Source organism: Campylobacter sp. FU_520 (assembly GCF_025772385.1).
In the GTDB taxonomy this organism is placed as follows: Bacteria; Campylobacterota; Campylobacteria; order Campylobacterales; family Campylobacteraceae; genus Campylobacter_D; species Campylobacter_D lari_C.
Genome location: NZ_JAKMRZ010000012.1, coordinates 1 through 50,420, shown reverse-complemented (window position 1 = coordinate 50,420; position 50,420 = coordinate 1). Strand labels below are relative to the sequence as shown.

51 protein-coding genes and 2 pseudogenes are annotated in these 50,420 nt (G+C 29.9%); 23 read left to right on the top strand and 30 right to left on the bottom strand.

The features are described from left to right. The 4 genes and pseudogenes from L8W55_RS05870 to argS form a co-directional block, all read left to right on the top strand. Positions 1-759: pseudogene (locus L8W55_RS05870) on the top strand (hypothetical protein); the annotation flags it as partial. Further along, positions 756-1,370 carry a guanylate kinase gene (gmk, locus tag L8W55_RS05865; protein ID WP_263677781.1) on the top strand — a complete coding sequence of 205 codons (615 nt, stop codon included), beginning with the start codon at positions 756-758 and terminating at the stop codon, positions 1,368-1,370. The pseudogene L8W55_RS05870 and the gene gmk, both read left to right, overlap by 4 nt. A 1-nt stretch (position 1,371) precedes the next feature. Next, the gene (locus L8W55_RS05860) at positions 1,372-1,611 is read left to right on the top strand and encodes a twin-arginine translocase TatA/TatE family subunit (RefSeq protein ID WP_039618758.1); all 240 of its coding nucleotides are present in this window, start codon (positions 1,372-1,374) and stop codon (positions 1,609-1,611) included. 9 nt (positions 1,612-1,620) lie between these two features. Then, a complete protein-coding gene (gene argS / locus L8W55_RS05855) occupies positions 1,621-3,216 on the top strand; it encodes an arginine--tRNA ligase (RefSeq protein ID WP_263677779.1) in 1,596 nt (531 codons plus the stop codon). On the opposite strand, the gene L8W55_RS05850 is transcribed toward argS, so the two are convergent. The 6 genes from L8W55_RS05850 to L8W55_RS05825 form a co-directional block, all read right to left on the bottom strand. Then, the gene (locus tag L8W55_RS05850) at positions 3,213-3,731 is read right to left on the bottom strand and encodes a threonine/serine exporter family protein (RefSeq protein ID WP_039618755.1); all 519 of its coding nucleotides are present in this window, start codon (positions 3,729-3,731) and stop codon (positions 3,213-3,215) included. The genes argS and L8W55_RS05850 overlap by 4 nt on opposite strands. Continuing rightward, positions 3,728-4,504: a threonine/serine exporter family protein gene (locus L8W55_RS05845; protein ID WP_263677778.1), complete on the bottom strand. Its 777-nt coding sequence runs from the start codon at positions 4,502-4,504 to the stop codon at positions 3,728-3,730. The genes L8W55_RS05850 and L8W55_RS05845 overlap by 4 nt, the downstream gene beginning before the upstream one ends. Before the next feature lie 143 nt (positions 4,505-4,647). Next, positions 4,648-5,262, bottom strand: coding sequence for a DedA family protein (locus L8W55_RS05840; protein WP_263677776.1), 615 nt, complete (start codon positions 5,260-5,262; stop codon positions 4,648-4,650). Between the two features lie 49 nt (positions 5,263-5,311). Beyond that, entirely contained in the window at positions 5,312-5,740 is a 429-nt protein-coding gene (locus L8W55_RS05835) for a trehalose-6-phosphate synthase (RefSeq protein WP_263674712.1), read from the bottom strand. A gap of 48 nt (positions 5,741-5,788) precedes the next feature. Continuing rightward, positions 5,789-6,271, bottom strand: coding sequence for a peptidylprolyl isomerase (locus L8W55_RS05830; protein ID WP_263677775.1), 483 nt, complete (start codon positions 6,269-6,271; stop codon positions 5,789-5,791). Between the two features lie 9 nt (positions 6,272-6,280). Next, a complete protein-coding gene (locus L8W55_RS05825; protein ID WP_039626618.1) occupies positions 6,281-6,988 on the bottom strand; it encodes a YebC/PmpR family DNA-binding transcriptional regulator in 708 nt (235 codons plus the stop codon). An 80-nt stretch (positions 6,989-7,068) separates the two neighbouring features. Here L8W55_RS05825 and L8W55_RS05820 point away from each other — a divergent pair, with 80 nt between their 5' ends. The 4 genes from L8W55_RS05820 to L8W55_RS05805 all read left to right on the top strand — a co-directional run bounded on the left by L8W55_RS05820 (position 7,069) and on the right by L8W55_RS05805 (position 10,507). Next, a complete protein-coding gene (locus tag L8W55_RS05820) occupies positions 7,069-7,614 on the top strand; it encodes a GNAT family N-acetyltransferase (RefSeq protein WP_263677773.1) in 546 nt (181 codons plus the stop codon). Beyond that, positions 7,615-7,806 (top strand): heavy-metal-associated domain-containing protein, encoded by a 192-nt coding sequence (locus L8W55_RS05815; protein WP_263677771.1) that lies wholly within the window; start codon positions 7,615-7,617, stop codon positions 7,804-7,806. After that, positions 7,796-9,916, top strand: a complete 2,121-nt coding sequence (locus L8W55_RS05810; protein ID WP_263677770.1) for a heavy metal translocating P-type ATPase — start codon at positions 7,796-7,798, stop codon at positions 9,914-9,916. The genes L8W55_RS05815 and L8W55_RS05810 overlap by 11 nt, the downstream gene beginning before the upstream one ends. 66 nt (positions 9,917-9,982) lie before the next feature. Next, the gene (locus L8W55_RS05805; protein ID WP_263677769.1) at positions 9,983-10,507 is read left to right on the top strand and encodes a DUF2165 family protein; all 525 of its coding nucleotides are present in this window, start codon (positions 9,983-9,985) and stop codon (positions 10,505-10,507) included. Positions 10,508-10,538: 31 nt separating this feature from the next. On the opposite strand, the gene L8W55_RS05800 is transcribed toward L8W55_RS05805, so the two are convergent. The 6 genes from L8W55_RS05800 to alaS all read right to left on the bottom strand — a co-directional run bounded on the left by L8W55_RS05800 (position 10,539) and on the right by alaS (position 19,072). Continuing rightward, positions 10,539-12,434, bottom strand: coding sequence for an NAD(P)/FAD-dependent oxidoreductase (locus L8W55_RS05800; protein WP_263677768.1), 1,896 nt, complete (start codon positions 12,432-12,434; stop codon positions 10,539-10,541). A gap of 89 nt (positions 12,435-12,523) precedes the next feature. Beyond that, positions 12,524-13,084 carry a sulfite oxidase heme-binding subunit YedZ gene (locus L8W55_RS05795; protein ID WP_263677767.1) on the bottom strand — a complete coding sequence of 187 codons (561 nt, stop codon included), beginning with the start codon at positions 13,082-13,084 and terminating at the stop codon, positions 12,524-12,526. Continuing rightward, on the bottom strand, positions 13,084-13,977 hold the full coding sequence (msrP, locus tag L8W55_RS05790) for a protein-methionine-sulfoxide reductase catalytic subunit MsrP (RefSeq protein ID WP_263677766.1): 894 nt from the start codon (positions 13,975-13,977) through the stop codon (positions 13,084-13,086). The genes L8W55_RS05795 and msrP overlap by 1 nt, the downstream gene beginning before the upstream one ends. A gap of 84 nt (positions 13,978-14,061) precedes the next feature. After that, positions 14,062-15,993, bottom strand: a complete 1,932-nt coding sequence (locus L8W55_RS05785) for a PBP1A family penicillin-binding protein (RefSeq protein WP_263677785.1) — start codon at positions 15,991-15,993, stop codon at positions 14,062-14,064. After that, the gene (gene maf / locus L8W55_RS05780; protein ID WP_133318684.1) at positions 15,993-16,535 is read right to left on the bottom strand and encodes a septum formation inhibitor Maf; all 543 of its coding nucleotides are present in this window, start codon (positions 16,533-16,535) and stop codon (positions 15,993-15,995) included. The genes L8W55_RS05785 and maf overlap by 1 nt, the downstream gene beginning before the upstream one ends. Beyond that, complete coding sequence (gene alaS, locus L8W55_RS05775; RefSeq protein ID WP_263677765.1) at positions 16,535-19,072, bottom strand: alanine--tRNA ligase; 2,538 nt, start codon at positions 19,070-19,072, stop codon at positions 16,535-16,537. The genes maf and alaS overlap by 1 nt, the downstream gene beginning before the upstream one ends. A 107-nt stretch (positions 19,073-19,179) precedes the next feature. Between alaS and L8W55_RS05770 the strand changes: the two genes are divergently transcribed. The 3 genes from L8W55_RS05770 to hemH are packed head-to-tail and all read left to right on the top strand — an operon-like array spanning position 19,180 to position 22,015. After that, a complete protein-coding gene (locus tag L8W55_RS05770; RefSeq protein WP_263677783.1) occupies positions 19,180-20,256 on the top strand; it encodes a DegT/DnrJ/EryC1/StrS family aminotransferase in 1,077 nt (358 codons plus the stop codon). Beyond that, complete coding sequence (locus L8W55_RS05765) at positions 20,253-21,113, top strand: Gfo/Idh/MocA family protein (RefSeq protein ID WP_263677764.1); 861 nt, start codon at positions 20,253-20,255, stop codon at positions 21,111-21,113. Before L8W55_RS05770 ends, L8W55_RS05765 begins: the two co-directional genes overlap by 4 nt. Beyond that, a complete protein-coding gene (gene hemH / locus L8W55_RS05760; RefSeq protein WP_263677763.1) occupies positions 21,113-22,015 on the top strand; it encodes a ferrochelatase in 903 nt (300 codons plus the stop codon). The genes L8W55_RS05765 and hemH overlap by 1 nt, the downstream gene beginning before the upstream one ends. 37 nt (positions 22,016-22,052) lie before the next feature. On the opposite strand, the gene L8W55_RS05755 is transcribed toward hemH, so the two are convergent. From L8W55_RS05755 to sstT, 17 genes are all read right to left on the bottom strand, one after another. Next, positions 22,053-23,855: a peptidoglycan D,D-transpeptidase FtsI family protein gene (locus L8W55_RS05755; protein ID WP_263677762.1), complete on the bottom strand. Its 1,803-nt coding sequence runs from the start codon at positions 23,853-23,855 to the stop codon at positions 22,053-22,055. Between the two features lie 3 nt (positions 23,856-23,858). Continuing rightward, entirely contained in the window at positions 23,859-24,152 is a 294-nt protein-coding gene (gene fliE, locus L8W55_RS05750) for a flagellar hook-basal body complex protein FliE (RefSeq protein ID WP_039668591.1), read from the bottom strand. Between the two features lie 3 nt (positions 24,153-24,155). After that, complete coding sequence (flgC, locus tag L8W55_RS05745; RefSeq protein WP_133318691.1) at positions 24,156-24,650, bottom strand: flagellar basal body rod protein FlgC; 495 nt, start codon at positions 24,648-24,650, stop codon at positions 24,156-24,158. Positions 24,651-24,660: 10 nt separating this feature from the next. After that, entirely contained in the window at positions 24,661-25,092 is a 432-nt protein-coding gene (gene flgB / locus L8W55_RS05740) for a flagellar basal body rod protein FlgB (RefSeq protein ID WP_039618716.1), read from the bottom strand. A gap of 92 nt (positions 25,093-25,184) precedes the next feature. Further along, the gene (gene aat, locus L8W55_RS05735; protein ID WP_263677761.1) at positions 25,185-25,826 is read right to left on the bottom strand and encodes a leucyl/phenylalanyl-tRNA--protein transferase; all 642 of its coding nucleotides are present in this window, start codon (positions 25,824-25,826) and stop codon (positions 25,185-25,187) included. After that, a complete protein-coding gene (locus tag L8W55_RS05730) occupies positions 25,801-27,930 on the bottom strand; it encodes an AAA family ATPase (RefSeq protein ID WP_263677760.1) in 2,130 nt (709 codons plus the stop codon). The genes aat and L8W55_RS05730 overlap by 26 nt, the downstream gene beginning before the upstream one ends. Further along, positions 27,927-28,220 carry an ATP-dependent Clp protease adaptor ClpS gene (locus L8W55_RS05725; RefSeq protein ID WP_087684979.1) on the bottom strand — a complete coding sequence of 98 codons (294 nt, stop codon included), beginning with the start codon at positions 28,218-28,220 and terminating at the stop codon, positions 27,927-27,929. The genes L8W55_RS05730 and L8W55_RS05725 overlap by 4 nt, the downstream gene beginning before the upstream one ends. Continuing rightward, positions 28,204-28,821: a thioredoxin domain-containing protein gene (locus L8W55_RS05720; protein ID WP_263677759.1), complete on the bottom strand. Its 618-nt coding sequence runs from the start codon at positions 28,819-28,821 to the stop codon at positions 28,204-28,206. Before L8W55_RS05720 ends, L8W55_RS05725 begins: the two co-directional genes overlap by 17 nt. A gap of 13 nt (positions 28,822-28,834) precedes the next feature. Continuing rightward, positions 28,835-29,290 carry an SsrA-binding protein SmpB gene (smpB, locus tag L8W55_RS05715; RefSeq protein WP_263677758.1) on the bottom strand — a complete coding sequence of 152 codons (456 nt, stop codon included), beginning with the start codon at positions 29,288-29,290 and terminating at the stop codon, positions 28,835-28,837. Then, a complete protein-coding gene (locus L8W55_RS05710; protein ID WP_263677757.1) occupies positions 29,290-30,045 on the bottom strand; it encodes a 4-(cytidine 5'-diphospho)-2-C-methyl-D-erythritol kinase in 756 nt (251 codons plus the stop codon). The genes smpB and L8W55_RS05710 overlap by 1 nt, the downstream gene beginning before the upstream one ends. Continuing rightward, positions 30,042-30,269 (bottom strand): carbon storage regulator CsrA, encoded by a 228-nt coding sequence (csrA, locus tag L8W55_RS05705; RefSeq protein WP_012661763.1) that lies wholly within the window; start codon positions 30,267-30,269, stop codon positions 30,042-30,044. Before csrA ends, L8W55_RS05710 begins: the two co-directional genes overlap by 4 nt. Beyond that, positions 30,263-31,081, bottom strand: coding sequence for a tRNA pseudouridine(55) synthase TruB (gene truB / locus L8W55_RS05700; RefSeq protein WP_263677756.1), 819 nt, complete (start codon positions 31,079-31,081; stop codon positions 30,263-30,265). Before truB ends, csrA begins: the two co-directional genes overlap by 7 nt. Further along, entirely contained in the window at positions 31,078-33,141 is a 2,064-nt protein-coding gene (locus tag L8W55_RS05695) for an ATP-dependent helicase (protein ID WP_263677755.1), read from the bottom strand. The genes truB and L8W55_RS05695 overlap by 4 nt, the downstream gene beginning before the upstream one ends. After that, positions 33,138-33,584 (bottom strand): hypothetical protein, encoded by a 447-nt coding sequence (locus L8W55_RS05690; protein WP_074691700.1) that lies wholly within the window; start codon positions 33,582-33,584, stop codon positions 33,138-33,140. The genes L8W55_RS05695 and L8W55_RS05690 overlap by 4 nt, the downstream gene beginning before the upstream one ends. Next, positions 33,577-35,298 (bottom strand): M3 family oligoendopeptidase, encoded by a 1,722-nt coding sequence (locus L8W55_RS05685; protein WP_263677754.1) that lies wholly within the window; start codon positions 35,296-35,298, stop codon positions 33,577-33,579. The genes L8W55_RS05690 and L8W55_RS05685 overlap by 8 nt, the downstream gene beginning before the upstream one ends. Positions 35,299-35,302: 4 nt before the next feature. Then, a complete protein-coding gene (locus L8W55_RS05680) occupies positions 35,303-36,181 on the bottom strand; it encodes an aspartate carbamoyltransferase catalytic subunit (protein ID WP_263677753.1) in 879 nt (292 codons plus the stop codon). Between the two features lie 9 nt (positions 36,182-36,190). Continuing rightward, on the bottom strand, positions 36,191-37,417 hold the full coding sequence (gene sstT / locus L8W55_RS05675) for a serine/threonine transporter SstT (RefSeq protein ID WP_263677752.1): 1,227 nt from the start codon (positions 37,415-37,417) through the stop codon (positions 36,191-36,193). A 135-nt stretch (positions 37,418-37,552) separates the two neighbouring features. Here sstT and metK point away from each other — a divergent pair, with 135 nt between their 5' ends. After that, positions 37,553-38,746 carry a methionine adenosyltransferase gene (metK, locus tag L8W55_RS05670; protein WP_263677751.1) on the top strand — a complete coding sequence of 398 codons (1,194 nt, stop codon included), beginning with the start codon at positions 37,553-37,555 and terminating at the stop codon, positions 38,744-38,746. 17 nt (positions 38,747-38,763) lie between these two features. Here metK and L8W55_RS05665 read toward each other — a convergent pair whose 3' ends face one another. After that, positions 38,764-40,080, bottom strand: coding sequence for an apolipoprotein N-acyltransferase (locus tag L8W55_RS05665; protein WP_263677750.1), 1,317 nt, complete (start codon positions 40,078-40,080; stop codon positions 38,764-38,766). On the opposite strand from L8W55_RS05665, the gene yajC reads away from it, so the two are divergent. From yajC to L8W55_RS05610, 11 genes and pseudogenes are all read left to right on the top strand, one after another. Further along, entirely contained in the window at positions 40,050-40,325 is a 276-nt protein-coding gene (gene yajC / locus L8W55_RS05660; protein ID WP_012661754.1) for a preprotein translocase subunit YajC, read from the top strand. The genes L8W55_RS05665 and yajC overlap by 31 nt on opposite strands. Beyond that, complete coding sequence (gene secD, locus L8W55_RS05655; protein ID WP_263677749.1) at positions 40,318-41,898, top strand: protein translocase subunit SecD; 1,581 nt, start codon at positions 40,318-40,320, stop codon at positions 41,896-41,898. Before yajC ends, secD begins: the two co-directional genes overlap by 8 nt. Next, entirely contained in the window at positions 41,898-42,869 is a 972-nt protein-coding gene (gene secF, locus L8W55_RS05650; protein WP_263677748.1) for a protein translocase subunit SecF, read from the top strand. Before secD ends, secF begins: the two co-directional genes overlap by 1 nt. 2 nt (positions 42,870-42,871) lie before the next feature. Continuing rightward, on the top strand, positions 42,872-43,213 hold the full coding sequence (locus L8W55_RS05645; RefSeq protein WP_039618681.1) for a DUF6394 family protein: 342 nt from the start codon (positions 42,872-42,874) through the stop codon (positions 43,211-43,213). An 8-nt stretch (positions 43,214-43,221) separates the two neighbouring features. Then, positions 43,222-45,651, top strand: a complete 2,430-nt coding sequence (leuS, locus tag L8W55_RS05640) for a leucine--tRNA ligase (protein ID WP_263677747.1) — start codon at positions 43,222-43,224, stop codon at positions 45,649-45,651. Further along, on the top strand, positions 45,648-46,145 hold the full coding sequence (lptE, locus tag L8W55_RS05635; RefSeq protein ID WP_263677746.1) for an LPS assembly lipoprotein LptE: 498 nt from the start codon (positions 45,648-45,650) through the stop codon (positions 46,143-46,145). The genes leuS and lptE overlap by 4 nt, the downstream gene beginning before the upstream one ends. Before the next feature lies 1 nt (position 46,146). After that, a complete protein-coding gene (locus L8W55_RS05630; protein WP_263677745.1) occupies positions 46,147-47,514 on the top strand; it encodes a hypothetical protein in 1,368 nt (455 codons plus the stop codon). A gap of 1 nt (position 47,515) precedes the next feature. Next, on the top strand, positions 47,516-48,685 hold the full coding sequence (locus tag L8W55_RS05625; protein ID WP_263677744.1) for a Mur ligase family protein: 1,170 nt from the start codon (positions 47,516-47,518) through the stop codon (positions 48,683-48,685). Further along, on the top strand, positions 48,672-49,583 hold the full coding sequence (locus tag L8W55_RS05620; RefSeq protein ID WP_263677782.1) for a M23 family metallopeptidase: 912 nt from the start codon (positions 48,672-48,674) through the stop codon (positions 49,581-49,583). The genes L8W55_RS05625 and L8W55_RS05620 overlap by 14 nt, the downstream gene beginning before the upstream one ends. After that, entirely contained in the window at positions 49,511-49,915 is a 405-nt protein-coding gene (locus tag L8W55_RS05615; protein WP_263677743.1) for a bactofilin family protein, read from the top strand. Before L8W55_RS05620 ends, L8W55_RS05615 begins: the two co-directional genes overlap by 73 nt. Next, positions 49,905-50,420 (top strand): annotated as a pseudogene (locus tag L8W55_RS05610) (transcription-repair coupling factor); the annotation flags it as partial. The gene L8W55_RS05615 and the pseudogene L8W55_RS05610, both read left to right, overlap by 11 nt.

The following is a 50,420-nucleotide window of genomic DNA, read 5'->3' as shown; positions in this document are numbered from 1 at the left end:
AATATAGAAGAAAATATAGAAGAAAATATAGAAGAAAATATAGAAGAAAATATAGAAGAAAATCCCGCCAAAATGGATTCTTTTGATGAATTGCCTATGGTTGAAGAAATGGGTGAAAAAGAGATGAGTTTTGATGATTTGCCTGAGGATGCTCAATTTATTGGGGAAATAAAAGAAAATAATAGCGTTGTAGAAGAAAATGAACCTTTGGTAGAAGAGCTTTTAGAAGATGAAGCTATGGAATTTGAGCCAGAAGAGGAATTAAGCACTCAAGATAAAATAAAAGAAGAACTAGCTGCTATTGATGAACTTGATGAAGAGTTGAATGGTCTTGATGAGGAGTCAATGCAAGATTTTGATACTCAAGAAGCAAGTAATAATGAAAATGCGCAGGTTTTAGATTTAGAGGAAAATATAGAGGAAAATATAGAGGAAAATATAGAGGAAAATATAGAGGAAAATATGGGTGCAATTTTAGATGATATACAAGATGAGTTTGCAAATTTAAATGAAAATGATATTATGTTAGCTTTAGGTGAAGAGCTTGCTTCAGTTATTGTAGAAAAGAAAGAAGAGGGCAAGGTAAATACTAAAGAAAAAGCAGAAAATTTACAAGAAGATGAAATGGTAAATGAACTTAGTAAAAGCATAGCTCAAACTATTACTTCAAGTATTACCGATGATACTTTAAAAGCAGCCTTAAAAGGCATGAAAATGAATATAAACATTAATATAAGCTTTGATGAGGATAAACATTGAGTGGTCAAATTTTAATCATCTCAGGGCCAAGTGGAGCAGGTAAGAGTACCTTGCTTCAAAGGCTTTTTAAAGAAAAAGATAATATTTATTTTTCTATTTCTAGTACAACAAGAGCTCCTAGAGAAAATGAAAAAAATGGAGTAGATTATTTTTTTATCAGTGAAGAAGAATTTAAACAAGGTATAAAAAAAGGCGATTTTTTAGAATGGGCTTTGGTGCATAAAAATTATTATGGCACTTCGTTAATCCCCGTAAAAAAAGCATTACAAGAGGGTAAAAGTGTCGTTTTTGATATTGATGTGCAAGGTTTTTGTATAGCTAAAGAAAAAATGCCTGAATATATTACTTCTGTCTTTATTACAACCAAAAATAAAAAAGAACTTGAAAAAAGATTGCTTAAGCGAAATACTGATAAAATAGAAGATATTAGCAAAAGATTAGAAAATGCTAGTGATGAAATGGCTTATTTGGATCGATATGATTTTTTAATCATAAATGATGATCTTGAAAAAAGCTATAGGGAGTTAGAAGCAGTTTTTGAAGCTTCGAAATTAAAAAGTACAAAACATGATTTAAAACAAATTCAAATTCAATGGAATAAAGGAGAATAAAATGCATATGCCAAGCGGAACTCAATGGTTGATTATATTACTTATTGTGGTGTTACTTTTTGGTGCAAAAAAAATTCCAGAGCTTGCTAAAGGCTTAGGAAAAGGTATTAAAACTTTTAAAGATGAAATGAACACAGAAGATGATAAAAAAATTGTTCAAGAAGATGCACAAAAAATTGAAAAAATCAATGAAAAAGATGTGCTTGTAAAAGAAAACAATGAAGAAGTAAAAAAAGCTTAAGGTAAAACATTGAAAACTTTAGTTTATAAAAAAATTAAAGAAAAAATAGGAAGAGATTTTATCTTAGAAAATCCTAAGAATAAAAATCTAGCCCACTTTGCTACACCTTTGGCTTTTTCTTTAGCTAAAGAATTAAAGCAAAATCCCATGGTAATTGCTAATGATATTGTTGCTAAGTTAAAAGATTGTGATTGTTTTGAAAGTGTAGAAGCTTTAAATGGTTATGTAAATTTTAAGCTTTCAAGAGCTTTTTTAAATTCTTTAGCTACGCAAGCTTTGGGCGATAGTGAGAATTTTGCAAAAGATGATAAAAAAGAGCAGAGTTTTTTACTCGAGTATGTGAGTGCAAATCCAACAGGGCCTTTACACATAGGACATGCTAGAGGAGCTATTTTTGGCGATACTTTAACTAGGGTTGCTAGGCATTTAGGATATAAATTTGATACAGAGTATTATGTCAATGATGCGGGTAATCAAATTTATCTTTTAGGTCTTTCTATATTACTTGCAGTGAAAGAGCATTGTTTAAAAGAGCAAGTTCAATATCCTGATGAGTATTATAAAGGTGAATATATCGTAGATGTAGCAAAAGAGGCTTTTGCTGAATTTGAAAAAGATTTCTTTGTAGAAGAAAACATTCCGCAATTAGCACTTTGGGCTAAAGATAAAATGCTTAAAATTATCAAGCAAAATTTAGCCGATGCTAAGATATTTATTGATGCTTATGTGAGTGAAACAAGCTATTATAATGAATTAGAAAATACTTTAAAAGCTTTAAAAGAGCATGGTGGTACTTATGAGCAAGATGGTAAAATATGGCTTGCATCAAGTGCTAAAGGCGATGAAAAAGATCGTGTGATTATTAAAGATGATGGAAAAGGAACTTATTTAGCTGCTGATATAGTTTATCATAAAGATAAAATGAGCCGTGGTTATGATAAGTGTATTAATATATGGGGAGCTGATCATCATGGCTATATAGCTAGAATGAAAGCTGCTATGGAATTTTTAGGACATGATAGTCAAAATCTTGAAATTATTCTAGCGCAAATGGTTTCATTATTAAAAAATGGCGAACCTTATAAAATGAGTAAAAGAGCAGGAAATTTCATCTTAATGGGTGATGTTTTAGAAGAGCTTGGTAGTGATGTGCTAAGATATATTTTTATTAGTAAAAAATGTGATACACATTTAGAGTTTGATGTAGATGAGTTTAAAAAAGAAGATAACTCTAATCCTGTGTATTATATTAATTATGCTCATGCGAGAATTCATCAAGTATTTACTAAAGCAGGTAAAAGTGTAAATGATGTTATGCATGCTAAATTTGAGAGTTTAAATGAAGATGGTATGAATCTTTTATTTGAAAGTTTAAATTTAAAAGCAGTACTTAATGATGCATTTGAGTCAAGAGCCTTGCAAAAAATTCCTGATTATTTAAAAAATTTAGCTTCTTTATTTCATAAATTTTATAATGAAAATAAAGTAGTTGGCTCAAGTAATGAAGATGAGCTTTTAAAACTTTTTGCCGTATGTGCTTTAAGTATTAAAACAGCTTTTGCACTTATGGGAATAGAGGCAAAAAATAAAATGAATCACGATTAATTTTGGTCGTGATTTTTACTTTTTTTAATACTTCTTGTCATCATAAAGCTTTGCTCAAAAAACAAAAGTAAAGTCACGCTTACTCCTACTGCTAGAGCTAGTGTTACTGAAAGCGTTGTAAAAAAATGATCGAAAAATTGAATCAAGAAATTAGTCTTTTCGCTAATATCCTCTGAGCGTATAAAAGAAATCAAATACAATATGGCTTTATATGCATAAATTCCAGGTATCATAGGAATGAGAGCGGGAAAAGCTATGATTTCAGCAGGTGTTTTAAAAATCTTAGCTAAAAATAAACCAAGACAGCCTATGCTAAAAGAAGCTATAAAGGTTGCAATGGCTAAGGTTTGAAAGCCAAAATACCCCATCAAAGTAAAGCGCATACCATGAGCTATAGCAGCTAATATGGCTGAAAGTATGAGTGTTTTAAAGGGTGGATTGCACACATAAGCAAAGCCAAAACCTGTTAAAGCTGCAAAAAACATATCCCAAAGTATAGAAGAATAATCAATCATCTTAAAATCCCAAAATCACTAATACTAAGAGTAGTATAAATTCCAATGGCAATACAACACACTAATATCGCTACGCTTATAATACGACTAAGTCCCATGAGTATATGATCTTTTAAAATGTCTATAACGGAGTTTATAAAATAAACACCAGGAATTAAATACAATATACTAGAACCTAAAGCAACATTAGCTTCTTGCACGAGTTTTAAATCCACTCCAAAAAATACAATAAAAGAGGATAAAAAAGAACAAATAATGTATTGAATTCTTAAATCAATTTTTATTCTAGTGAGTAAAACTCTTAAGCTAAAACCTACTAAAGTAGCTAAAAATACAAATAAACAGCCATAAAAATCTCCTCCAAATAGCTTGCAAAAGGCCGAATTTGCTGCTGATACTAAAAACAAATTCGCTAAAAAAGGATTTCTTTTACTTTGTTTGAGTTTTAAAAGAGAAAATTTAGCTTCTTCTAGGTTGTATTTATGATCATGAATTTGCCAGCTTAATGCGCTAAGTGCTAATATAAGTTTAAAGTTAATATGATTGTGTTTATTGGGTATGATATAGGTTCTTTGTATGGAATTATCATCTTTATCAAAAATATTTAGTGTGGTATGATGAAAGAAAAAATTCATGTTAATCTCATAACCATATGCATTAGCTATCCTTCCAACGCACTTTGCCACTCTTGCTGTGTAAGTTCCAGCGCTTAAAAAAACACTAATGTATTCGATTAAAAAATCTGTTAAATTTTGAATTGATGGTTTTTGCATAACATTTTTCTTTGAAATAGTTTTTATAAGATTTTATCAAAAATCAAATATAAAATCATATAAATTTAAAGGTTTTTAGAAAAATATATATTAAATCAAAGAAAATTATAAAACACCTAGCTAATTAAACTAGGTGTTTAAAATTAGAAATTTTTAAAGTGTTTTTTTCTTTTTTGGATATAGATATAAATAGCTACAATCATAATGGCAAAAACAATACAAGCTACAATAACAAAATGCAAATATTCTTTAATCAGATCTTCATTTTTACCTAAAACATAGCCTAATATAAGCAAGATTAAACACCAAATTCCAGCCCCCAAACTAGTATAAAATATAAATTTTTTTAAATTCATTCTCGCAAGTCCGGCAGGTAAAGAAATGTATTGACGCAAACCTGGGATTAATCTACCACTAAAGGTAGATATTTCACCATGTTTATTAAAAAAAGCTTCAAACTGAGCAAATTTTGTTTCATTAACTCCAAAATATTTGCATATTTTTAAAAGAACTTCCCGCCCTAAAAAATAACATAAATAATAATTAAGCAAAGCCCCTAAAAGAGCTCCAAAAGTCCCACAAAATAGACATAGCCAAAAGTTAAGCTCGTTTTGATGAGCTAAATATCCAGCAGGTATCATCACTACTTCGCTAGGAAAAGGAAAAAAGGAACTTTCTACAAACATAAGAAAAATAATCCCCCAATAACCCCAATCTTTTGCAAGGGTGAGTAAAAAATCTATAATATCACCAAGCATAAATAACCTTTATTTTTTATGCTAATGATATAAGTTTAGTTTTAATGTTTTAAAAATATAACATCGCTTTTGCACAAATGACTATTAAAATACATAAAATCAATGCGATTAAATGAGATTTTAAAGGGTCTTTTCTTTTTAAAACTTTTATAAAAAATAAAGAGTAAAAAGTCAAAACTAGCATTGTTATTAATAATAAAAGTTTGATAAATAAAAATATGCCAAAATTACTTGCAAAAAAATCCCAAAAAGAGTTAATTTCATAAAAACTCAAAAGATAAAATCCACTCAATAAAAGCAAGATAAAAATACTAGCAAAGATAATAATACTTGATTTAGTATAGGCTTTTTTGATTTTATCGCAATCTTCTTTACTTTGGTGTTTATAAGCAAAGCGATAAACACATACATCAAAAAATACATAAGCTATAAAAAATACAGCACAAATAAGATGAATACAAATAAAAATAAAATGCATAGTTAATCTCCTTAAAAAATCATAGCACAATTTTAAGGAGATGTAAAATTAAAGTTTTTCTAAAATTTGGATAGTTTTGATTTTATCTCCTGCTCTAATGCTATCTAGTACTTCCAAACTTTCTTTATCTTCAGGATTGATTTGTCCAAAGATAGTATGTACTCCATCTAAATGAGGCTGTGGGCTGTGACAAATGAAAAATTGTGATCCGCCTGTATCTCTACCAGCATGAGCCATAGATAAGCTACCTCTTAAGTGCTTGTGTTTTTGATCGTCACATTCACACTCTATCTCATAACCAGGACCACCTGAACCTATACCATAAGGACAACCACCTTGTATCACAAAATTTGGAATCACACGGTGAAAAACAAGCTCATCATAAAAACCATCATTAGCTAAGTTAGCAAAATTACACACAGTTTGCGGTGCTTCATCGGGAAATAATTCTAATTTCATATCACCTTTTTCGGTGCTAATGATAGCAAAATTGTATTTTTTTGCATCTTTTGTGTCGATTTTTTTAAGCATTTTTTGCTCCTATTCTATGTTGGTATAAACTGCTTGTACATCATCATCATCTTCTAATTTATCAAGCAATTTTTCAATATCAAGAAGTTGTTCTTCACTAAAACTTACAGGATTGTTTGCAAGGTATTCAAGTCCTGCTTTTTTAAGCACTAAGCCTTTTTTTTCTATGGCATTACTAAGCTCACCAAAAGCAGTGTAATCACCTATGACTAATAATTCTTCATCATTTTGCTCAAGTTCTTCAAGTCCTGCATCAATGAGTTCAAGCTCAAGTTCTTCTAAATCTCCATCATATTTTTCAAGATGAAAAACAGCTTTGTGTGAAAACATAAAAGTTAAAGAGCCATTTTGTAAAATTTCTCCGCCATTTTTGCTAAAAATAGCTTTTACATTTGCTACTGTGCGTGTAGGATTATCACTCATACACTCAACGATAATTAAAGCTCCATGTGCTGCTTTTCCTTCATAGTGGATATTTTTAATATCAGCACTATCTTTTCCACTTGCTCTTTTAATAGCTGCATCGATATTGTCTTTTGGCATATTATTAGCTTTTGCAGTAGCTATGGCACTACGAAGCTTTGGATTCATATCAGGATCAGCTCCGCCTTCTTTTGCTGCTACTTGTATAGCCTTTGCAAGTTTTGGAAAAAGTTTGCTCATTTTATCCCATCTTGCTTCTTTAGAGGCTCTGCGATATTCAAACGCTCTTCCCATAAATTCTCTCTTTCTTATATTGTTTTAAAGTTAAAAGTATAAACTAAGAAGTCTAAATTTGATTTTAAAGGAGTAAAAGAGTGATCAGAAAAGCTAGGAGAGATGATGTTAAAAAATGCATACAATTGCTTGCTTTGGCAATGGATCATTTTATATATAAACTTAGTGGTTATAATGATCATCAAAAAGCTATAGAGGTTTTAGAAAATTTCTTCACTCAAGAAAATAATCGTTTAAGCTATGAAAATATATATGTTTATGAAGAAGATAGTGAAATTTTAGGTGCGATTTGTTTTTACGATGGGGCTTTGGCAGATGAGCTAGATAAGCCTTTAAATGAGCATTTAGAATTTTTAGGAATTAATGAAAAAGTTTTAAAAGAATGTGAAAATGAGTTTTACTTGGATAGTATTTGCGTGGATGAAAAAGCAAGAGGAAAAGGCATTGCTAAGAAATTGATTGAATGTGCTTTCAATGAAGCTTTAAAAAATGGTAAAAAGCTTTCATTAATCGTAGAAGATGAAAATATAAATGCAAAAATGCTTTATGAAAAAATGGGCTTTAAATTGATAAAAAATAAAATTTTTCACTCTCATAAATATGAATACAGAGAAAAAGGAGAATAAATGATTATAAAAACTAAAAATATTAATTGTCAAAGTTGTGTAAATTTAATCAAGGCTTCATTGGAAGATAAATTTGGTACTATGCAAATAAATGTTGAAACAAAAAGCATTGAGATTGATTTAAAAGCAGAACAAGTTGAAGAGTTCAAAAAACAATTGCAAGATTTAGGTTTTGAGATAGATGAAGCATGAGTTAAAATTAAAAATAGGCAATATGACTTGTGTTAATTGCTCTAATGCTATAGAAAAAGTTTGTGCAAAAATTGATGGAGTAGAAGATGTAAGTGTTTCTTATGTCAACTCTAGTGGAGTGTTTTTGCTTAAAGATTTATCTTTGGAAGTAAAAATCAAAGAAAAAATCAAAGCTTTGGGTTTTGAGATATTACAAGAAGAGCAAAATTTATACGAGTTTAAACTCAAAGAGCTTAAAAATATGAAAACAAAGCTTATCATGAGTATAATTTTAAGCTCTATTGTGATGTATTTTGAAATGTTTGTTCAAGGAAATATTTCTGCTTTAATTCAAATGTTTTTATCTATGGTAGCGATTTTTTATTGTGGAAAAGGTTTTTTTATCCACGCTCTTAAAGGATTAAGACATAAAAATTTAGATATGAACACTTTGATATCCTTAGGTTCCTTTACTTCTTTTGTATATTCTTTTTTTGTGTATTTTGAGGTATTTAGCAAAGATGGTTATTTATATTTTAGTGGCGGAGCGATGATTATAAGCTTTGTTTTATTGGGTAAATACTTAGAAGAAAAGGCTAAATTTAAATCCTTAGAATATCAAAACAAATTAAAAAACATAGATATTAAAAAAGCTAATATAATCTTAGAAGATGGAAGTATAAAAAGCATACCCAGTGCTTTTGTAAAAGAAAATGATGTGATTTTAGTAAAAGAGGGCGAAAGCGTTGTTGTTGATGGGATGATTATAGCAGGTGAAGCTGAGGTTGATGTGAGTTTTTTAACAGGAGAGTTTTTACCACTTTTAAAAAAGCAAGATGATGAGATTTTAGCAGGAACTGTGTTGATTAATGGAAGCTTAAAGATTAAGGCTAATAAAAAGGCGATTGAAAGTTCATTAGAACAAATCAAAGATCTTGTTTTTAAAGCAGGTAGTGTCAAAACACCTTTAGCAAATTTAGCTAATAAGATTTCAGCTTATTTTGTAGCTTGTATTATTGTTTTATCGCTTTTTGTGTTTGCTTTTTGGTATTTTAAAGAAGGAATTAATGCAGCATTTTTACATGCTTGTGCTACGCTTTTAATCTCTTGTCCTTGCGCTTTGGGCTTAGCAACCCCTATAGCCATAGTTGGTGCTTTAGCAAATGGAGCAAGAAATTTTATCTTAGTGAAAAATCCAGCAGTGCTAGAGAATTTAGCTAGTATAAAACTTGCTATTTTTGATAAAACAGGTACTTTAAGTCAAGATGACTTAAGTGTTTATAAGTATAATCTAACTCAAGAAGATTTTCAAAAACTCACCCAAATTGAAAATTTAAGCTCACACCCAATCGCAAAGGCTTTTACTAAAGAATTGAATGTAAATTTAAATTTGCAAGGAAAATTAAGTGTTTTAGTGGGTAGTGGTTTGCTTTATGAGGAAAATGATGATAAATATTTAATAGGCAATGAAAAATTAATGCTTGAAAATGGTGTTGATATACAAAAAAGCAAGCAATTTTTGCAAGAATTTGAAGATCAAGCACCTATATGTTTGTATTTTGCAAAAAATAATATTTGTCTTGGTGGGGTTTGCCTGAAAAATGAACTTAAAAACGAAGCTAAAGACTTGATAGCAAATTTAAAACAAAAAAGTGTAAAAAGTATTATTTTAAGTGGTGATAATAAAAAAAGTGTTACTAAAATAGCAAATGAGCTTAATATAGATGAATATTATTCTGACTTAAAACCCGAGCAAAAGCTTGATTTTATAAAAGAAAAAATTAAAAAAGAAAAAGTGCTTTTTATAGGAGATGGTATCAATGATGCCCCTGCTTTAAATTTAGCTAGTGCAAGCATAAGTTTTTCCAAAGCAAGTGAGCTTGCTAAAAAAAGTGGAGATTTGATTTTGATAAAAGATGATTTATCTTTAATAGCTTATTGTTTTGAGCTTTCTCAAAAAACTAAAAATATCATCAAACTTAATCTTTTTTGGGCTTTTATTTATAATGCTTTGTGTATTCCTATTGCAGCAGGTTTTGTGCCATTTATAAGTCTTAGTCCGCATTTGGCAGCTTTGGCAATGTGTTTTAGTTCGGTAGCAGTTGTGCTAAATTCTTTAAGATTACGTTAGGTATTTAAGTTTATTTAATATTTTCTATAATATATTAATATAAATTTAACAAAAAGGAGTACTAGAATGAATTGCAATTGCGGTTTTTCTATGATGAATATAGTAAGATATTCTAAAATGATTATTTTGCTTACAGTTGCCTCTTTAGCGGCTATTGTTGTTTTTGGTAATGTAACTGATTACAATTCAAATTTTCAGTTTGTAAAGCATGTTATGAGTATGGATACTAAACCTGATTATTTAGGTAATGCTATTGTTTATAGAGCTATTACAAATCCTACTATTCATCATGTTGCTTATATTTTTATTATCTGTTTTGAAGCTTTTATTATGCTAACTGCTTTAAAAGGTGCTTTGGATATGTTTAATGCAAGAAATTCAGATGCAAAAACTTTTCATGAAGCTAAAAAATTTGGAATTATTGCTTTAACTTGTTGTTGTTTGCTTTGGTTTTTTGGTTTTCAAGTGGTAGCTGCGGAGTGGTTTGGTATGTGGATGAGTAAAACTTGGAATGGCTTGCCTGATGCTACTAGATTAGTAAATTATATGCTTTTAGCTTTAATTTATATTGGTATCAAAAACGATGATTGATTTATCAAACTCCTAAAAAGGAGTTTGATTGTTAAAGTTCGTTAACAGCACGATATGCTTGATCGATTGCTGAATGCATATAAGCTGACCAATCAGAATCTGAATTTGCTATAACGATATTGCCAAAAGGTTTTCTTGCAAGCTCTATAGTTTTTTGTGCTTCTTTGCTATCATCAAAAAGACTGTTTTCTGTATATGAATAGCAGTGTCCCCAACGATTTACAACTATAGCTTTAATGTCTTTTTCATGATTAAATCCAGCTGAACCTAGCATACCTTGGAGTTGATCGCGAATAATTTTCTCATGCTCTTCAAAACTCATAGTGAATAATAAATTTCTGCCTACTCTAGCTCTATCCCTTGCGTCCATTCCATCAAGATCAATCCCTTGGATGTTTGCAAAAGCCAAAGGAGAGCAAACCATGTGAACACAAATAGGCTTTTTAGGATCTCTTGGGTGGTGATATCCTCCCATATCCACAGGATAATCAAGTTTAGTTCTAGCATAAGGCATTTTTGGTGAATAAATTTCATGAACCCCAAGTTTTATAAATGGTTCCCAATTGCTTATAATAACTTTAGTGTGTAAAAGAGAGGTTTTTACATTTTTACTTAAAGCATCTTTTTGATCTTGTGGCATGCTTGGTACTATATATGGAATCATACTATTATAATTTGCCATTACAACTTTTTTAGCTTTTACTCTGTAATTTTTGCCTTTATTAACGTAAGTTACTAAAGCTCCATCTTTTGTATTTTCTACATTTATAACAGTGCTGTTTAATCTTAAACGTACTTTGTTTTTAGCAAGATCAAGTTTAGAATAATCAAAATGAGCCAAGGTAATCTCGTCCATATCTTTGCCTTTTTTAGACACATCAGGAATTAATCTTCTAACCATTAATCTAGCAACAGTAGCATTGCCATCAGCACAGTGATGGATATATGGTTCTTCCATTTCAGCTAAAGCCTCTCCTTCGATTGGATCAAGACCAAGTTTATCAAAACCAGGTAAGAAAGAAACTCTAGCATCTTCACAAGAAACAGCATCAATGCCTAAAGCCAAAAAGTCATCTGTCATACCTTCAAAGAATTTTGCAGCTTGTGGTGAAAGTTTAACTTTTTCTTCTAAGAATTTTTTATAGCTTGTTTTTGCTACATATTCATCTCTTTGCTTTTTATCCATGCCTTTTAAATAGTCTTTTTCGCTTTTAAATAAAGCAATAAGATCTTTTTTATCTTTATCATTAAGTGGAAAATCCCCTATAAAGGCTTCAATGCTTCTTCCATTGCTTTTTTCTTCAGGAATATCATCACAAATTACTTTTCTAGGGTTACCACTTACGACTTTATCTACTCCAAATTCAGCTTTAGAAAAATACACACCCCTGCTAAGTTTTAAATCAGGATAAAAATTTACATCAAAACGTTTAGCAAGTTCATCAATATCCACACCCAAAGATGATAATAAATCTACTACTTCTTTAGAATATAACGCCTTTGGTGATTGAAATGTTTCACTACCACCATAACTTAAAATAGTACCATCTTCTAAATCTATTTCATTTCTTCTAGCATGTCCACCAAAATCATCATGATTATCAAGGATAAGAATTTTTTTATCTTTTCCAAATTTGTTTTGATAAAAACAGGCAGCTGCTAAACCACTAATTCCAGCTCCAACTACAACCAAATCATATTCTTGTTTAGGTTTGATAGCGCTAAAGTCAAATTTTTCACCATCTCTTAGCATATGTGCAAATTCATAACTTGCATTATTACTGCCCCTTAGTCCAAGCCATTTTGGCGGGTAGTATTCTTTAGTGAAATCTTCGATTTTGGCTTCTTTACCATATAATATTTGCAAAGGAGTCATTCCTGCAAGTATAGTTAAAGCCATTCCGTTTAAAAAGTCCCTTCTTTGCATGATTGTCCTTAAAATAAGATATATCAAGTCTTATTTTAAGAGTATATTTATATTTTTATTCTTAAAGTATTTTATAAAAACAAAAATTTTTACAAAAAAGTTACTCTTTTTCTCTTTTTATAATTTTTATATAGTTTAAAAAGCAAAAAAACTACTGCAAGACTTAAAGCCAAAAAATGTGGAATTTGTGGTATTTTTGCAGATAAAAAATAATGCCAAGTTGCTAGTAAAAAGCAAAAATATCCAAGTTTTCTTATTTTACTTAATTTTTTAAAAAGTTTAAATGAGCTTATAAACATAAGTGTGAGTATGAAAAAGCTTACAAAACCACTAAATTCTAAATTTTTACTAAAAGTATCTTTGAAAAAAAGCATTAAATCTAAATTTTTACCAAAAGCAAAATAATTTAAAAAGTGAATCAAAGCCCAAAAAAATGCATAAAAACCTAAAAATTTAGGGTAGTCTTTTGTGTGTTTATACTTTAAAAGTGAAAAAAATAGGCTTAATCCAAAAAAGATTAAGCCAAATATACCACTATAAAAATATACAGATTTTACAATATCAAATTCTTGCATGATTTGATAGATGCTAAAAATAATACTTAAAACAAAGGCTAAAAATCCACCGATATTATAAATTTTTTTGCTCATTAAAAATTAACCTTTAAATCCATATCTTTATACAAATGTGCTACTTCTTTTTCATAGCCATTAAACATTTGCGTAGGCTTAGTGAAAAAATCTCCCAAAGGACGTTCATTTGCTTGAGACCATCTTGGGTGAGAGACATTTGGATTAACATTAGCATAAAATCCATATTCTCTAGGGTTGGCTAGCTCCCATGTGGTTTTAGGTTGTTCTTTAGTAAATTCTATTTTTACAATAGATTTTATACTTTTAAAGCCATACTTCCATGGAACTACGAGGCGAATTGGCGCTCCATTTTGTCCTAATAAAGGCTTTTTATACATTCCTACAGCCATAAACGTTAGTGGGTGCATAGCCTCATCTAATCTTAAGCCCTCTACATAAGGATAATCAAGAGTTGGAAAAAATGAGGCTTGATCAGCAAATTGATTCTTATCAAAAAGAGTGGTAAATTTTATAAATTTAGCCTCACTTTTAACTTTGCATTTTTCTATCAAAGCGCGCAATTCAAAACCAACCCAAGGCACTACCATAGACCAAGTTTCAACACAACGAAATCTATAAATTCTCTCTTCTAAAGGAAAGGCTAATAAATCTTCCATGGTTAAAGTCAAAGGTTCTTCAACTTCCCCGCTAACTTCTATTTTCCAGCCCTTTGTACTGAAATTTTTTGCAAGCTCTACAGCTCTTTTTTTATCAGTAGAAAATTCATAAAAATTAACATAATTAGTTGCAATTTTTTCATCGCTAAGTTTTAATTTTTCATTGTTAGGATCAGGAAAGAAATTTAATGCCATTAATTCAGATTGAACTAAGGCTGAACTAACCAAAGCTCCAGCACCTAGTTTTAAAAAATGACGTCTTTTGTTATACAATTGCTCATTTGTGATATTCATAAAAAATCCTTTATATATTTTGTGATATTAAAACATATAAAGGAAAATGAAAGGATAATTTTTATTATTTTATAAAAAATATTTTTAAAAAATTATCTCATGATTTTCAGAAAGAGCAGGGTTGTTTTTTGGAAATGGGGAGGTGTTAGTGTAATACTCTTTTTGCTTTTCATAAATTCCTTGATAAACCCCTTTTGGAATGATAAATTTTCTAGCGCTATCAGGATAAAGTTCTAAGTATTTTGTTAAAAATTCTTTAAAAACCGGAGCAGCAGTTCTTGCGCCACCTTCTATTTGTTTCATAGGTTTATTATCATCATTACCATACCAAATGATAGCTTCTATTTCAGGAGTTAAGCCACAAAACCACGCATCGATGCTTTTATTTGAAGTGCCTGTTTTTCCAGCTATCTCAATCCCTTCTACTTTAGCATTACGCCCAGTACCTTTTTTAACAACATTTTGCATCATATCATTGACCAAAAAGGCTTGTTCGGGTTCGCTGATTTTTCTTTCTCCAGAATTAAATTCTACTACTATTTTGCCATTTTTATCGATTACTCTTTTAATGAGTATCAAATCTTTTTGCACGCCATAGTTTCCAAATACTGTATAAAGTTTAGCATAATCATAAATAGAAATTCCAAAGCTACCCAAAACTATAGATAAATCAACCGGTATATTTTCAAAGCCCATAAAACTAAGTTTATCATGGATTACATCAAGTCCTAAGGCAAGAGCTAAATTTATAGTGGCTAGATTTCTTGAGCCAGTTAGTGCTTCTTTTAAGCTTATAAGTCCTAGAAATTTTCCGCCGTAATTTTTAGGTTTCCAATCTTTCTCATCTTTTTTGGTACTTTCAAAAATCCTTGAAATATCAGCAATCTTACTCATAGGTGAATAGCCCATGTCAATGGCGATTTGGTACAAAAAAGGCTTAAAAGAGCTTCCAGGCTGTCTTAAGCTTTGAGTGGCACGGTTAAAATTACTTTTTGCATAATTTACCCCACCTACTAAGGCTAAAATGTCTCCATTTTGGTGATTTGCTACTATCATAGCTCCATTAAGTGTACTTAAATTTGCATCTTTGTCTCTTTTAACTATTTCATCATAGCCAAATTTTAAAGCCTCTCTTGCAATATTTTGCACGTCAAGATCGATAGCAAGCTCTATTTTATAGCCACCACTTTTTAAGTCTTTAATCCCGCTTAGTTGTTTTAAAACTTCTTGAGTAACATAAGGGGCTGCATTTTGTGTTAAAGTATCATCATATACTTTTGGAATTTCTTTTAAGGCATTTTCATACTCTTCTTTAGAAATCCAACCAAGATTATACATTCTTTGTACTACGCTGTTTGCTCTAGCTAAAGAAAGATCTAAATGTCTAGTAGGATCATAAGTACTTGGAGCCTTTGGCATACCTACTAAAATGGCAATTTCTTTCAGACTAAGCTCATCTAAATTTTTTCTAAAATATCCAAGTGCAGCGGTTTTTACTCCATAATATCCATGTCCAAAGAAGATGAAATTTAAATATCTTTCTAAAATTTGCTCTTTGGTTAAAGTACTTTCTATCTTATATGCAAGTAAAGCTTCTTTTAGTTTTCTATTTAATGTGCGTTCAGGAGTTAATTCTGTGTTTTTTATGAATTGTTGTGTAAGAGTGGAAGCTCCTTCCATGGTTTTTCCACCGCTTCTTATGATTTTAATGGCTGCTCTAAAAATCGCATCTATATTAACCCCACCATGTTCAAAAAAGCTAGTATCTTCAATAGCCACCAAAGCTTCTATAAGTCTTGGTGGGAGTTCTTCATAAGGGGCATAAAAGCGGTGTTGCTCGAAAACATTGGCAACTAATTTTCCATTTTTATCAAAAATTTGTGTTGTAAGAGGTGGTTTATAATCTTTAAAAGTGTATTGATTTAAATCAGAATCAGAAAACAAATATGCAATAAATATAAAAACTCCAACCGCACACACTATACAAAAAGAAAGAAATATTTTTAAAATTTTTATCATAAAAATGCTTTCAAAAGTTCTATATTAAGCCCTAGTGCTGTACTTTGATGGCCTATGATTTTTTTAATGTATTTTTTATGAAACCCCTCGCACATCACAGCTCCGGCTTTACCTTGATAAAGTTTTGAATCAATGTATTCTTGCATATCTTTTAAATCAAATTTATCCAAAATCAAATCACACTTGCTAAGATTAAAAATCTTTTTATCTTCTAAAACTAAAATCATCGCGCTTAAAACGCTAATGCTTTTGCCACTTTGCAAATTGAGCATATTAAAAGCCTCATTATCGCTTTTAGCTTTAGTAAGAATGATATTTTGAGCGCAAACTATACTATCAGCAAATAAAACATTTTTAAAATCAGGGTATTTTGCAAAAAACTGCCTTTCTTTTTCTAAAACAATTTTCTGCACATAAGAGCTTGGATTGTCTTTTTTTACCAAGCTCTCATCATAATCGATAATAATTTGCTCAAAAGCGATATTTGCTTCTTTTAGCAAAGCAACGCGTGAAGGCGAACTTGAAGCTAGATAAAGCATTAAATAAGACTTTCTTCTATGATTTTTCTAGCATGATCAAGTGCTTGTTCTATTTTACTTGTATCTTTACCACCAGCTGTTGCAAAATCATCCCTACCACCACCGTTTCCACCAAGCATTTGTGCAACTTCTTTTACCAAAGTACCGGCTTTTAACGAAGCGTCTTTAGCGCCTGCTGCGATGATGATTTTGCCTTCTTTTTCTTGTAAAAGTAAAATCACAGCTTTGTTAAATTTGTTTTTAAACTCATCTATCATGGTTTTTATATCGCCACTATCTATTTTTTGCACACAATATTGAATGCCATTTAGTTCTTTAGAGTTTAATTCTGCTTTGTTTGAATTTTTTAATTCATTTTTTAAACTAGCTATTTCATTTTTTAATTTTGCCACATAGCTTAAAATATCATGAGTTTTTAACTCTTCTTTGGCTTGGTTTAGCTCTTTTAAATTTTCATTAACATAATCAAGCGCAGCTTTGCTTACTACTGCTTCTATTCTTCTAACTCCAGCACTAACACCACTTTCTTTGATGATGTAAAAACTTCCTATTTCAGAGCTATTTTTCACATGGGTACCGCCGCAAAGTTCCTTGCTAGCTCCTAGGGTTAAAACTCTTACTTTTTCTTGATATTTTTCACTAAATAAAGCTATTGCACCACTTTTTTTAGCTTCATCTAAAGCTAAAATTTCAATTTTAGCTTCATTTGCTTGCATGATGTAAGTATTTACCAAAGCTTCTATTTGTTTTAGTTCTTCTTTGTTTAGAGCTTTTGGATGAGTAAAATCAAATCTTAATTTATTGTGTTCTACTAAAGAGCCTGCTTGGTTAATGTGTGAGCCAAGAATTTCTCTTAAAGCATGGTGTAATAAATGTGTCGCGCTGTGATGTCTTGCGATTTGTTCTCTTTTTTTAGTATCTATGCAAGCTAACACTTCATCGTTTGTTTTAAGATCTTGTTTTAATTTCACTTGACTAAGATTAATATCAAAGAATTTTTGTGTATCTAAAACCTCATTTTCATTGATAAAACCTATATCAGCGCTTTGCCCTCCACTTGTTGCGTAAAATGGAGTTTTTTCAAGCATTAACCATGCTATATATCCTGCCTTAGCTTCGGTTATGATTTTAAAATTTTCATCTAAAATGGCCATGATTTTAGTTTTTTCTTCATAATTTTCATAACCACTAAAAGTATTTTTACCAAATTTTTCTAATAAAACTTTAAAGTCCCCGCTAATTGCTTTATCCCCACTTCCTTTCCAAGAGGCTTTGGCTCTATCTTTTTGTTCTTGCATAAGCTCATTAAATTTAGCCTCATCTACACTAAGATTTTTTTCTCTTAGCATATCTTGGGTTAAATCAAGCGGAAAACCATAAGTATCATAAAGTTTAAAAGCTACTTCACCGCTAAAAATATCTTTAGTTTTTTTAAGTTCTTCATTGAAAATTTCAATACCATTTTCGATAGTGCTTAAAAATCTTTCTTCTTCTAGTTTAATCTGTTCTTTGATAAATTCTTTTTTTTCATTTAAGTAAGTATAATGCCCACCCATTAACTCACACACTACATCTACAAGCTCATACATAAAAGCTCTTTTAAGACCTAATAAATATCCATGTCTTAAGGCGCGGCGCATAATTCTTCTTAAAACATAGCCCCTACCTTCTTTATCAAAGCCAACTCCTTGAGCAAGTAAAAATACACTTGATCTAATATGATCAGCGATTACTCTATAGCTAGCCCCACTTTCATAGGTATAAGTTTTGCCACAAAGTTTAGCAATACTCTCAATAATAGGCATAAACAAAGAACTATCAAAATTACTAAATTTTCCTTCTTTTATAGCGCTAACTCTTTCAAGTCCCATACCTGTATCAATACTAGGTTTTGGTAATGGAGTAAGCGTGCCATCAGCACTTCTTTCATACTGCATGAAAACTAGGTTCCAAATTTCTAAGAACCTATCTCCATCACCACCCATATAATCTTCACTAGAATTAAAATGTTCAGCACCTTGATCATAAAAAATTTCACTACAAGGCCCGCATGGTCCAGTATCGCCCATTTGCCAAAAATTATCTTTATCGCCAAATTTATAAATTCTTTCTTTTTCTATATGTTTTTGCCAAAGCTCATATGCCTCATCATCGCTTTCATGTACAGTTACATATAATCTTTCTTTAGGTAGTTTTAAAACCTCAGTTACAAATTCCCAAGCATAAGCAATGGCTTGTTCTTTAAAATAATCTCCAAAACTAAAATTCCCAAGCATTTCAAAAAAAGTGTGATGTCTTGCTGTGTAGCCTACATTGTCTAAATCATTATGTTTTCCACCAGCTCTTATACAAGTTTGACAGCTTGTTTTACGCGGAGGATTAGGACGTGGTACTTCTCCGGTAAATATACTTTTAAAAGGCACCATACCTGCATTAGTAAAAAGTAAAGTCGCATCATCAGGAACTAAAGGGCTTGAAGGAGTAATTTCATGTCCTTTTGACTTAAAAAATTCTAAATATTCTTTTCTTATATCCATAGATTTTCCTAGCTAGTTTTTTGCTTAAAATAATACCAAAAATACTTTAAATTAAGTAAAACTATCTTATAATCACGATTTTAATTTACAAGGTTAATACAATGAAAATTCCTTTTATAGACTTAAATGCTCAATATAATGCTTATAAAAATGAAATCGATGAGGCTATTAGTGAAGTTTTACAAAGCAGCTCTTTTATAGGTGGTGCAAAATTAGAAGAATTTGAAAATAATTTAGCTAAATATGTAGGTGTTAAACATGCAATAGGCTGTTCAAGTGGCACAAGTGCGTTATTTTTAGCTTTGATGGCTTTGGGTGTGGGTAAAAATGATGAGGTAATAGTACCAAGTTTTACCTTTATAGCTACAGCTGAAATGGTTGCTCTAATCGGCGCTAAGCCTGTTTTTGTAGATATTGATTTTAAAGATTATAATCTTAGTTTAGAAAAAGTTCAAAGTGCTATCACGCCTAGAACTAAAGCTGTAATTGCTGTGAGTATTTTTGGGCTTATGCCCGATATATTTGCTTTAAAAGAACTTTGCAAAAGTCAAAACATCGCTTTGATAGAAGATAGCGCACAAAGTTTTGGAGCTAGTCAAAAAGGTATAAAATCATGTGCTATAGCTGATATATCTTGTACAAGCTTTTTCCCGTCTAAGCCTTTAGGTGCTTATGGAGATGGTGGGGCGATTTTTACCCAAGATGATGAATTAGCACAAAAAATAAAAATTTATTTAAACCATGGACAAGTGCAAAGATATAAGCATAAATACATCGGTATTAATGGAAGGCTTGATACCATCCAAGCAGCCATTTTAAATGTGAAATTAAAATATTTAGATGAAGAGATTAAAAAAAGAGAAGCAATAGCAAAAGTTTATGATGAAAATTTAAAAAATTGTATTTTACCGCCAAGGAAAGATGGTTTTGTGAGTGCCCAGGCTCAATATAGCGTGCGTGTAAAAAATAGAGAAAATTTCATGCAAAAATTACAAGAGCAAGGCATACCTACTGCCGTGCATTATCCTTTAGGGCTTCATTTGCAAGAAGCTTTTGATTATCTTGCTTATAAAAATGGTGATTTACCAAATACAGAGCTTTTAAGTGATGAAATTTTATCTTTACCTATGAGTGCATTTTTAAAAGAAGAGCACCAAGCTAGAGTGATTGAGGCTTTTAAATGAAAATAGGGCTTATAGGCCTTGGTAAAATGGGTAAAAACCATTTAAGAGAACTTGAGCGTAATTTAAAAGTAAAAGAAATTCATCTTTATGATCCTTTTTGTAAAGATGAATTTAAACATTTTTTGTATAAAAATTTTGATGATTTTTTAGCGCAAAATCTTGATGGTGTTATCATTGCTACGCCTACTCATACGCATTTAGACATAGCTTTGAAAGTTTTTCCTAAAATAAAAAATGTTTTGATAGAAAAACCTTTGGCATTAAATGTTGATGAAATTTTAATTTTAGAGCAAAAAGCTAGGGAAAATAAAGTCAGAGTAGGGGTGGGCTTTTGCGAGAGATTTAATCCGGCTGTTTTAACTTTAAAAGAAAAACTTTTAGAAGATGAGATTGTAAGTATTAATATACAAAGAATTTCTCCTTATCCACAAAGAATAAACGATGTAGGTGTTTTAAGTGATCTTAGTGTGCATGATATTGATTTAGTTAGATTTTTAAGTCAAGAGCAAATTTTAAAAGCAAATATTTATAAAAGCTTTCATCATGATAAATTTGAAGATGAGGTAATGATAAGCTTAAAATTAGAAAATATTTTAGCAAGCATTCATGATAGCTGGAATGGACAATGCATTATAAGAAAAAACACACTTTTAGGTAAAAAACATACTTATGAAATTGATCTTAAAAATTTTGAACTTTTTATCAATATGCAAAAAATTCCAAATTTATATGAAAACTCTCCTTTATATGCTGAACATGAAGACTTTTTTGAGCTTTTGCAAAATGGAGTTTGTGAAAATTTAGCTAGTATTGAAGATGCTTTGAGGGTGCAAGAAATTTTAGAAGGTGTTAAATAGTGAAATATGTATTTTTTTTAAATATGGGTGGGGTTAATAAACTTGATGAATGTGAAGTTTTTTTAAAAAATATGTTTAATGATCCTTATATTTTAGGGATAAAAAATGTTTTTTTAAGAAAATTTACAGCCTTTATGATAAGAAAATCAAGACTAAAAGCTATGAAGCAAAACTATGAAAAAATGGGTGGGAAGTCCCCGCTTACCCAAATCACACAAAGTTTATGTGATAGATTAAATTCCAAAACTAGAGAATATAACTTTGATTTTATTAGTCTTTATGTGCCACCCTTTGCAAATGATGTTTTTTCAAAATATGATTTTCAAAAAAATGATGAAATCATTTTGTTTCCTTTATATCCTCATCATTCTAAAACCACTGTAACTAGTTCTTTAGAAGTGGTGCAAAATGAGCTAAGAAATATCCAAAATCAAGCTAATGTAAAAATCATTGATGTTTTTTATAAAGATGAACTTTATAATGAAATGATTATAAAGCATATTTTAGAAAAAAAGAAAGAATGTGATTATAAAACTTTGATTTTTTCTGCCCATTCTTTACCGCTTTCGGTGATTAAAAAAGGTGATTTGTATGAAAAACATGTGCAAGAGCACGTGGGTATCTTAAAAGAAAAACTTAAAAATGAATTTGATCAAATCATTTTATCCTATCAATCAAAACTAGGTCCAGTGAAATGGCTTGAACCTAATACAAGTGATATTTTAGCAAATTTAGATCAAAAAGCTTTGATTTATCCTATATCTTTTTGTATAGATTGTTCTGAAACGATTTTTGAACTTGGAGTTGAGTATAGACACTTAGCAAAAAGTGATTATGAGCTTATTGCTTGCCCTAATGATAGCGATGAGTTTATAGAGTTTATTTTAAATTGTTTAGTTTAGAGTCAAATAAAACTCTAAATTTTAAAGTTAGTTTGGATTAGTTTTTTATCATTTTGTTTTCTATAGGTTTTAAATAACTTTCTTTTATCATAAGATTTACTGTATCTTTAAACATAGGTAAAGCACTTTGTGCAGCATAATAACTATAGGCCTTGGTAGGATTTCTTACCAAAACTCCTATGGTATAATTGTTTTTCTCATCATTTGCAAAGCCAAAAAATGAAGCATTATAGCGATTTGAAGTATAGCCTTTTCTTTCAGCAATCCTAGCTGTACCTGTTTTACCACCTATGATGATGCCTTGAGTTTGCGCTTTTTTACCAGTTCCTTTTTCTATAACATTGATTAAAATTTGTTGCATTTCTTTAGCAGCTTTACTTGAAAGAATTTTTTCTTTTTTAACTTCATCATCAAGTTTTATTAAACGTCCATCTTGGTAAATTTTATTTGCAAGTTGTGGAGTGATATAAATTCCATCATTATTAAATACATTATAAGCAGCTAAAAGTTGTATGAAAGTTGTTTTCAAGCCATATCCATAGCTTAATACAGATTTTTCTACCTCTCTTAATCTTTTTGGATTTGGTATTTCTCCTTTTTGTTCATAAGGAAGATCAATACCGCTTCTTTCTCCAAAACGAAAAATTCTAAGTCCTGAGATAATTTCAAGATTGCTTAATCTTTGAGCGATTTTAATCATACCAACATTTGAAGAGTAGGTGATAACTTCTTCCATGCTCATTTTATCTTTTCTATGATCATCGCGTATGGTAAAACGACCAAGTTTGTATTGTCCACCTTGAGTGTCAATGATTTCATCAACTTTGATTTTATCAAGCATTAAAGCGGTGGTAAATATAAAAGGCTTTATAACAGAGCCTGCTTCATAGCCATATTCTATCGCACTTGCATTAAGTACAGAAAGATCTTTTCCACGATTTTGTGGATCATATCTTCTTGAGCTAGCAAGGGCTAAAATTTTTCCACTTTTACTTTCCATAATTGCAACTATAATTTCATTAGCTTTTAAATCTTCATTTCTTTTATCAATAGCTTTTTCTAAGCCCTTTTGAAGTTTTAGTGAAATATTTAAGTATAGATTACAACCATCTATTTTACGCTTTTCATAAGAGTGTAAATTTAAGATAATATTGCCACCTATATCTCTTAAACCTTGGATTTTTGCATTTTGTAAAGGGCTTAAGCATTCATTGTAATATTTTTCTAAGCCTTTTATGCCGACATTTTTAAAAATTTCACTTTTTTCATCCATATAAGTTCTTGTATAACCTATGATAGGAGTAAGAGAGTCTTTTGGCATATATACACGATCTTCTTTGTGTTCTATGATATCAAGTCCTCTTGTTTCAACCCTGCCATTGCTATTTGTAAAAGATTTAAAAAAACCTTGGGTATAAAGTTTTTTGGCTAATTCTTTTAAATAACTCGCGTCTTTTGAATTAATATCTTGGAGTAAAATAAAATTATAACTTCTTTTTTTCTTTACAAGCATTCTTTTTTTGATATCTTGCATTTGTTCATCACTTGCGCCACTATAAATTTGAAAAAGCGTTAAAAATAACTCTTTTTTATCAGGATTTAAACTTCTTAGATCAATCTCTGCTCTATAAATTTGCCTACTAGAAGTTACTGTAAAATTATCGCTTGTGATGATATTACCTCTAAGAGCGGAAAAATATTGTTCTTTTTGAGTATTTGGTATATGGCGTTTTGAGGTTAGAAAAAAAGTAGAAAGTAAAAACAAGGCCATAAAAAACAGAGCCATACAAAAAGCAAAAGCTACCTTTGAAACTCTATTTCTAATGGTGTTTGAAAGCATATATTAAATTTGAGTTCTTGAAATTTCTTTATATGCGTTTATAGCCTTATTTCTAACTTCAAGCATAAATTTCATACTTGATTCAGCTTTGCTAATAGCTATTGCTGCTTGGTGTAAGTCTTTTACTTCGCCTGTTGCGATGTCTACCATAGCAGCTTCAGCTGTTTCTTGGGTTTTATTAAGGTTATTAATAGAATTTTTTAATAAGCTAGAAAATTCATCGCCTATGTTATTTGAGTTGTTATTATTTTTATTGTTAACATTGTTAAATTGATTTATACCATTAATAGTGTTCATTTATTAACCTCTTAGTAAATCTATCGCACTTTGTGCTATAGTTTTAGTGCTTGTAAAAGCACTTACATTTGCTTGGTAAGCTCTTGTTGCTTCTATTAAATCGGCCATTTCAATGACTGGGTTTATATTTGGATAAGCAACATAGCCTTGTTCGTTCGCATCAGGATGAGATGGATCAAATTTCATACGAAAATCCTTATCATCTCTTACAACCTTATCAACTACTACGCTCATTATAGCAGGTTTTGCATCTTTTTGTGAAGCTGGGTCGTTTAAAGGATTTTCATATTCTAAAAAATTATTATCTTTAGCGATTTGTTTATTTAGTAATTCATTAAAATCAGTCGCTTTAAAAATCACTTCTCTTCTTCTATATGGACCGCCTTCTGCTGTTCTAGTAGTGTTTGCATTAGCTATGTTTGAGCTAATTACATTCATTCTAAAGCGTTGCGCGCTAAGCCCGTATCCGCTAATATCAAAATCACTTAAATAAGCCATTATTTTTCTCCTAGCCTAATTTAGAGCTTGTGTCTATGATGGTTGAAAAAATATTACTTTGTCTTCTTAAAACGCCATCTAAAGCAGTAATCATCATAGTATTTTTACTCATTTCAGTAGTTTCTACATCAAGATCTACTGTATTTGCGTCATTTCTTGCCAAATGTCCATCTCTTAAATAAATGGTTGATTTATTAGGATCTGGAAATTTCCAAGGTTTTTGATGATTTGCATTTGTACTTGCTAATTCAAGCTCTTTGGTATCTTTCTTTTTAAAAATTTCATTTGCTCTATTAACTAAAGCAGTTTCAAATTCTATATCTCTTGCTTTATAAAAAGGAGTATCAACATTTGCAAGGTTAGAATTAATCATTTGACTTCTTAGGTTTCTTCCTGCTAAAGCATCAACAATAAGTTCTTTTGATTTAAAAGGGCTTATCATAATTTTTCCTTTAAAATAAAGCTTTTATAGACTAAAAGCAAAAATCATTCCAAAATATTTATGCAATTTTGTTTATATATAAGTATATCTTTTTATAGTAAATTTTTGAAATTTTTAAAGCCACTTTCAAGCGAAACTTTTTTTTCTAGTGTTTTTAAAAAATCTTTTTTTGTCATTTCTTTAGCACCCATAAATTTTAAATGCTCATTAGGCACTTGACAATCTATTAAAAAATCATATGGTTTTAAAAGCTCACAAAGTCTTATTAGGGCTACTTTTGAGGCATCTTTTTTAAGGCTTATCATGCTTTCGCCAAAAAATATTTTGCCTATGATAAGTCCATATAAACCGCCGATTAAAACATCATTTTCATAAACTTCGACACTATGAGCTAAATTTTGCTCAAAAAGCTTTGTATAAACTTGTATAAATTCTTGACTTATCCAAGTTTTTTTTCTTTTTGCGCAATGACTTATAAGCGAGTTAAAATCAAAATCAAGTCTTATTTCATAAGTTTTTAAAGCTTTTTTTATACTTTTTTGTATGCGCACTTCATCAGGTAAAAGTACCATTCTAGGAGAAGGGCACCACCAAGTAACAGGATTGCTAGTCCATGGAAAAAGCCCTAAGCTATAAGCATGATGTATAAAGTCTACCTCTAGTTTTTCGCTAACAAAAACAGGCGCATCATCAGGGCTTTTTAAAAGTTTAGAATACAAATTCGATTTTTTCATTTTTGGAAAGTTTGAGTTTTAATTTACCACCATTTTTTAATTTTCCAAATAAAATCTCATCGCTTAATCTCTCTCCTAATTCTTCAGCAATAATGCGTTTTAATAATCTTACTCCAAATTCTTTATTATTGGTTTTTTTAGCAAGAAATTCTTTTACTTTTTTATCAGCTTCTATGGTGATATTATTTAAATTTTTTGCCATTAAATCTAGCTCTTTTTGAACGATTTGTTCTAAAATTTCTTGATTTAAGTCATTAAAATGAATGATTTTATCTATACGGTTGATAAACTCAGGCGCAAAAAAATCTTTTATGGCTTTATTGCTTTTTTCTTTGTCATTACTTAAAAAACCAAGCTCATTACTTTCTTTTAGACCTAAATTGGAAGTCATAATGATAATAGTATTTTTAAAATCAGCTTTTAATCCACTATTATCTGTCAAGCTTGCATTATCAAAAATTTGTAAAAAGGTATTAGTTAAATCAGGATGAGCTTTTTCTATCTCATCAAATAAAACCACACTAAAAGGATTTTTTCTAATACTATTGCTAAGCAAGCCACCATCTTCATAGCCTACATAACCTGCTGAAGTTCCTATGAGTTTGCTCACATCGTGTTTTTGTGAGTATTCACTCATGTCAAATCTTTCAAGATTAAGATTTAAAATTTGTGCTAAATTTTTAGCAAGTTCGGTTTTACCAACCCCGCTTGATCCGGTAAATAAAAATACACCTTTTGGGGTATTTTTACCTTTTAATCCCGCATAGCTTTGTTTTAAAATAGAACACAAAGCTTTAATAGCTTCATCTTGTCCAAAGATGTTTTGTTTTAAATCATGCTCTAAGTTCTTAAGAATTTTACCTTGATCGCTTTCATAAATTTTATGAGAATGTGTCATCCTTGCTAAAGTATTTTCTAAGTCTTTTATTTTTACTATTTTTTTACTTTTTTTATCTTCTAAAGCAAAGCTTGCACCAAGTTCATCGATTAAATCAATCGCGCTATCGGGTAAAAATTTATCATGTAAAAATTGTTTTGCTAGTTTTATACTTGTTTGTAAAATTTCATCGCTGATTTTGATTTTGTGAAAATTTTCGTATTTGCTTTTTAAGCCTTGTAAGATCAAAAAACACTCTTCTTCGCTTGGTTCATCTATGTCAATTTTTGCAAATCTTCTACTTAGAGCTTTGTTTTTATCAAAAGTATTTTTGTATTCTATAAAAGTAGTTGCACCTATGCATTTGATATTGCCATTACTTAATGCAGGTTTTAATAAATTTGACATATCTGCATGACTTTCATTGCTTGCACCAGTTCCTACTATGGTGTGAATTTCATCTATAAATAAAATAGCATTAGGGATATTTTCTAATTCTTTAATGATATCTTTTAGTCTTTTTTCAAAATCACCTCTGTATTTTGTCCCTGAAAGCAAGCTCGCCATATCAAGACTATAAATTTTTGAGTTTTTTAAATGTTTTGGTACTTTTTCTTCAGCTATAGCTAGTGCTAACCCATCTATAACAGCGCTTTTACCAACGCCTGGCTCACCAACTAAAATAGGATTATTTTTCTTGCGACGGCTTAGAATTTGCATCATTCTTTCAAGTTCAAATTTCCTACCTATAACAGGATCTATTTTGCCTTTTTTTGCAAGCTCAACTAGCTCTATGGTATGGGTTTTTAAATTTTCAAATTCAGCATTTTGTAACAATTCTTTTATTTTTTCTTCTTCAATTAGGTGTTTTTTTAAAATATTACAAGAATAAGCTTTTTCTTCTTTACAAAGTGCGATGATAAAATCAATCACACTTGTTTGATTTTTTGCATTTAGCTTGTGTAGTATATTTTCCAAGATCACAGAAAAAATAGGTTCTATTTCTTTTTTTAAAATTTCGTTATTTTTAGCTAAGTAGTTTTTTAACTCATTTTCAAAGCCTTGTAAATCACCATCTCCGATTTCTTCAAGTAGATTTTTAAAATCATTGCTAAGCTTAACTAAAGCAAAAAGTAAATGTTCGCAAGTGATAAATTCATGATGATTGATAAAGCTTAAATGTCTTGCATTTGGTATAAATGAGTCAATTAATTCTTTATATTTCATTGTTCTTCTATCCTTGTTTGGAGTGGAAAATCATTGTTTTTTGCTGCTGTGTCAACTTGCTGTTTTTTACTAAGTGCAATCTCTTCTGTATATATACCACAAACTCCACTTCCTTGATGATGAATTTCAAGCATAATTGCACTTGCTTTTTCAAAATCATGATGAAAAATATTCATTAAAATTTCAATTACAAAATCCATAGTGGTAACATCATCGTTTAAAAGCAAAACCTTAAACATTTTAGGTTCTGCTAATTTTTGTTGTTCTAAAATTTCACTTTTTAGACTCATTTAATATCCTATTGATATCTTCTTGCATAGTTTCGGTAGAAACTTTTCCAAGATAATATTTCACATAACTTTTTGAGTTTTTATTCCAAAAGTCTGTTAAATCTTGATAAACACCATCTTTTAAAACTACTTTAAAAGGAAGTTGCTCCATGCTTTGATAATTAATATCTTTTAAAGCTTGTGCGACAATTCTATCATTTTCTTTAGAATTGCTCAAAAAATAATATGCCCCATATTTAATGGCAAAATCTTTTACGGCTTGATCACTTACATTTTCAAAATGACTAAGCCCTATGATGATAAAATTATCGGTATTTTTTTGCCATAAGCTTGTCAGATGAGCAGCTTCTTCTTGGCAAGGTGTGCAAAAGGTTCCAAAAAAATCAAACATTAAAATTTTATTCTCTTCGCCTTTTACCATAAAACCATTTTGTGTTCTTACTAAGGTTTTTTCACCACCATTGACACTTTTTAAAAGAATTTCATCACCCATTTTATACTCAGCAAATGCAAATTCATTTTCGATTTTTTCTTCGCTTGAGCAAGCACTTATTAAAAATGCAAAAGCAAATGTAAAAAATAAATAAGCAAATTTTTTCATCAAAATCCTTTTTTTAATAATGATTTTTCATAGCAGCTCTTGCCTCAAGATCTGCTTGTTTTTTCTTTAAACTTTCTCTTTTATCGTGCAAGTTTTTTCCTTTGGCTAAGGCTATTAAAACTTTTACTTTATTTTTTTCATTAAAATAAAGCTCTAATGGCACAATAGTAAAACCTTGGGTGCTAATTTTACCAAAAAGCTTATCGATTTGCTTTTTATGCATTAAAAGTTTTCGCGCACCTTTTTCATCATGCTTATAAAAAGAATGTGTAGTGCTAAGATGAGAAATATGAGCATTAAGTAAGAAAATTTCACCTTTGATAATACGCACAAAAGAATCTTTTAAATTTGCTCTACTAGCTCTTAATGCTACCACTTCAGAACCTTTTAAAACAATACCTGCTTCAAATTTTTCCAAAATTTCATAATCAAAAAAAGCTTTTTTGTTTTTTACTATAGTTTTTTTCATCATTTAGCCTTAAAAACTCCACTTCCACTTCCACTTAAAAAATAAGCTTCATTAAGAAAAGTTTGCATTTTAGGATAAATTTTTACACAAGGAGCAAATAAGTCGTTTAAATCAGTATTTTTATACTCTAAAATTTCACTTGTTTTGAGTGTTTTAAGTGTTTTGGCTAAATTTAAATTCGCTGTTAAATCGTATGAGCTTTCATCAAATGCTTTATATACTTTTGCGCTTGAACATTCAATAGCAGGAAAAGTAAAATCAAGTTGGCTAAAATCATCTTCAAAATATTCTACAATCTCGCCACACCCACTAACATTTGCACTATCATATCCGCTTAAAAAAAAGATTAAATCAGAGCCAAGTTTTTGGCAGATTTGTTCAAGTTGTTGTTGGTTGAGTTTTAAATTTAAAGCTTCGTTGATCATAAGTAAAAATGTCACCGCATCAGTGCTACTTCCACCAAGGCCTCCACCTATGGGAATATTTTTGATAAGCTTTAAACTTTTGTCTTTAAAAAATTCATTTAATTCATTAGAAAATCCTAAATTTTCTAATTCTTTATAAGTTTTGTGTATGATGGTATCTTGGGTAAAATTTCCAGTGATTTCAAATCCTTCTTTTGTTTTTTCATCACTAAAGCCTAATTCATCAAAAATATCTTTTAGTAAAACAAAGCGTGATTGTAATAAATGATAAGATCTTGAATCAATTCCTATGATTTTTAAAAAAATATTAGCTTTTGCGTAAGCTTTCATTTTTTAAGCTTTTTGCTCAGATCATCAAGTTTTATCGTTTCATCGCTAATTGCATGTAAATTTTCACTTTTTACTTGCTCGATAAGCTCTTTACGTAGTATCATTAAAGACTTTGGTGCTTCGATGCCTATTTTGGCATAGCCTTTACCTGTTTGAACTACTTTGATTTCTATATCATCTCCGATTTTTATACTTTCATTTTCTTTTCTTGATAAAATTAACATTTTAATACCTTATTTAAATAATATTGCACTTGATTATCTTGGATAGAAATGATAGAAAAAAAATCTTTTTCTTCTAAAATATAGCTACCTTCTTCTTGAATTTCCAAATCGTCCAAAAATATTTTTTGTCCATTGTGTAATTTTTGGGGGTATTTTATCGTATTTTTTCTAAGATTTAAATAAGCTAAAGGATTTAACTCTTTTTCATTTTCATAAAAAAACCCTCCCTCGCTTAAACGCTCTAATGAGCTTAGTGTGGCTTTAATACCAAGTTTTCTAGCAAATAATTCACAATAAGAGCGTATATAAGAACCCTCACTAACTGCTATTTCTATGGTTAAAAAAGGATGATTGTAATGTAAAATTTTAGTATAAAAAATTTCCATAACACAAGGCTTTAAATTGACTTCAAAACCTCTTTTTGCAAGCTCATAAGAGCGCACTCCATCTATTTTTTTTGCGCAAAATGCGGGTGGGATGTAGGTGATTTTACCTAAAAGTTCATTTTTAATTTGTTCTAAAATTTGCTCATCAAAAGCATTTATAAGATTGATCTCTTTGATATTTTGATTATCAAGGCTTAGTGAATGCACGCCTAACCAAAGCGTTGCTTTATAAACCTTTGGATTTTTATCAAAAAAACGAAAAAGTTTTGTATATTGATCAAAGGCTATGAGTAAAACACCTTTTGCAAAAGGATCAAGTGTTCCTGAAAAACCTGCTTTTTTGTTTTTATATTTTTTTTTGAGTTTGCCTAAAAAAGCATTAGAACTCATTCCACTTGGTTTGTAAGCTACAAAAAGTTTATTCATATCACTTTTTCCACAAAACTTGACATTATCATTCTTTCTATGCCTCCAAAATTAATCGTGAGTTTTTCTTCAGCACCTATTTTACTTACCCCAGTGACTCTGCCTATGCCAAAAATTTTATGTTTGATTAAATCGCCTTTTTTGTAGCAATTTTTTTGATGATCTAGTGTTAATTCTTTTTTGATTACGTTGCTCTCGCCAAAAAATCTACTTTTTTCTAATCTTGTGCGACTTCCTTTATAAAATCTAGAATTAGCATAGCTTAAATAAAGTTTTTTCTTGGCTCTAGTGATTGCTACATAAGCAAGTCTTCTTTCTTCTTCTATATTGCTTGATTCGCTAGTGAGTGGGAAAAATCCTTCTTCTAAGCCTATGATAAAAACATAATCAAATTCAAGTCCTTTACTTGCATGAATACTCATAATACAAATACTTTCTTTATCAAGTCCATCTTGCTCATTAAGTAAAGAAATTTCATTTAAAATATCATCTAAGCCATTATAATTTCCATGAGTGATTTTATCTTTTAAGTTAGCATAAAGTTCATCTATGTTTAAAAGTTTATCTTCGCTCTCTGGGTTATCTTTGTAAAATTCTTTGATTTTAAATTCTTCTTCTAAGGCTAAAATCATTGCAAGTAAATCATCTTTTTCTTTGATTTTGTGTATGCTTAGTATGAATTTTTCTAATTCTTTGTCTGTTTTTTTGCTAAAAAATCCACTTCCTTGCAAAGCACATAGACTTTCAAATAAAGACAAATGATTTTCTTTGGCATAATTTTCTAGCTTTTCTAAACTTGCATTACCAAAATTTCTTTTAGGGCGGTTGATAATGCGTTTAAAAGAATAATCATCATTTAAATTTGAAAGTAATCTTAAATAAGAAATAATATCTTTAATCTCAGCTCTTTCATAAAAACGAATTCCACTTAGCAATTTAAAAGGAATTTTTTCTTTACTAAAAGCTTCTTCAAGAGCGCGAGATAGGGCATTTACTCTATAAAGTATGGCTATTTCACTAGGATTAATCCCTGAGTTTAAAAGTTTTGAAACTTCTCTTGCAACCTTAAAGCTTTCAATTTTCTCATCATCATTTTGTAAAATTGTGATTTCTTCGCCCTCATCTTTGGTGCAAATTAAAGTTTTTCCTAATCTTTTTCTATTATGTTCTATAAGCTCATTTGCAGCTTGCAAAATAGCGCTAGTTGAGCGGTAATTTTGCTCTAATTTGACTAATTTTACATTGTTAAATTGTTCTTTGAAATTTAAGATATTTTCTATTTTAGCCCCGCGCCAACCATAAATACTTTGATCATCATCACCCACCACACAAATATTTTCATGAGACGTGCAAAGTTTTTTTAGGATTTGATATTGTAAGGCATTAGTATCTTGATACTCATCTACTGTTATATAAGTATATTTTTGACTTTGCTCTTTTGCAAATTGTTCATCTTCTAAAATTTTATTAGTTAGCATGAGTAAATCATCAAAATCCATGAAATTATTTTGGATTAAAAAATGTTCATATTGTTCATATAAATGAATGATTTCTTCATAATTTTTGTTTTTTTCATCTTTTAAAAATTCTAATTCTTTGCGTATTTCTTGGGCGCTTTTGCTTTGATTTTTAAAATTTGAAATATAAGCACCTATACTTGCTAAAGAGCTTTGTAAATTTTCGCTAGCTAAATCTTTTAGTATTTTCTTTTTATCATCTGTATCAATAATGACAAAATTATTTGCCCTATTAATTCTTTCGCTATAAAGTCTTAAAAATAACAAGCCAAATTTATGAAAAGTACATAAAAGGGGATTGTGTAAAATTTGATCTTGTAAAAGTGCTAAGGCTCTTGTTTTCATTACATTAGCAGCTTTATTTGTAAAGGTTAGCGTGAGGGTATTTTGCGCAGGAATACCTACATGATCGATTAAATAGGCAAGTCTAGTGGTAATGGTTTTAGTCTTTCCGCTACCTGCGCCTGCTAGTATTAGCATAGCTCCATCAATATGCATGATAGCTTCTTTTTGGCTATCATTTAAACCTTCAAAAAAACTCATTTTTTAAATAAATCTTTATTGTTAGGATTATTTAAAAAAGCATTCATGGATTTTTCTTTTAATTTTTGATCATTTTGCTTTTTGAAATAGTTTGAAAAATTAACAAAAATGATATTATCTTCAACTTGAATTTGAGTAATTGCACCTAAATCCACTTTTACAAAGGTTGCAAAATCATCAGGCCCAAAACCTGCATGAAATTCTATATGCTCATTTGTTAAAACTATGGACTTAAAAGTATAGCCACCAAGTGCAAAAAGACAATAAGGATTTTTACTCACTACATCTAATTCTGGTGGTAAAGGAGGTTCGAGTGTAACAAATTTAGTATTTACAATGATATTAAACTCAATATCTTCTTGGATTAAAATTTGTAAACATTCATAAATGCTTTTTTGCATTAAACTTATAAAATTTTTATTATTTAAAATTTTATCAATCATTGCTTAGCCTTAAAAATTCATCTACTAGTATTCTAACTTGTTCTAAGCCTATATTCCAAAACTCATCACTTTCTATATCAAAGCCAAACATAGCTACAAGTTCTTTTGGACTTTTACTTCCCCCGCTACTTAAAAACTCAATATAAATTGAAGTAAAATCAGTACATTTACCACTTTTATATAGACCATAAAGCGCTAAAACTAAAAGTTGTGCATAAGCATAAGCATAGCAGTAAAATGGAGAGTGTATAAAATGTGGTATATAAGAATACCAAAGGCCATAATTTTTGGTTAAAACTACGCTATCTTGAAACATTTTTCTTGATTCTTCAAGCCAAATTTCACTTAGTTCTTGCGTGCTTAGTTCTTCTTTTTTAGCATGAAATCTGCGTTCAAAAGTGGTAAAATTAATCTGTCTATAAAGAGTAGCAAAAATATCTTCGATCTTTGCTGCATATAAAGACAGAAGCTCTTCTTTATCTAAATTTTCTTTAATGTAATCAAAAATCAACATTTCTGCAAACACTGAAGCAGTTTCTGCTGTAGTTAGAGGTGTATCTTGATTTAAAAAACTTACTTTATAAGAAAGTTTTTGATGTATAGTGTGGCCTAGCTCATGTGCTAGGGTGAAAAGATCGCGTCTTTGGTTGGTATAGTTTAAAAGTATGAAAGGATGGTTTAGTGGTGTGCTTGAGTGAGAAAAAGCACCGCTTTGTTTAAATTCTTTAGGATAAACATCGATCCAATTATTCTCAAAAGCTTCTTTTGCTATCATATAAAAATCTTTAGAAAATTTTTCAAAGGCTTTTAAAACGATATCCTTTCCTTGATTAAAATCAACTTGCATTTCTTTTCCAATAGGCGCATAACGATCATAATCTTTTAGCTTTTTATATCCTAGAATTTTTTTCTTTGCATTGTAAAATTTGGAAACGATATCAAAGCTGTTCTCGCTAGCACTAATAAGCGCATCGACACTTTTTTTAGAAATTTGATTTCTTATATGCCTTGGAGTTTCTGGATTTTCATAAGATCTTAACTCACAAATACTAGCAAGTTCGCTTTTAATCATATTGAAAATATACACTAAAAGCTTGTTTTGTTTTTTTAAGGTTTTACTAAAGCATTTTGAAGCTTTTTTTCTAATGCTTCTATCTTTATCATAAAGCTTGCTTAGAATTTCTTCCTCGCTTAATTTTTGTCCTTCAAAATTAAATTTTAAAGCACTAAAGGTTTCATCAAATAATCTTGCAAATGCATTTGAACCTGTACTTGATAGAGCTAAGATGACTCTTTCTTCTTTTTTAGAAAGATTGTGTTTTTTGTGTTTGATAAGATTATTTAAATAAAACTCATAATCTTTGCAAAATGTGATGAAAGTTTTACTTTTTTCTTCTTTTAATTCGCAAAATTCAAGTTCAAAAAATAAAAGATTTTCTTCTATTTTTTTACTTAAATTTTCATATTTTGCATAAAAAGCACCTTTGGTAGTATCTTGAGCAAAATTTAAATACACATAGGTTAGTATGTGAGAAAGTTTTAAGATTAATTCTTCATAGTTTTTTAAAGCTTGTAAAAATTGCTCATTGTCTAAACTATGAAGATTATTTTCATATTGTTTTTTAAATTCACAAGCTTCATCTTGGGTTTTTTGTAAAAAAAGATTTAATTCTTGCTCATCTTTAAATAATGTATTTAAGTTCCAATTTTGCATGATTTTAGCTTTCTAAAATGAGTTTTTTTAATACAGCCATTCTAACGGCAACACCATTTTTAACTTGAGTTAAAACCTTACATCTTTTATCAGCCATTACTTCATCGCTAATATCAATATTTCTATGCACAGGGCCAGGATGTAGGATAATGAGATTTTTATCTTTTATTAAATCTTTACTAATACAAAAATCATTTGCATAATCTTTAAGCGATGCATAGGTTGGAATATTGTGTCTTTCAGTTTGTGTTCTAAGACTCATGATAATATCAACATCATCAATGACTTCTTTTAGCTTATTTGTTTTTTTAATGGGATAATTTGGCATAAAATGAGGTGGGGCTATTAGGGTAATATCAATACCAAAACGAGGTAATAATTCTAAATTTGAAGCAGCAACGCGTGAGTTTTTAATATCCCCTACTATGGCTATTTTTCTACCTTTCACATTATAATCAAAATGCTCCATTATAGTAAAAAGATCAAGTAAAGCTTGGGTAGGATGAGCATGTTTGCCATCGCCTCCATTAACTATAGGACAATGGGTATAATTTGCTAAAGTATGAGGCACACCTGAGTTTTTGTGTCTAACTACAATAGCACTTGGCGTCATTGCGTCTAAATTTGCAGCAGTGTCAAAAAGTGTTTCGCCTTTGCTTGAACTACTTCTTGAAACATCTAATTTTAAAACTTTAGCACCTAGTCTTCTTGCGGCTGTTTCAAAGCTTGATTGAGTGCGTGTTGAATTTTCAAAAAAAATTGTTGTAACACTTTTTCCTTCTAAAAATGTACGCGGTTTTTCATCTAAGAATTCTTTTGCTTCTTTAAATAAAGTCAAGATTTCATCATTACTAAAATCTTTTGTAGTGATTAAATGCCTCATAAGTCCTCCTTAAATTTTTAAATTAAGCTCATTGTCTGAACAAATAGCGCTAAATAAAACATCTGTTGAGCTATTTAAAGCTGTTTCAACGCTATCTTGAATAACCCCTATGATAAAACCAACTGCTACTACTTGCATAGCTATGTCATAATCGATATTAAACAAAGAGCAAGCAAGCGGTATGAGTAAAAGAGAACCACCAGCAACCCCACTAGCTCCACAAGCTGCAAATGCGGCTAAAACACTCAAAAGCATAGCTTGTAAAAAATTTATTTCAATGCCTACTGTGTGAGCTGCTGCAAGACTTAATATAGCAATAGTTACAGCTGCTCCTGCCATATTAATCGTAGCGCCTAGTGGAATGGAGATGCTATATAGGTTATTGTTGATATTTAATTTAGAGCAAAGTGCCATATTTACAGGGATGTTTGCTGCAGAACTTCTTGTAAAAAATGCAAAAACAGCACTATGTTTTAAGCAAATAAAAATCAAAGGATAAGGATTTTTCTTCGTATAAGCAAAAACAATTAAAGCATTAATCACAAAGGCTACAAAAAACATGGTTAAAACTAAAATGATTAATAATTTAACATAACTTAAAAGCCCTGCTGCTCCTGTTTGAGCAACTGAATTTGCTACAAGTCCAAAAATTCCAAAAGGAGCAAGCTTGACTATAAATTTAACGATTTTCAACACGCCTTCGTTGATATCAGTAAAAAGTTGCTTTGCATCATTAGAGCAATGCCTTAGAGCAAACCCCCCACCTATAGCCCAAGCTAATATGCTTAAATAATTTCCTGAAGATAAAGCGTGGATAGGATTATCTACGATTTGAAAAAGTAAGGTTTTAAATACTTCGCCTATGTGTGCAGGACTTGTAGTAGAAGCTTTTTCAACATCGCTCAATACTAATTCTACAGGAAAGATAAAGCTTATACTAACTGCACTTAAAGAAGCTAAAAAAGTTCCAAATATATATAAGAAAATAATATGTTTTATTTTCTCACTTCCATGATTAAATTCTTTTGTGCAAATGGTTGTTAAAATTAATATAAAAACTAAAATCGGTGCTATAGCTTTTAAAGCTCCTGTAAATAAAGCACCAAAAATATTTGCAAAAATAGCTAAATCTTTAGAAAAAATACCTACTAAAATTCCTAAAACAATACCTATGCAAATTTGTAAAATAAGATTTCCATCTTTATAGCGTTTGATTGCACAAGAGAATAAACTCATTTTTTACCTTTTTTGTAGTGATAAATTTTTTAATTTATTCTAACAAAGTAAAGCTTAAATAAGCTTTTTGATTTTTAAGCTAGCTTGTGCTAGAATAAAGCTATTATTATTTATGATAATTAAGGAATATAAAATATGTATTTATTTACTTCTGAAGTTGTTAGTGCAGGACATCCTGATAAATGTGCTGATATTATAGCTGATTCTATAGTGGATGCTTTTTTAGCTCATGATAAAGATTCAAGGGTTGCTAGTGAGGTTTTTGTAGCAGGAAATAAAGTAGTAATTGGTGGTGAAATTAAATCAAAACATAAGCTAGAAAAACAAGATTATGAAAATATTGTAAAAAAAGCTCTAGCAGATATTGGTTATGATGGGCATCCACATTTTAGCAAAAAACAATGTTTACATCCTGATGATTTAGATGTAATGGTATTTTTAAATGAACAAAGCCCTGATATTAATCAAGGTGTTGATCAAGAAGATGGAGAGATTGGAGCAGGTGATCAAGGGATAATGTTTGGTTTTGCAAGCAATGAAGCAAAAGAATATATGCCAGCAGCTATTTCTTATGCTAGAATGCTTTGTGATAAAGTATATGAGTTTGCAAAAAACAATCCTGATAAACTTGGAGTGGATATTAAAACTCAAGTTACGATTGATTATGTAAATAAAGAAAATTTTGAAAATTGCAAACCTCAAAGTATCCATACTATTGTAGTTTCAGCTCCTTGTGTTGAAAGTATGAAAATAGAAGATTTAAGAGCTTTGGTAATGGAATTGATTTTAAATTCAAATTTACCAAAAGAGCTTTTTTGTCCAGAAAAAACAAGAATTTTAATCAATCCAACGGGAAAATATGTAAATCACAGTTCATTACATGATAGTGGTTTAACAGGAAGAAAACTTATAGTAGATAGCTTTGGCGGCTATGCTCCAATAGGCGGAGGAGCACAATCTTCTAAAGATTATACTAAGGTTGATAGGAGTGGGCTTTATGCTGCAAGATGGCTCGCTAAAAATATCGTAGCAGCAGGGCTTGCTAAAAAATGTATAGTACAACTTTCTTATGCTATAGGTGTGGCTAAGCCAACTTCTGTAAGTGTGGATTGTATGGGAACAAACACAAGATTAAATGATGATATTTTAAGTGATTTTGTAATGAAAACTTTCCCATTAACTCCAAATTGGATTAAAAATAAATTCAATCTTGATAAACCAAGTAAAGATACTTTCATGTATGCTGATGTAGCTGCTCGTGGTCAAGTGGGGCAGGCTGATTATCCTTGGGAAAAATTAGATGCTCTTGATGAATTTAAAGCATTATAAAATGAAGTTTTTAAGCTTCATTTTTGCTTTAAAAGTTTTTCTTTTATTTTTAAAATCAATATCTCTTTTGGCTTAATTACTGCATTTTCTTTTCCATTAACTGCATGATATATACTTACATTATAATTATTTGCATAAAAACGCATTAGAAAATTTTGTAATTTATACTCACTTGAAAAATTAAACCAAGCATTGTTTGAAATGGCTATGATGATCTTTGAGTGTTTGTAAAGTTTTTCTTTGGTAGCTTCAAAGCAGATAGCATTAGTGATGAGTTGATTATTTAGAGTGTATTGATTTAATTCCTTTCCTTTTGAAAATTCATCAATATTTAAAAGATACTTTTTAAAAAAGGTTTTAAATATAGGAATTTCTTCTCCAAAAGGCACAAGATAGTGTTTGTTAAAAACTTGTATGTTACCATTGTCAAATACATAAGTGCTATTATATAGATGATTAGGTGTAGTACTTATAGCACCTGTAATGATGATAATTTGTTTTGATAAATCTTTTAAAGCTTGTAAATAACTTGGTGCTTTATTTAAAGCAAAAGCAAAGGCAGTTTCAGGAAAAATAATTACTTCTTTACCTTCTTTTATAGCCTTGTTGATTTGATAAAATATATCTTTAGAATGTGTTTGTAAATTTTCTTGTATGAATTTTTGTTCTTGAGAGATATTAGTTTGGACTAATTTATAGTCTAAATTTAGTGCTTGTGATTGTTTTTGATTATATTGAGCTCCGATTAGAATAAGGATTAAAATGATTGCTATTTTATAATATCTTGAAATGTATTTTTCATAATAAAAATAAGCAATCAAAAACATAGCTATAATACCTTGATAACTTGCATCAAAGATTCCATATACACTTAAAACACCCCAATTTAGCCAATCAAAGCCAAAAGGATGAATAAAACTAAGTAAAAAAAATCCACAAAGCCTTAAAAAATCAAATTTAAGAAAAAAACATACTAAAAATAATAATCCATAAATTAATCCTATTAAGATAATTTCTAAAGGAATTAAATAAGCTAAATCAAAATAAATTGATGATAAAGCTATCCACCAAAACCATAAAATTCCTACAAAAAATCCGGTATAAAAATATCCTACTTTACTTTTATTTCTTAGCAATAAAACCAAACCATATATACTTAAAAACGGAGAAATAAATTCGAAAAGTAAATTTTCAAAAAAAGAAAAATAAATAAAATTTGATAATAAAAGTGCAGAAAAAAAGGCTTTTATTATTTTAAAAGTGGTAGAATTAGAATTTATGAACTTTAAAAAAAGGGGAAGAAATGGCAGAAAACGGAAATATTTGGACTTCATTGTTGCCTCTCATTGTGCTTTTTGCGATTTTTTATTTTTTGGTTATTAGACCACAACAAAAACAAGCAAAAGACCATAAATTAATGGTTTTATCTTTAGAAAAAGGGGATAAAATCATCACAAATGGTGGGATAATTTGCGAGGTGGTAAAACCAGAAGAGGATTTTATCAAAGTTAAGCTTAATGATGAAAATGTAGTTGTAAAAATTTCTAGAGATTTTATAGCAAAGAAAATTGATGCGTAGTGGAAAAATTACTTATAGAAGTATTATTTTCTTTGTAGTTTTTCTTATAGGATTAATTTTTTCCATACCTTCTTTTATGCAAACCCAAAGTGGTGCTAAGATTAACTTAGGACTTGATTTGCAAGGCGGTTTGCATATGTTATTAGGTGTAGAAGTAGAAGAGGCGGTTAAGTCAAAGGTTAAATCCATAGCCTCTTCTCTTAGCTATTCTATCAATAAAGAAGATATTATTGTTGATAAAATCAAAGTAAATGATACTAGTATTGAATTTAGCTTATTAGATGAAAATGATGTAGCCAAGGTTGGTTTGTTATTAAAAGACATTAAAGGCTTGGCCGTCACACATGAAAATTTACACTACACACTTTCTTTAACCCAAGAAGAAATCAAACTAACTCATGAACAAGCTATTTTACAAGCTGTAGAAACTATTAGAAATAGACTTGATCAATTTGGTCTTGCAGAGCCAAATGTAGCAAGATCGGGAGAGGATAAAATTTTAGTCGAGCTTCCAGGTATTAAAACTGCTGCAGATGAGGCTAGAGCTAGAGAACTTATCGCAAAAGCTGCGCATTTGCAATTAATGGAAGTAGATGATGTTAGAATGGATCAGGTAAATAATCTTACTTCAGCTCAGGCTGCTGAATATGGAGATTTGATTTTTGAAGATGCAAAAAATCCTCAAATTAAATATCTAGTAAAATCTATACCTATTCTTGATGGTTCTATGCTAACAGATGCAAAAGTAGGTTTTGCGCAAAGTAATAATCTTCCTGTTATTAATTTTACCTTAAATTCAGAAGGTGCTAAAAAATTTGGAGATTACACAGGAAATAATGTAGGTAAACGCTTAGCTATAGTTTTAGATAATAAAGTATATTCAGCTCCAAGAATTAATGAAAGAATAGGCGGGGGTAGTGGTCAAATTAGCGGTAGCTTTACTGTAGAAGAAGCTCATGATGTGGCCATTGCTTTACGAAGTGGGGCGCTTTTGGCACCGGTTAAAATGCTTGAAAAAAGAAGTGTTGGACCATCTTTGGGTGCTGATAGTATTAAAATGAGTATGATAGCCCTAGCAGGTGCTTCTATATTGGTTATTGCATTTATGGTGATGTATTATGGTATAGCAGGAATTTTTGCCAATATTGCTTTAGTGGCAAATATTTTAGTGATTATTGCTGTAATGGCTATGTTTGGAGCAACCTTAACTTTACCTGGTATGGCAGGACTTGTGCTTACTGTGGGTATGGCAGTAGATTCTAATGTTATTATTAATGAAAGAATTAGAGAATTATTGCGAGAAGGTGCTAGTATAAGGCAAAGTGTTGAAAATGGTTATAAGCATGCAATGAGCGCGATTTTAGATTCTAATATTACTTCATTAATTACTTCAGTAGTGCTTTATGCTTATGGAACAGGTGCGGTAAAAGGTTTTGCGGTGACTTTGAGTATTGGGATTTTAGTTTCGATGATTACTTCTATTGTTGGAACTCATGGTATGTTTGAAATGTTTATGAACCGTATGGAAAAAAGCAATAACACAAGATTATGGTTTGGATATAGGAGACCTTAATGCAATTTTTTAGTCAAAAACATATTTATGATTTTATGAGAATGAGATTTGCAGCCATCTCTTTGTCTTTTATTTTATTTTTTGGTTCCATTTTTATCCTTTTTACTAAGGGTTTGAATTTTGGTATTGATTTTACCGGTGGAACTTTGGTACAACTTCAATACGAGCAAAAAGCACCCTTGGCTGAAATTCGTAAAGCTTTAGCTATCAATGAAAATTTAAAAGGAGCTAGTGTTACTGAATTTGGTAGTGCTAATGAAGTGATTATTCGTTTTTCAGGAAGTAGTGATAGCTTGGGAAGTGATATTGGAGCAAGCATTGCAAATTTATTAAAAGATACAGGTAAATTTGAAGTGCGCCGTGTGGATGTAGTAGGTCCAAAAGTAGGAGATGAGCTGCGCAATAAAGGTCTTATGGCGGTTGGAATTTCTTTGATTGCTATTTTGATTTATTTGGCAGTGAGATTTGAATGGCGTTTTGCTATGGCTTCTATTGTGTGTGAAATTCATGATATAGTCATTACTTTAGGCGCTATTGCTTTATTTGAAATAGACGTAAATTTAGATATTTTGGCGGCTGTTTTAACCGTGCTTGGATATTCTTTAAATGATACGATTATTATTTTTGATAGGATTAGAGAAGGTATTAAAACAAGTAAAAATTCAAAACTTGATCTAATTATTAATGAATCAGTCTCGGCAACTTTATCAAGAACTACTTTAACAACGGGCTTAACTTTGATTACCGTTGTAGTGCTTTATTTCTTTGGTGGATCTATGATAGAAGGTTTTGCTTTAACTATGATAGTGGGTATTGTAGCAGGTACTGCAAGTTCTATATTTGTAGCAAGTCCAGCACTTTTATGGTTTAAATTCAGCGTTGCACAGTATCGCCAAAAAGAATTAGAAAAAGTAAAGAAAAAACAAGAAAAAGAAAAATTAAGAGCGATGTATGAAAAAGGAACGGTGTAAAAATGAATTGGGGTAAGGTTATTTATATCTTTTTTGCTCTAATGAGCTTAACTACAACCGCAGGATTTTTATATGATCAAAATGAAGTTGCATTATTTATTGCAGCTTGTGTGAATTTAATTTCTACTTTATTGAAAATTGGGGTTAGAAATTTCTTAGCAGCTGAATTATTTGCTAGTTCTTTAGTGGCTGATTTGCATTTAATTCCAGCTTTTGCTTTAATACAAATTAATCCAGAAGCTAATGTTATGGTTTATACTTTAGCAATTGGTGCTTTGATAGCTAATATCTTTTCAATGATTTTAGTTATAGTTGATTCAGTAAAAAATCAAGAAGAAAATTAGGAGTGAAAATGGCATATGAAGCAGGTAAAATAGAAAAAAAATGGCAAAAAATTTGGCAAGAAAAAGAATATTTTGAACCAAAAGATGATTTTTCTTTACCAAAAAAATACATTTTATCTATGTTTCCATACCCAAGTGGTAGAATTCATATGGGACATGTGAGAAACTATAGCATAGGCGATGCTATGGCTAGGTATTATAGAAAAAAAGGTTTTAACGTCTTACATCCTATAGGTTTTGATAGTTTTGGTATGCCTGCTGAAAATGCTGCGATTAAACATGGTATCCACCCTAAAAAATGGACTTATGAAAATATTGATTATATGCAAAATGAACTTGCTTCTTTGGGTTTTTCTTTTTCTAAAAAAAGAATGCTTGCCACTTCTGATCCTTTATATACTAAATTTGAGCAAGAATTTTTTATCAAAATGTATAAGAAAGGACTTGTTTATACTAAAGAAGCTGAAGTTAATTGGTGTGAGAATGATAAAACAGTTTTAGCAAATGAGCAAGTTGAAGATGGTAAATGTTGGCGTTGCGGACATGAAGTCATTAGAAAAAAAATGCCAGGATATTATATAAAAATCACTGCTTATGCAGATGAATTATTACAAGATCTTAAAAAATTAGAAGGAAAATGGCCAAGTCAAGTTCTAACTATGCAAGAGAATTGGATAGGTAAAAGCACAGGGCTTAGTTTTGATTTTGATATAGAGGAAAATAATAAAATCAGTGCAAAAAAAATCAATGTCTTTACCACAAGAGCTGAGACTATTTATGGAGTATCTTACATTGCTTTAGCGCCTGATCATGAAATAGTAAATGAATTAATTGATAAAAAATTACTAGATCAAGATGTTATAGCTAAAATTCAAAATATACAAAATCAAACACCACGCCAAAGACAAGCCGCACCAAAAGAAGGATATTTTTTAAATCTTTATGTAATCCATCCGCTAAGTAAAGAAAAAATTCCTTTATGGGTAGCTAATTTTGTTTTAAGTGATTATGGTAGTGGCGCTGTTATGAGCGTGCCTGCTCATGATGAAAGAGATTATGAGTTTGCAAAAACTTATAATTTGGCTATAAAAAAGGTGATTTACAAAGATGAAAATGATGTACAGTGTTATACTTTAAAAGAAGGCGTTTTAACCAATAGCGACGAATTTGATCAACTAGAATGCAATGATGCTAGAGAAAAAATTAGTTTAAAAATTGAATCTTTGGGTATTGGTAAAAAGGTTACCAATTTTAAAATTCGTGATTGGGGTGTTTCTAGACAAAGATATTGGGGAGCTCCTATACCAATGATTAAGTGTGATTCTTGTGGCATAGTTCCTCAAAAAATAGAAAATTTACCTATTACCTTGCCTGAAGATGTGGTGATAAATGGAGAAGGAAATCCGCTTGATAAGCATGAAGCATGGAAAGAATGTATTTGCCCAAAATGTGGCAAAAAAGCGCAAAAAGAAAGCGATACTTTAGATACTTTCTTTGAAAGTTCTTGGTATTTTGCACGTTTTGCAAGTGATGATAAAACATGGCAAGAAAAAGCAGTAGATGAAAAAAGTGTCAATTATTGGATGAATGTTGATGAATATATTGGTGGGATTGAACATGCGATATTGCATTTACTCTATGCTAGATTTTTCCAAAAAGCACTTAGGGATTTGGGTTATTTAAAAAATGATGAGCCTTTTAATAGACTTTTAACCCAAGGAATGGTCACTAAAGATGGTGCTAAGATGAGTAAGTCCAAGGGGAATGTGGTTGATCCTGATTATATTATAGAAAAATATGGAGCAGATAGTGCAAGATTATTTATATTGTTTGCTGCACCACCTGCTAAAGAACTTGAATGGAATGACAGTGCATTAGAAGGTGCGTTTAAATTTATCAATAGGCTTTATGAAAAGGCTATGAGTTTAGAATGTGGAAAATTGCAAGAAATTGATCATCAAAGTTTAAATAAAGAAGAAAAATATGCTAGATTAAAAGTGTATGAGGCTTTGAAAAAATCTTTTGAAGTTTATGAAGAAAGTTTTGCCTTTAATACCTTAATAGCTGCATGTATGGAAACTTTAAATGCCTTAAATGCTATAAATCATAAAGAAGTTTCAAAAGAAGCTTTTTATATTATTTTAAATATTTTAGAGCCTATCATCCCTCATGTTTGTTTTGAGCTTAGTGAGCATTTGTTTAAATGTGAAAATTTTAAAGTATTAAAAATAAAAGATGAAGTTTTTGTGAAAGATAGTTTTAATATAGCTATTAGTGTTAATGGTAAAAAAAGAGCGCAGATTGAAATAAATTCAGAAGCTAAAGAAGATGAGATTTTAGCTTTAGCTAAAGAAAATGTCGCAAAATGGCTAGAGGGTAAAACCATAGTAAAAGAAATTTATATTGATAAAAAATTAGTAAATTTGGTGATTAAATGAAAAAATATTTAATATCTTTTTTTGCTTTTTTTATTATAGCTTGTGGATATATTCCATCTTCGCAGATGGCAAGTAAGGTTTTGGGTGAAAATGTATTTTTGAAAATTAATATTAGCAAACAAGATCCTGAAAATAGTGTTTACATAACAGACATTTTAAGAGAGGCTATGCTTAATAAGCTTGGTAGAAAAGTCACAGATGAGCATAATGCCGATAGTTCTATTATAGTTACGATGAAAAAGTTAGAATTTCATCCTATGGTTTATGATAAAAATGGTTATGTGATTAATTATAAAGCAGAGCTTTATTTGGAGTTTGTGTTGCGTTATAAAAATGGAAAAGAAGAAATTGTAAATACTAAAGGAAGTTATAATTTTGATATTAATCCAAACTCTATCATTAGTGATCAAGCTAGGTTTGAAGCGATTAAAAACGCATCAAGTGAAGCTTTTGATGAGTTTGTTTCTATTATAGCTATTAGGGGTTATAAGTAAAATGGCAAGCCATATCAATGAAATTGCAAAAGAAACATTGATAAAACTAAAAGAACGCAAATTATACCCAACTCCTGAAAATTATAGCGAGGTGTTTGAAGAGTGTGCTAAAAAAGCAGGAGTTATGAGTCTTAATAAAGCTAGAATAGAAAAATACACTAATCTTTTAGATGATTCTTATAAACATGAATTAAAAGGAAAGAGCATTCGGACTATTGATGAGTTTTTGATGTTTTTAGTCTCTAGGCTTAATAGACAAGTAAGCAGAAAATATGAAGATGTTTATGCTTTGCTTGACTTAATCATTCAGCAGCTTAGTATTAGCAAAGATAAAAAAATCAAAGAACTTGCTCAAACCACTCAACACAGATTATCCCAAGCTATGGACTTAGAGACTATATATCTTTTAAGAGCTAAATGGAGAGAACTTGAAAAATCTTATGAAGATTATGAGCTTTTAAAAAAATTAGAAGAATTTAATATCCGAGCGTTTTTGGATTTTCACGCTTTAATAGAAAAACTTATCACTATGTTAAAAGAACGCTCTTACGAAAAACAAGCTGAACTTTTACTAGCTTCTTTAGAGCCTTTATTTGGTGAGAGTAAAGAAGTGGAGCAGTTTAAGCAAAAGCTAAAAGAAAATCCTAGATTAATTGCTAGAAAAGAATTTGCACATGAGTACTGTTTGATGCTACAAAAAAAAGAAGCAATAGATAAATACTATATACAAAAAAACCTTTCTTTTTTTAATCAGCACTTAGAAAGCTTAAATGAAATGGTGTCAAAGCTTTATGATAATAGTCAAGAAGATGTAAAATTTATCAATACTTTAACTAAAGATGAAAATGGTAATGTGCAGATTAATTTTGACACTTTAAAAGATAAGCTTTTGTATGCAAATGAGCAAATAGCTCAAATTAAGACTCAAATTCAAGCTACAAGTGATGATGAGCAAAGAGAACAATGGAATCTTGCTCAAGAGCTTAAAAAACTTGATGAAAATTATAAGCTTTATGCGGTTAATTATGCTTTATCTTTCTTTAAAATTAATAATATAGAACATGTTATTAATGCCTATGGTATTGATAGTTTTAAAACTATCAGTGGGAAATTTAAAAAAATTCTTAAAGATTTATGTAAAAATTTGGCTGAAATTTGGATTTTAGATGAAAGTTCTTATTTGGTTATACTTCCAGGTAAAAATTTAGAAAGCGCTCAAATTTTTACAGAAAAAGCCTTGAAGCTTATAGATGATTATAAATTTATTTATAAAGAAGAAGTAGTTAAACTTGTTTTATCATCTTCTTGTATAGAAAAAAAAGAATTTCCAGATGGCGATATTTTAAAAGAATTAATGCAAAAAGCTTAGTATGAAATTTCAACAAACGCTCTCGCAAAAAACTATGTATGTGCAAAAAATTAGTAGATTTTTTATGTTTAGTATGTATGAAAAGTATAAAAAATTTATTCCAAAAACTAAAAATGTCCAAATTATTGGCACTAATGGCAAAGGAAGCACGGGTAGATTTTTAGCACTTTTACTTTTGGAGCAAGGATATAAAGTAGGTCATTATACAAGTCCACATATTTTTGAATTTAATGAAAGATTTTGGCTAAATGGCAAAATTACAAGTAATGAGCTTTTGGAAAAGGCGCATGAAAAATTAGAAAGTATTTTTTTAGAAGATATAAAAAAACTTAGTTATTTTGAGTATGCTACTTTTTTAGCTTTTTTTGTTTTTAAAGATTGTGATTATGTGATTTTAGAAGCTGGAGTAGGAGGAGAATATGATGCTACAAGTGTTTTTGAAATAGACTTTAGTGTTTTTACTAAAATAGGTTTTGATCATCAAGATTTATTGGGTAAAAACTTGGATGAAATAGCAAGAACAAAATTAAAAGCCATGAGTGCTAAAGCTTTAATTAATCATAAGCAAGAAGCAAAAGTGTTAAATTTGGCTCAAAAAATAGCTAATTTAAAACAAGCTAGTTTAGATATTAGTGTGCTAGATGAAAACAAGACTATTTATCCTTATGTGCAAGAATATATTCAAAAATATAATTTAGTGAGTTTTTTAAAAGATAATCTTTTTTTAGCCTTGGAAGCTTTTTCTAAAATTTGTGCTAAAAATGAAAAAGAATTGATACAAAGTATCAAAAATTTGCCAAAACTCGATTTAAAAGGAAGGTGTGAGCAAGTAAGTCAAAATGTTTTTGTTGATGTAGGGCATAATGAAATGGCAGCTTTAGCTTTGGTTGAAATTTTCAAGGAAAAAAAAGTTCATTTGGTTTATAATTGCTTTTTAGATAAAGATTCTTATAAAATTTTAAGGGCTTTACAGCCTATAATAAAAATAGTTGAAATTTATGAATATGAAAGCAAAGATAGGCCTTTAGCGGGTTCTGTTTTGCTAGAAAATTTAGAAAAATTAGATATTGTTTATCAAAAATTTGAACAAATAAAAAAAGATGAGTTGTATTTGGTTTTTGGTTCTTTTGTATTGGTGGAAAATTTTTTAAGAGGCTATAATGAAAGATAAATTTACGCTAACTATCACAGATGTAAACGGTTCTAGACATTTTTTATTAAGTCAGATCATAAAAAAAGTCATTATTTATTTTACTACTTTTGTTTTTGTTGTTATAGTTTTAGGTGCTTTGTATATTAATTATTTAGCAGATAAACGTTCAGAGCTTTTAAAAGAACAAGAAGCATTATCTTCAAAAAATACTAAATTATTTTCTCAAAATGAAAGTATGCAAAAAAGCTTAGAAGAAAAAACAGCTTTATATGATGAACTTCAAACCCAACTTGCAGATATTGAAGAAAATTTAGGTTTAAAGCAAGATGAGAGCTTAGATATACCAGAAAGATTGGAAAAAGTTAAACTTACCAATGATCAAGCTTATTTATTTTTAACACAAATTCCAAATGGGCATGTGATAGAAGATAATGGAGTCACAGGTAATTTTGGATGGCGTCATCATCCTATATTAAATAAAAAAGAGTTTCATCCAGGTATTGATTTAAGAGCAGCTTTAAATACTCCTATTTACGCACCTGCAAATGGAGTGGTTGAATATGCCGCATATAGTAATAACGGTTATGGTTATTCAGTGATTTTGATTCATAATTTTGGTTTTAAAACAGTATATGCGCACATGATGCGTAAAGATGTTGTCAAGGCAGGGCAATTTGTAAAAAAAGGTGATTTGCTTGGATATACAGGAAATACAGGTCTTTCTACGGGACCGCATTTGCATTATGAGGTTAGATTTATTAATAAACTTTTAGATCCTAAGATTTTTATAGATTTAAACCGAAAAAACTACGAACAAATTTTTGAAAAAGAAAGGAGAGTTCCATGGCAATCTTTAATAAAGGCTCTATTGCTACAGTATCCGAAACTACAGTCATTTCAAACGGAGCAAAAATAGAAGGAAAATTTTATTTTGACTCTATGCTTCATTTAGATGGAGAAATCACAGGGGTGATTAATTCTTCTAATGTGATAGTGATAGGCAAAAGTGGTATTTTAAAAGGACAGGTTAAGGCAAATAAGATAGTGATTAATGGAGTTTTTGAAGGAGAAATGCAAGTTGATTCTTTAGAAATTTTATCCGGCGGTGTGCTTAATGGTAATATCATAGTTAAACAATTAAGCATTGAAAATGGTGGAAAATTTAATGGAAGTAGTAAAATAATTGAAAAAGATGAAGAACTTGCAACTATCGATGTGAGTATAGAAAATTCAGAAAATGCAAGCTAAATTATATGAATATTTACTAAGCAACAAAACTGAGTTAATAGTTTGTGAGAATGATAAAGAAGCAGATGAATTAGCTCAAGTTTGTTTATTTTTAAATTTCAAAATCTTTGTTTTGCCTGATTTTAGAGCAGAATTTGGTAGTGATTTGCGCTCTTTTTCTAAAGAGCTTTTTGAAATTTGTAAAGTATTAAATGCTTACCATAAAGAAGATGAAAATAAAATTTTAATTTCTCCTATAAAAACAATCTTACAAAAACTCCCTGGAAAAAAGCATCTAAAAAACATTATTCTTAAAAGAAATTCACTTCTTGCTTTAGATAAATTTAAAGAAGAAATTTTACATAGTGGGTATGAATTTGTAGATATAGTTCAAGATAAGGGTGAAGTTTCAATACGTGGGGATATTATAGATATTTTTGCGATTAATGAAGAACAACCTTTTAGAATTTTGCTTTTTTCAGATGAGATAGAAAGTATAAGGTATTTTGATATTCATACGCAAAAA

Excerpts from the sequence above, each read along its gene's own strand:
- L8W55_RS05860 (WP_039618758.1), top strand. The coding sequence starts at position 1,372 with ATGCATATGCCAAGCGGAACTCAATGGTTGATTATATTACTTATTGTG.
- L8W55_RS05825 (WP_039626618.1), bottom strand. The coding sequence starts at position 6,988 with ATGGGAAGAGCGTTTGAATATCGCAGAGCCTCTAAAGAAGCAAGATGG.
- L8W55_RS05795 (WP_263677767.1), bottom strand. The coding sequence starts at position 13,084 with ATGAGCAAAAAAATTTATAATATCGGTGGATTTTTAGCCTTTGTTTTA.
- lptE (WP_263677746.1), top strand. The coding sequence starts at position 45,648 with ATGAAAAAATATTTAATATCTTTTTTTGCTTTTTTTATTATAGCTTGT.
- L8W55_RS05720 (WP_263677759.1), bottom strand. The coding sequence starts at position 28,821 with ATGAAAAAATTTGCTTATTTATTTTTTACATTTGCTTTTGCATTTTTA.
- metK (WP_263677751.1), top strand. The coding sequence starts at position 37,553 with ATGTATTTATTTACTTCTGAAGTTGTTAGTGCAGGACATCCTGATAAA.
- fliE (WP_039668591.1), bottom strand. The coding sequence starts at position 24,152 with ATGAACACTATTAATGGTATAAATCAATTTAACAATGTTAACAATAAA.
- leuS (WP_263677747.1), top strand. The coding sequence starts at position 43,222 with ATGGCATATGAAGCAGGTAAAATAGAAAAAAAATGGCAAAAAATTTGG.
- L8W55_RS05800 (WP_263677768.1), bottom strand. The coding sequence starts at position 12,434 with ATGCAAAGAAGGGACTTTTTAAACGGAATGGCTTTAACTATACTTGCA.
- aat (WP_263677761.1), bottom strand. The coding sequence starts at position 25,826 with ATGAAAAAATCGAATTTGTATTCTAAACTTTTAAAAAGCCCTGATGAT.
- L8W55_RS05730 (WP_263677760.1), bottom strand. The coding sequence starts at position 27,930 with ATGAAATATAAAGAATTAATTGACTCATTTATACCAAATGCAAGACAT.
- L8W55_RS05695 (WP_263677755.1), bottom strand. The coding sequence starts at position 33,141 with ATGAGTTTTTTTGAAGGTTTAAATGATAGCCAAAAAGAAGCTATCATG.
- flgC (WP_133318691.1), bottom strand. The coding sequence starts at position 24,650 with ATGGCTTATTTAAGTGATTTTGATATTAGCGGATACGGGCTTAGCGCG.
- L8W55_RS05765 (WP_263677764.1), top strand. The coding sequence starts at position 20,253 with ATGAAAATAGGGCTTATAGGCCTTGGTAAAATGGGTAAAAACCATTTA.
- alaS (WP_263677765.1), bottom strand. The coding sequence starts at position 19,072 with ATGGATATAAGAAAAGAATATTTAGAATTTTTTAAGTCAAAAGGACAT.
- L8W55_RS05710 (WP_263677757.1), bottom strand. The coding sequence starts at position 30,045 with ATGAAAGCTTACGCAAAAGCTAATATTTTTTTAAAAATCATAGGAATT.
- L8W55_RS05845 (WP_263677778.1), bottom strand. The coding sequence starts at position 4,504 with ATGCAAAAACCATCAATTCAAAATTTAACAGATTTTTTAATCGAATAC.
- yajC (WP_012661754.1), top strand. The coding sequence starts at position 40,050 with ATGGCAGAAAACGGAAATATTTGGACTTCATTGTTGCCTCTCATTGTG.
- truB (WP_263677756.1), bottom strand. The coding sequence starts at position 31,081 with ATGAATAAACTTTTTGTAGCTTACAAACCAAGTGGAATGAGTTCTAAT.
- L8W55_RS05725 (WP_087684979.1), bottom strand. The coding sequence starts at position 28,220 with ATGAGTCTAAAAAGTGAAATTTTAGAACAACAAAAATTAGCAGAACCT.
- L8W55_RS05625 (WP_263677744.1), top strand. The coding sequence starts at position 47,516 with ATGAAATTTCAACAAACGCTCTCGCAAAAAACTATGTATGTGCAAAAA.
- L8W55_RS05815 (WP_263677771.1), top strand. The coding sequence starts at position 7,615 with ATGATTATAAAAACTAAAAATATTAATTGTCAAAGTTGTGTAAATTTA.
- maf (WP_133318684.1), bottom strand. The coding sequence starts at position 16,535 with ATGCTTTATCTAGCTTCAAGTTCGCCTTCACGCGTTGCTTTGCTAAAA.
- L8W55_RS05630 (WP_263677745.1), top strand. The coding sequence starts at position 46,147 with ATGGCAAGCCATATCAATGAAATTGCAAAAGAAACATTGATAAAACTA.
- L8W55_RS05835 (WP_263674712.1), bottom strand. The coding sequence starts at position 5,740 with ATGCATTTTATTTTTATTTGTATTCATCTTATTTGTGCTGTATTTTTT.
- smpB (WP_263677758.1), bottom strand. The coding sequence starts at position 29,290 with ATGAAAAAAACTATAGTAAAAAACAAAAAAGCTTTTTTTGATTATGAA.
- L8W55_RS05645 (WP_039618681.1), top strand. The coding sequence starts at position 42,872 with ATGAATTGGGGTAAGGTTATTTATATCTTTTTTGCTCTAATGAGCTTA.
- L8W55_RS05755 (WP_263677762.1), bottom strand. The coding sequence starts at position 23,855 with ATGCTTTCAAACACCATTAGAAATAGAGTTTCAAAGGTAGCTTTTGCT.
- L8W55_RS05685 (WP_263677754.1), bottom strand. The coding sequence starts at position 35,298 with ATGCAAAATTGGAACTTAAATACATTATTTAAAGATGAGCAAGAATTA.
- L8W55_RS05850 (WP_039618755.1), bottom strand. The coding sequence starts at position 3,731 with ATGATTGATTATTCTTCTATACTTTGGGATATGTTTTTTGCAGCTTTA.
- csrA (WP_012661763.1), bottom strand. The coding sequence starts at position 30,269 with ATGTTAATTTTATCAAGAAAAGAAAATGAAAGTATAAAAATCGGAGAT.
- L8W55_RS05690 (WP_074691700.1), bottom strand. The coding sequence starts at position 33,584 with ATGATTGATAAAATTTTAAATAATAAAAATTTTATAAGTTTAATGCAA.
- flgB (WP_039618716.1), bottom strand. The coding sequence starts at position 25,092 with ATGATAAGCCCTTTTAAATCAAAAGAACTTATTGTTGATGCTTTAGCA.
- L8W55_RS05840 (WP_263677776.1), bottom strand. The coding sequence starts at position 5,262 with ATGCTTGGTGATATTATAGATTTTTTACTCACCCTTGCAAAAGATTGG.
- L8W55_RS05615 (WP_263677743.1), top strand. The coding sequence starts at position 49,511 with ATGGCAATCTTTAATAAAGGCTCTATTGCTACAGTATCCGAAACTACA.
- L8W55_RS05810 (WP_263677770.1), top strand. The coding sequence starts at position 7,796 with ATGAAGCATGAGTTAAAATTAAAAATAGGCAATATGACTTGTGTTAAT.
- secD (WP_263677749.1), top strand. The coding sequence starts at position 40,318 with ATGCGTAGTGGAAAAATTACTTATAGAAGTATTATTTTCTTTGTAGTT.
- L8W55_RS05680 (WP_263677753.1), bottom strand. The coding sequence starts at position 36,181 with ATGAGGCATTTAATCACTACAAAAGATTTTAGTAATGATGAAATCTTG.
- L8W55_RS05830 (WP_263677775.1), bottom strand. The coding sequence starts at position 6,271 with ATGCTTAAAAAAATCGACACAAAAGATGCAAAAAAATACAATTTTGCT.
- secF (WP_263677748.1), top strand. The coding sequence starts at position 41,898 with ATGCAATTTTTTAGTCAAAAACATATTTATGATTTTATGAGAATGAGA.
- L8W55_RS05805 (WP_263677769.1), top strand. The coding sequence starts at position 9,983 with ATGAATTGCAATTGCGGTTTTTCTATGATGAATATAGTAAGATATTCT.
- L8W55_RS05665 (WP_263677750.1), bottom strand. The coding sequence starts at position 40,080 with ATGAAGTCCAAATATTTCCGTTTTCTGCCATTTCTTCCCCTTTTTTTA.
- sstT (WP_263677752.1), bottom strand. The coding sequence starts at position 37,417 with ATGAGTTTATTCTCTTGTGCAATCAAACGCTATAAAGATGGAAATCTT.
- msrP (WP_263677766.1), bottom strand. The coding sequence starts at position 13,977 with ATGAATATCACAAATGAGCAATTGTATAACAAAAGACGTCATTTTTTA.